The organism is Streptosporangium sp. NPDC049644, from assembly GCF_040675205.1.
Lineage (GTDB): Bacteria > Actinomycetota > Actinomycetes > Streptosporangiales > Streptosporangiaceae > Streptosporangium > Streptosporangium fukuiense.
The window spans coordinates 168,159-223,156 of sequence record NZ_JBFAOJ010000001.1 but is presented as its reverse complement, the minus strand read 5'-3'; the positions used below and the strand labels follow the sequence as shown (position 1 = coordinate 223,156).

The following is a 54,998-nucleotide window of genomic DNA, read 5'->3' as shown; positions in this document are numbered from 1 at the left end:
ACCGAACGTCGGGCCGTCCCGATTGAAAGGACCATCGACATGGCCATCCAAGGCCCCATCCCGATCAGCTTCACGCAGGTCTTCCCGCACGGCTGTTACATCGTCGGCGAGGTCGAGCAGGTCAAGGACTTCGACGCCTCGTCCAAGGGCCGCACCGTCTACGCCAAGGACAAGAACACCGGCGAACTCGTCTGGCAGGTCGCCGTCATGGACGCCGATCCCACCGTCAAGGCCGGACAGAAGACGGTGGCGGTCAAGATCCTGTCCCCGACTCAGCCCGTCGTCCCGGCCGCGCTGCCGGGCCTGCCGTTCGTGCCGGTCGAGTTCGACGGCATGACCGCCACCGCCTACGTCGGCCAGAACACCGGCCGCCTGGCCTGGTCGATCCGGGCAACCGCGATGCGCGCTCCCCGCTCGGCTGCGGCTCCCACTCGGCAGAGCGCTCCGGCCTCGGCCAAGGAGACGGCCGGTAAGGACGTGGCCGCGTGAGTGAGCACCAGCCCTACACCCGCGCCTCGATCTCACTCGATGCGGACGGTACCCGGCTCGACATCTCGTTCCGTACCCCGGACCTGTCGGTCATGGCGCTGGGTGCCAAGAGCGGGCGGCCGTTCCTGAACCTGTCCACCGCACAGGCACAGGTGGTGATCTCCACTACCGGCGGCGGACCGGTCACCGAACGGGACGTGACCCTCGCCCGGCAGCTCGCCGACGCCACCACGCGCTACCTCGCCGACTGCGAGCGCCTGCACACCGAACAGTCCACCAACCCCGACCAGGCCGAGCAGGACAAGGCGGCCTGACACGTAAGCGGGGCCGCCAGAAGCGCCAACTTCCGGCGGCCCCTCGGTTCTCCCTCTCACGCGAATTCAAGGAAGGCCCCCAGCCTAATGTTCAAGAAACTGCCCGGCGACGAGGCACAGCATCTCGTCTCCACCACCCCCGATACCGCCGTCGTCTTCCGCCCGGCCGTCGTCCGTACCCCGGCGATCCTCACGATTCTGATCTTCACGTGGCGGCTGCTGGCCGGTCTCGTGCGGCTGCTGTGGCGTCACCCGATCGCCTCGGCCGTCGCGCTCACCCCCGGCACGCTCACCTACTTCTACGGCTGGCGCTGGGGCCTCGGCCTCGTCGTCCTGGTTCCGATCGGCCTCACCGCCTGGTGCCTCCTCGCTCGCCCCTCGTTCCTGCGCCTGGTGGGCTGGCGGCTGCTGGCCTGGTGGCGGCTGGTGTGGATCTACCGGCGGCACTGGCAACCGGTAATGATCATCTCCGGGCTCGGCCGTCACTTACGTGGCCGGGACTACCTGCCCCGCATCGTCCGCGTCACCTGCACCTCGTGGGCCGACCTGGTCACCGTGCGGATGCTCACCGGGCAATCAGTCAAGGACTGGGCCGACCGCACCGACCACCTCGCCCACGGGTTCGGCGCTCAATCCTGCCGGGTCTCCATCGCGCGCTCGGGCCGGCTACTGCTCGTCTTCCCCCGGCGCGATCCCCTTGCCACACCGCTTGCGGCCGTACCGGTTCCGGCTGAGGTGTCGGTGGGGCCGGTGGAGGTCGGCACGTGCGAGGACGGCAAGCCCTGGCTGTTGAAAGTGCACGGCACTCATGTCCTGGTCGCCGGGGCCACCGGGGCGGGCAAGGGCTCGGTCATCTGGTCAACGATCCGCGGTCTACTCCCCGCCACTCGCGCGGGCCTGGCCCAGGTGTGGGCGCTGGATCCCAAACGGATGGAACTGTCCTACGGGCGTGACCTGTTCGGGGACCGCTACGCCGCGAGTCCGGCCGACTGCGCCGATCTCCTCGAAGCAGCCGTGCAGATCATGCAGGAGCGGGCCGATCGCTACGCCGGACTTCAGCGCTCGCACACACCCACCGTCGATGACCCGTTCGTCCTGGTCGTGGTCGACGAGGTGGCGTTCCTGACCGCCTACCAATCCGACAAGGGGCTGAAGCTCCGCATCTCCGCTGCCCTGGCCACCCTCACCACGCAGGGCCGCGCGGTCGGCTTCGGCGTCATGGCCGCTCTCCAGGACCCGCGCAAAGAGGTCATGAACATCCGCAACCTCTTCCCCGACAAGATCGCGCTCCGCCTGGATGAGTCCGAGCAGGTGGACATGGTGCTCGGCGACGGCGCACGGGACCGCGGGGCACTGGCCGATCACATCTCGCCGATCCCCGAGCAGGGGGCCGGTGTTGGCTATGTCCGGCTGGAGACCTCACCCGATCCGATCCGGGTCCGCGCCGCGTACGTCTCCGACAGTGACATCCGCGCGATGGCGCTGGGGGTGGCCGCGTGAGGGTCTGCTTCTACGGCACCGACGAGGAGATCACCCGCCTGTGCGAGCGGCCCATCCTGGCCGTCCTGGGAACTCGCCACGCTCAGCCCGTTCTGGCCTTCGAACTGCTCAACATCCACGTCACCACCGACCCCTACCAGACCACGTTCCGGCTGTCGGCCGACCTGTCCGAAGTGGAGAGGGGCGAGCGTGACTGAGCTGGCCCACATCCTCGACGGTCTGCGCTGTGCGGCCTGCGGCGCGGTCAACACGCTGTGGCTGGATCTGCTGCGCGGCCTGGTCGAGTGCCGCGAGTGCGGACAGGGCGCACTCCTCGACCCCGATGGGGAGGACGTGTGAGCAATCCCAATGATCGCGGCCTGTCGCGGGCTGAGCGTCAGAGAATGCCGCTCGCGCTGGATGTCGCGGTGGAGATCGCCAAGAACAACGGCGTGTGTATCCGGCCCGTGGTCCTGCGGCGACTGGACACCCACACCGGGCTCACCGAGGATGTCAACGTGCCCTGCGGGGCCACCATGGACGCCAAGTGTCCCTCCTGCGCTCGGCGTAACCGCTACCTGCGGATGGCCCAGTGCCGGGAAGGCTGGCACCTGGAGGCCGAACCTTCGACCACTCCGGATGAGCCGAATGAGGAACAGCGCTGGCTGGTGGAGTTCCGCGCCGACATCCAAGCTCAGCGCGACGCTGCGGAGAAGGCCGGCGACGACACCCGCGACCTGGACGCGATCCTCACCGGGCTCGATGCCGAGATCAACGAGGCCGGGATGCGGGGCACCCTGCTCGGCCGTGCCGCCGGTAAGCGCAACCGCTCGACCCGGCGACGCCAGGATGCCCCTGACCTGCCCAAGCGGGTCCGGCAGAACACCACGCTCGGGCGGACCTTCACCGGCTCGGACGGGGCCGTCTACCGGCCGTCGCTGTTCGTCACGCTCACGCTTCCCTCGTACGGCAAGATCCGGGCGGGACAAGGCGTGCCCGTCGATCCGGACACCTACGACTACACGCGGGCAGCTCGGGACGCGCTGCACTTCTCCAAGCTCGTCGACCGCTTCGTGCAGAACCTGCGCCGGGTCGCGGGCTATGACGTGCAGTACTTCTCCTCCGTCGAACCACAGAGGCGGCTCGCTCCTCACCTGCACATGGCAATCCGCGGCACCATGCCACGCGCTGAGATCAAGCAGATCGCGGCGGCCACCTATCACCAGGTGTGGTGGCCGTCCGTCGATGAGGTCAAGTTCGACGGCGATCACCTTCCGGTGTGGGCTGAGCGTTCCCCACGGGAAGACGGCACCCCCTACCCGGACGGGCAGGATGGTGACTACCTCGACCCGGCCACCGGGGAACTCCTCCCGACCTGGCATGAGGCGCTCGACCGGCTCGACACCGACGAGGAGGCCGAGCCGCTGCACGTGGTCCGCTTCGGCTCGCAGGTCGATGTTCAGGGCGTCCTGTCCGGCACCTCCGATGCCGACCAGTGCATCCGCTACCTGTCGAAGTACCTGACCAAGAGCCTCGGTGACACCCTCGACACCGACAACCCTGCCCAGCGAGTGCATGCCGCGCGCATGGTCGAAGCACTGCGTTACGAACCCTGCTCCCTGGCCTGCCCGAACTGGCTGCGCTACGGCGTACAGCCCAAAGGCGCCAAGCAGGGCATGACCCCGGGCCGATGCAAGGGCAAGGCGCACAAGCCCGAACACCTCGGCTACGCGGGCCGCCGCGTCCTGGTCTCGCGCAAGTGGTCCAACAAGACCCTGTCCGAACACAAACGCGACCGCCGTACCTGGGTCATGGAAGCGCTCGGCCTGGCCGACGAGGTCACCGACCCTCACCGCTACGTCTGGAAACCCGTCCCGGCCGGCGACGGCGACATCCCCTCCCTGGCCCTGCGGCTGCTGCGCATGGTCGCCGAACGCCAGCGCTGGCGAGCGAACCTGCTGACCCTGCAAGCGGAAGCAACCGGACGAGATCTTTCGGCAACGAGGGAGGCGGCGTGAGGAAGAAGGACGACGACGAGCTCATGACCGTTCCGGAGATCCTCGACAAGCTCGGCGGGGTCTCTGTCCGGACCCTTTACCGCTGGCGCGAGATCGGCAAGTTCCCCCGCGGCCTGCGGCTCCCCAATGACGAGATCCGCCTCTACCGCAGTGAGTTCGAGGCGTGGCTTGAGAGCCTCCGGGAGGCGGCGTGAACACCTCGTACGACGTCAAGTTCTTCGAGATCAGCCGGAACAAGTCCAGCAAGACACCGTCGCACGTGGTGCGCTGGTCAGTCGCCCGGAAGCGCTCCTCGAAGACATATCGCACCAAGGCACTCGCCGAGAGCTTCCTGTCGGACCTGCGGCAGGCGGCCAAGCGGGGTGAGGCGTTCGACATCGAGAGCGGCCTCCCTCTGTCGATGATCAAGGCTAAGGATGCCCGGACCATCCTTGAGTTCGTCGCGGCCTTCATCGAGATGAAGTGGCCCCACGCGGCGGCGAAGAGCCGGGACAGCATGTCAGACGCACTCGCCACGGTCCTCCCCTCGCTAACCAAGGACCGTCCCGGCCGTCCCGATGCAGAGATCATGCGGGCGACTCTCCGGAAGCACCTCCTCCTCCCGGAGAGCAAGAGGGCAGAGATTTCCCCGGATATGGCACAGGCGGCCCGCTGGCTTCAGTCCGCGTCACTCGACCTGACCGCCCTGAACGACGCCAAGACGGTACGGCTGGCACTCGACGCGCTCGCCCTCTGTCTCGACGGTAAGGCAGCGGCTCCGAACACGATCGCCCGTAAGCGGGCCGTCTTCCATGCCGTGCTGGAGTACGCGGTGGAGTTGGAAGAGCTGGACGCCAACCCGCTGCACAAGGTCACGTGGAAGCCGCCCAAGGTCACCGAGACCATTGATCCCCGTGTGGCGGTCAATCCCCGGCAGGCTCAAGAGCTGCTCACGATGGTGACCTACGTGGGCGGGCGCGGCCGTGGCCGGCGGCTCATGGCGCTGTTCGCCTGTATGTACTACGCGGCGTTGCGCCCGGGTGAGGCGGTTGGCCTGCGACTCCAGGACTGCCACCTTCCGCTCAAGGGCTGGGGACGGCTGACGGTCGACGTCTCCCGGCCAGAGGTCAACACGCACTGGACGGACAGCGGGGATGCCCACGAGGAACGGGGACTCAAGCACCGGGGCCATGCCGACGTGCGTCCGGTACCGATTCCGCCGGAGCTGGTCGTGATCCTTCGAGAGCACATCAAGGAGTACGGGACCGGTGCGGACGGGCGCATCTTCCGCAGCGAGCGGGGCGGCGTGATCGCCTCGACGGCCTATACCGAGGTGTGGCAGGAAGCTCGGAGGCTGGCCTTCACACCCGCCCAGGTGGCCTCTCCCCTGGCCCGTAGGCCCTACGACCTAAGGCACGCGGCGGTCTCTCTCTGGCTCAACGCGGGTGTCCCGGCTCCTGACGTGGCGGAGCGGGCCGGGCACAGCGTGGACGTCCTGCTGCGGGTCTACGCCAAGTGCCTCGACGGTCAGAAGGATCTGGCGAACAAGCGGATCGGTGACGCGCTGGTCGGCTGAGGTGTTCACCGTACGAAGAGGGTCCCGGAAGCCATCCGGGACCCTTTGGCGTTCCCGGGTCGCCTTCCGCTCGTGAACCGCTCGGAAAGCCCGGAACGACCTGGGAAAACGCCTTCAAGATCATTGCACGCATATTGGTGGAGTGGTGACATGCGGCTGCTTCTGGCCGCCTGCGGCTGCATGTCCCGGAAAAGCAAAAGAGCCCCTCGCGGGGCTCTGAGCTGGGAAGATCCAGTGTGGCAGGTGCAGGACTTGAACCTGCGTAGGCTGAGCCGACGGTTTTACAGACCGCTCCCTTTGACCACTCGGGCAACCTGCCGCGTCCTCCGCGTACCGCGGCGACAGGAAAAGAATAGCGGACTTCCAGGGGTGACGTGACATCTGCGGAGGCCCCCCCCCCGATAGACGGGCGCACTGGGACTTTTGGGGCGGGTGTTGTCGCTCGCGGCGGCCTTGAGCGGGGCGGGAGAGACTGGAGGGACACTGCGATACGGGCGTGCTGGGGGGTTCGGCTGCGGGCACCGAGCGGGTGGGCCGGGGGTGACCTGAGAGAGAGCCGGCCGTGGGGTGGGACGACGGAGCGAGATGACGGGATCGGACGACACGCTGAGGGCGAGGCGGGACACACCGCCGCCCCAGCATTGACAGGAGATGCTGGCTAGGCTGATCCGTTACGTACGCGTCTACCGAACCGGCTCGCGGACGCCGCCGCGGTTCGTGGGCCGTGATGTTCGGAAGCCGGGCAGTGAGTGATAGTTCCAGCAGTTCAAAGGGGATTGGGCTTTGGCGGATTCATCGTTCGACATCGTTAGCAAGATCGATCACCAGGAGGCCGACAACGCGCTGAACCAGACGGTCAAGGAGGTCGGGCACCGGTTCGACTTCAAGGGTACCGGTGCGACGATCGCCTGGTCGGGTGGCCAGAAGGCCGTCGAGATCAGGGCCAACAGCGAGGAGCGCGCCAACGCGGTCCTCGACGTGTTCAAGGACAAGCTGATCAAGCGTGGCCTGTCGCTCAAGATTCTTGACGCGGACGAGCCCAAGCTGTCCGGCAAGGAGTACCGCCTTCTGATCACCCTCAAGGAGGGCATCGACCAGGAGCAGGCCAAGAAGATCTCGAAGATCATCCGGGATGAGGGGCCCAAGGGGGTCAAGGCCCAGATCCAGGGTGATGAGCTGCGGGTGAGTTCCAAGAAGAGGGACGAGCTGCAGGAGGTCATCGCCCTTCTCAAGGGCAAGGACCTGGAGGTCGCCCTCCAGTTCACCAACTACCGGTAGACCGAGGGCCGGGCGGAACTGTGACTCGCACGGTTACCGCCCTCCACTCTCGGACGCACGCCGCCGGGAGTGGAGTCGACGACAGGCGCTTCGGGCCACTCTCCTCCGGACGTGTTCAAAGCGATCATGAGGCTTGAGTGGCCCAGAGCCACCGGTATCGGACGGTCTATCGCGACAGCACGACTTCCTGCTTCCGAAAACGCGCCACCGCTCGACCATGCCCAGCGGATGCCCGCGACGGTTCCAGCGATGGACAACACGCGCCTTTCAGACCGAGGCGAGGTGACAGCCCAGTCGTCTGATGGTCTCCGCGGTGAGCAGGCCGTGACCCCCAACTCGACGCGGACGTCGAACCGGCCCAACTGGCGTTCGAACTCGACGCGCTTGTTACCGCGGCGAACTCGGTCGTGCTACTGCTCGACGACGCTTCGGCGTACGACCGTTCGCGTACCGGGATCCGTGCCCGACTACGCGCCCTGGCCATCCGGCCGGAAGAGGTTCCCTGACGACTCCGCGACGAGGCCCGGTCCGGGCTCTTATCTGAATCGCCGCCCTCGTTGCCCGGGCACCCCCTGGGCAGGTGGCCGGGGACTGCTCCCGGTCACCGAGGGCAAAAGGACGGCGAGCCAGGTCATCCCGCAGATCGTGTCCGACAACGGGAACACCGTGGCCCTGGTCATCTCCAGCGAATCGAGCAGGCCCCGCCTGCGTACCTATGACCTGTCCGAGACGATCGGACTGGACCAGCCGTAGCGACCCAGGAGGGCGGGCTGGACTCCGCCGTGCAGCGGACGCCGAACGCCGGGACAGGAAGAACGTGTGGGTCCGGTGGCTGCCTGGCGAGTGACGGCGAACTATCTTCACTTTCATGGGGAAAATTCACGACAAGATCAATGACCGGCTGCGCGAGTTCATCGGAGCGCAGCCGGTCTATTTCGTGGCGACGGCTCCCGAGCAGGGCGGTCACGTCAACATGTCCCCCAAGGGATACGCCGACACCTTCGCCGTTCTCGACGACACCACCGTCGCCTACCTGGACCTGGACGGCAGCGGGGTGGAGACCATCTCCCACCTCCGCCAGAACGGCCGGATCACAGTGATGTTCTGCGCCTTCTCCGGCCCTCCCAACATTCTTCGCCTGTACGGCACCGGCCGGGTCGTCGTACCGGAGAGTCCTGACTTCGCCACACTGATCAAGAACTTCGGCCCGCACCCGGGGGTGCGGTCGATCATCGTCGTCGACTGCGACCGCATCGCCGACTCCTGCGGCTTCTCCGTGCCGTTCATGTCCTTCGACAGTGACCGGACGCTGCTGGACGAGTGGGCGGGCCGCAAGGATGTCCAGGAGCGGCGTGCCTACCGGGCGAAGAAGAACCGCGAGAGCATCGACGGCATCCCCGGCCTCTCCTCCGAGGAGACCGACCCGGTCACCCAGCACTCCTGACAGCGCCGGTCCTTTCGCCCTGTTCCGATGAGGTTTCCGGCCTTTCTCCGAGGCCGGATGACACCCACGACGGCACCGCTGGTCAGCCTTGACCGAGGCGTACAGTAGCCCGTACGTAACGGACGCCCCCCGAATGTCCGGAAGTCTCGGGGGGTCCTCAGTGGGGTTGTTCCGCCGCTTGAGTGTTTGCGTCGGCGTGGTTGTCGTGGTCATGGGGACGGGCGTCCCCGCCCGGGCCGGAGGCGCGAGGTCTCCGGTCCGGTACGCGGGGCTCGACGGGTGCGTCTGTGCTCCGTGGAAGCTCTGGGTACGCGGCGGCAGGGTGGTCAGCCTCACCGACGCCCGGGTGTTCTCCCGGGACAGGCAACGGGCTCCGCTGGCTCTGTCGCCCAACGGCAGATATGTCACCTATTTCCAGCGCGGCGACGGGGCGCTGGTGGTACGGGAGATGGCGACCGGCGAGATACGCGCGGTGCCCGGCGTGAAGTGGTCGAGCGCCATGCGCGCGGCGCGGATCGAGCTCTCTCCCGGCGGGCGCTACGTGGTGCTGGGTATCCGGTGGGGGCACCGGATCCTGGACACGTACAGCGGTGAGAGTGTTCCGGTGCCGCTGGGGCTGCGGCCGTGGAGCTTCAGTCCCGACGCGAGGTTCGTGCTGGTGGTGGATGACTCGTTCCAGGCGGGGATCTACTCGATGTCGCCCTTCGCCGAGTGGGGACGCGTCCCGGTGGGAGGCGCGCTCGGTCCCGACGGGAAGACCGTGGCCCACTTCACGGCGCGTGACGCGGGGGTCGGCCTGTGGGACGTGTCCGCGGGCAGCGCGCTGAGACGCGGTCCCATCCCGGTACCCCGGGGCAGCACCTCTACCAGGCTGCGCTGGAACGGCAAGGGCCTCCTCGACCTGCAGACGGTCACCCCGCGCAGGTTGAGGAGAGGGGGAGGCACTCGCTACGACTGGTATCGGGTCGCCCCGGAGTCAGGCCGGACGGAGCGGATCGGCGGCTTCGCCGTGCCGGGATCCGTCCACAACCCGATCATCACCGGTCTGACGCCCTGACCCGCCTCATCCGGCGGGTCAGCGGCGGTACCCGGCCATGCGCTCCAGGCGGGCGACGCGCTCGGCGGTGGGCGGGTGGGTGGAGAACATCCGGCCGATCCCCGCGCCGCGGAAGGGGTTGGCGATCATCAGGTGGGAGGCGGAGGCGATCCGGCTGTTCTCCGGGAGGGGCAGATGGCGGGTGCCCATCTCGATCTTTCTCAGTGCCGAGGCGAGCGCCAGCGGATCGCCGGTCAGCCGAGCTCCCGACTCGTCCGCCTGGTATTCGCGGGAGCGGGAGATGGCCATCTGGATCATCCCGGCCGCGACCGGGCCCAGCACGATCATGAGGAGTGCGCCGATGAATCCGGGCCCCTCGTCGTCGTCCCCGCCGCCGAAGAACAGCCCGACGTAGCCCAGATAGGTGATCATGGTGGCGAGCGCTCCGGCCACCGAGGAGATCAGGATGTCGCGGTTGTAGACGTGGGAGAGCTCGTGCCCGATGACACCGCGCAGCTCGCGCTCGTCGAGTATCTGAGTGATCCCGTAGGTGACGCAGACGGCGGCGTTACGAGGGTTGCGTCCCGTCGCGAAGGCGTTGGGCTGCATGGTCGGCGAGACGTAGAGCCGGGGCATGGGCTGGCGTGCCTCTGTGGAGAGCTCACGCACGATCCGGTAGAGCAGCGGCTGCTCGACCTCACTCACCGGCCGGGCACGCATGGCCGACAGCGCGATGCGGTCGGAGAAGAAATAGGCGGCACCGTTGGTCACCAGCGCGACCAGAACCGCGATCTGCACGCCTGCGCCGCCTCCGAACCACGCCCCCACCGCGATGATCACCGCGGACAGTGCGCCGAGAAGGACCGCGGTACGCAGACCGTTGTGGTGCACTACACCCCCCTTTCGGTTGATGCCGATTCACCTGTGACAACGTTTCCAGCCAGGACAAACGTTCCCAGGTGTTTCAGCCCACGGCGATGAGTGCTCCGGGGACGAGGTCGAGGACCAGTTGGGGGGCGACCGAGAACGCGACCGCGACGATTCCGGCCACCGCGATCGCCACACCGGCGGGCAGCCAACCGGCGGCACGGCCGGCCGTTTCCGTGCCCTCGGTGGCCGGGGTGAAGATCCGCACCACCCAGCCGATGTAGTAGTAGAGGCCCGCGACCGTGTTGACCGCCATCACCATGGCCAGCCAGCCGCCGTCACCGCCGAGGAGCTCCCGGAACACCACGATCTTGGCGAAGAGCCCGGCCAGCCCCGGGGGCAGGCCCGCCAGGCAGATCAGGAAGAAGGCCAGTGCCGGCCCGGCCACCGGGTTCCGGAACGCCAGGCCCCGGTAGTCGTCCAACTCCCCCCTGCCGGAGCGCCTCGACACCAGTGTGACCACGGCGAACGCCCCGAGGTTCATCGCCGCGTAGAAGACCAGGTAGGCGATCGAAGCGTTCACCGCCTCGCCGCGCCCGGTGCCGAGGGGCGCGAGGATGTAGCCCGACTGGGCGACGGACGACCAGGCGAGCAGCCGCACGGCATGGCGCTGGCGCATGGCCAGGAGGTTGCCCACGGTCATGGTGAGCGCGGCGATGATCGTGACCAGCGGAACCCAGACGGCGCCCTGGCCGCCCAGGGCGACGACCAGGATGAGGATCAGTCCGGCGAACCCGGCCGCCTTGGAGATGACGGAGAGCAGGGCCGCGACGGGAATGGGCGCACCCTGGTAGACATCGCCCGCCCACGCGTGGAACGGCACCGCCGCGATCTTGAAGGCGAATCCGGCGAGGACCAGCACCATCGCCACGGTGACCACGGCGGGCAGGTCGTAGCCGATCTCCAGCGAGGAGCGGTAGGCGGTGTCGACATCGTCCAAAACGAGCCTCAGGCCGGGCGCACCGAGAACACGCTGCTGGAGAGCCTGGGCGATCCGATCGAGGTAGACGGTTCCGGTCGTCCCGTACAGCAGGGAGACCCCGAAGAGCATCACCGCCGTGGAGACCACGGAGACCAGGAAGAGCTTGACCGCGGCCTCGGAGCTCCGGCCGTCGTAGCGTCTGAGCGCGGTGAGCGCGAACACCGGCAGCGAGACGAGCTCCAGGGCGACCACCAGCATGATCAGGTCACGGGAGGCGGGCAGCGCGACGGCACCCGCCAGCGTGCAGAGCAGCAGGAAGTACCACTCGCCGACGGGGATGTCCCCGAAGGCGAGCTCTGCCGCCGAGAGCAGCACCACGACGATTCCGGCCGCCAGTGCGAGTCCCGCGAAGACCAGGGTGAAGTCGTCGACCACGAACGAGCACGGCGCCGCGGCGGCCGGGGTCGCCGTCTGTTCGGTGCTCAGGGGGGCGATGGCGCCGATCACCGCGTGGGGGGAGCCGAGCAGTCCTTCCGGCACGCAGAAGGTCCTCAGCGGGTCTCCGGTGCGCAGCGCCTGCGAGACCACCACCGCCAGGGCACCGATCACCCCTGCCAGGGTGACCGCGCCGAGCGCCGGCCGGACGTACGGCCTGCGGGGCAGGAAGGCGTCCAGGAGCAGCACCAGCCCGGCGGTGAGGGCGAGGATCAGCGGCGGCGCGACCGCGTAGTAGTCGATCGACTGGATCACGGTGCCCCCACCAGGGTCCGGGCCACCGGATCGGTGAGCAGGAGGAGCGCCTTGGGCCAGAGCCCGAACAGCAGGATCAGCGCGATCAGCGGCACCCAGGCGGCCAGTTCGTGGCCCATGACGTCGGGCATCCGCGGCCTGCCCGCGCTCACCGCTCCCGGCGGGTGCGTGCCTCCCCCAGCCGCGGCCGTCGCGGCCGCGGGGAGGTCCTCCGCCCCGCCCGCCCTGGATCCGAGGGCGTCGTCCTCGGGTCCGGTCGGGCCCGTGGAGGGGAGGGCGTCCGGGGTGGCCGCGGCGAGGAGCGGGACGTGGACGGTCTCGGTGCTCCGGCCGTGGGTGACGCGGGAGAGCATGAGCAGGAAGTAGGCGGCGGTCAGCACGGTGCCGAGACCTCCGAGGGCCATGAAGACCAGGTAGAGGGAGCCGGACAGGCCCGTGGCCGGTTCGAAGGCGCCGAGGAGGGCCAGCATCTCACCCCAGAAACCCGCCAGCCCCGGCAACCCGAGTGAGGCGACACAGGCGAAGGTGAGCAGGGAACCGAGGTGGGGAAGGCGGGTCAGCATGCCGCCACCGAGGGCGGGCATGTCCGAGGTGCCGTAGCGCTCCTTGATCGCCCCGGCGACGAAGAACAGCAGGGCGGTGATCAGGCCGTGGGCGATGTTGCCGAACAGCGCGCCGTTGATCCCGACGGGGGTCAGCGTGGCGAACCCGAGGAGCACGAAACCCATGTGACCGACCGAGGAGTAGGCGATCATCCTTTTGAGGTCGCGCTGGGCGAGGCAGGCCAACGAGCCGTAGATGATGCCGACCACCGCGAAGGCTCCGAGCCAGGGGGCCACGGCGGCGGCCCCGTCGGGCAGGACCGGGATCGCGATTCTGGCGAAACCGTAGGTGCCCATCTTGAGCAGCACCCCCGCCAGGAGCACCGAGCCGACAGTGGGCGCCTCGGTGTGCGCGTCGGGCAGCCAGGTGTGCAGCGGCCACATCGGGGCCTTGACCGCGAGACCGATGCCGACGGCCAGGAAGGCGATGATCTGCACCGGGCGGGACATGCCCGTCCCGCGTGCCTGGGCCAGGGCGGTCATGTCCAGGGTGCCGGTCTGCGACCAGATGATCAGCAGGCCGAGCAGGAGGACCACCGAACCCAGCAGGGTGTAGAGAATGAACTTGATAGCCGCCGCCCGGCGGGCACGTCCTCCCCAGATGGCGATCACGAAGTACATCGGGATGAGGACGACCTCGAAGAACACGAAGAACAGCAGCAGGTCGAGCGCGAGGAACGTGCCGATCATGCCCACTTCGAGGATGAGCAGCGTGAACACCAGTGCCCGTGGCCGGTCACCGCCGCGTCCGGGGCTCAGCAACTGCCCGGGGCCGTCGGCGCGGCCCCGGCACAGGTAGACGAAGCAGAGAAAGGTCAGCAGCGTGGTCAGCACGACCAGCGGCAGTGAGATCCCGTCCACGCCGAGGTGGAACCTCAGGTCCAGGCCGGGGATCCAGGCCAGGTCGGTCACGAACTGCACGCGGGCGGCGTCACCGTGGTCGAACGTGGCGGCCAGCACCACCGACAGTGCGAAGGTGACCCCGGAGACGGCCGGTCCGTGCACCCTGAGCAGCCGCTCCCTTGCCGCCGTATCCGCCCTGGACGGCACGAGCAGCACGGTGGCTCCGGCGAGCGGCACGCCGAGAAGTGCGATCAGGAGCCAGCTCATGGCGCGGCCACCTCACAGGAATTCGGCCCCGGGTTCGCTTCCAGGTTCGGCACTGAGTTCGGTCGCCGGGGGGAGGTCAACGGCGCGTCACCGCCAGACGGGTGAGGGGCGGCACGGCGGCGTCCACGCCGCCCCGGAGAGACGGAGAGCTCACCCGAAGATCACCGCCCCGGCCGCGATCAGAAGGACGCCCGCCAGCAGGCCGGTGACGTAGAGCTGGGCGTTGCCGTTCTGCACCAGGCGGACCAGCCCCGCCAGCCTCAGGGCCGCCCGGCCAGAACCGCGTACCGTGCCGTCCACCACGCGGTTGTCCGTGCGGACGACGAGGCGCGCGAGGAGCAGCACCGGCCGGACGAGGAGCCCGGTGTAGACGGAGTCGACGTAGAAGGCCCGCTCGCAGGGGACGCGGAAGGGGCCGAGCAGGCGGGCCGGGTCGGTCTGGGGCGCGGAGCGCCACACCGCGTAGACCGCCCCCGCGCCCAGCAGTGCCACCGTGAGGCTGAGGACGGCGGTGCCCCAGTGGACGTCGCCGATGCGGGCGAAGCCGAGAAGCAGAGCCGGAACGGCCAGGACGACGATGGGCCGGCGCATGGTGGCCGGCACCCCGGGCACGGCGGCGTGGGCCTCGCCCGCCACGGGCTCGGGCCGCGAGGCGCGCTGCCCGAAGAAGGTGCGCAGCCACGCCCGGGTGGCGTAGGCGCCGGTCACCGCGATCGTGGCGAGGGCGCAGCCGTAGAGCAGGAAGGCCGCGGCGTCGGTCAGCGGCCCCGCGGACAGGGAGCGCTCGATGCCCGCCAGCATCTCGTCCTTGCTGAAGAAGCCGCTGGCCGGAGGCAGGCCCATCAGGGCGGCGAAGCCGATCGTCATCGCGGCGAAGGTGACCGGAAGCTCCCTGCGAAGCCCTCCCATCGTGCTCATCAGGTTGGAGCCGACCACGTGGATCACCGCTCCGGCGCAGAGGAAGAGCAGTGCCTTGAAGGCCCCGTGGGTGATCAGGTGGAAGATCGCGGCGTCCCGTGAGCCCGCGGCCAGGGCACCCGCCATGTAGGCGAGCTGGCTGATCGTGGAGTAGGCGAGGACGCGCTTGAGGTCGTCCTGGGCCAGGGCGGCGAGGGCCGCGCCGAGCATGCCGAGGGCGGCCAGGACCGCGAGCACGTCCAGGGTGGGACGGGCACCGAGGAAGGCGGGATAGAGCCGGGCGACGACGAAGATCCCGGCGGCGACCATGGTGGCCGCGTGGATGAGGGCGCTGATCGGTGTCGGTCCCGCCATCGCGTCGGGGAGCCAGACGTGCAGCGGCACCTGGGCGCTCTTGCCCGCGACCCCGGCCAGCAGCAGCATGGTGGCGGCGATGAGCGTGCCGGACGACATCTCCGGGACTGCGGCGATGACGTCGGCGATCCTGAAGCTGCCGGCCGCCGTCCCGAGGACGAAGATGCCGAACAGGAAGCCGACGTCGCCGATCCGGGTGACGAGGAACGCCTTGATCGCCGCCCGCGAGTTGGCCCGCTCCTCCCACCAGTGCCCGACCAGCAGGTACGAGCACAGGCCCATGATCTCCCAGCCCACGTAGAGGACCAGGAGGTCCGCCGCGTAGACGACCAGCAGCATGGCGCTGGTGAACAGGCTGATGAAGGAGCTGTAGGACGGGTAGCGCCGGTCACCGCGCAGGTAGCCGACGGAGTAGACCTGCACGGCCAGCGCGACCACGGTGACCAGCACCGCGATCGACGCGGCGAGGCCGTCGACGAGCAGCCCGACCGAGATCGGCACCGCCCCCGTCTCGATGACGGTGAACGTCGTGGTGACGCCGTCGGCCGCGCCCTGGCCGGTGGCCGCCCAGGTGGCGTAGGCCAGCCAGATCGCCAGGACGGTGGAGATCGCGGTGGGCAGCACGGCGATCCAGGCGGCCCGGCGGTCGGCGTCGGCGTTGAGGTCCGTGCCGGGGTTGAGGGACGTCGCGCCGCGAAGCCCCCGGGGGAAGCGGGAGCCGAGAAGCCCGGTGGCCGCGGCGAGGAAGGGCAGCAGGATGACCAGCGAGGCGACAGTGATCATGACGCGTCACCCGGCCTGGCGTCCGTCTCGGATCCGGCGGGAGACCGGGACCGCCGCGTGCGGGTCGCTGCCCGGGCGTGGCCCCGGGGCAGGTTTCGGATCTCGGCCGGGGCCTGCTCCGGGTGCCGGGTCCGAGGTGGGGAGTGGGCACCGGCCTCGCCGGGGAGTGCCGCCCCGGCGGGATCGGCGGATCCGGGAGCGGTGGGCCGGCTGCCATCGGGTCCGGGGTCGACCGGCCCGGGGTTCGTGGCCCCGGGGTCGGTGGGCTCGGACAGGGAGCGGAGGCGGTCGAGGTCGATGGTCTGGCGGTTGCGATAGAGCGCGAGAACGATCGCGAGACCGAGACCGACCTCGGCGGCGGCGATCACGATGACGAACAGGGTGAGCACCTGCCCGCTGTGCAGCCGGTCGCGTAACCAGACGTCGAAGACGACCAGGTTGAGGTTGACGGCGTTGAGCATGAGCTCGACGGACATCAGCACCAGGATCGTGTTGCGCCGGGCGAGCACGCCGTACACGCCGATGGAGAAGAGCAGTGCCGAGACGACCAGGGGGTAGACGACGTGCACCTTCACTCCCTCCCGCGGATGTCGGTGCGGGACAGGACGATGGCGCCGATCAGCGCCGCCAGCAGCAGGACCGAGAGCACTTCGAACGGGAGCACCCAGTTGCGGAAGATGGCGGCGCCGAGTTCCCCGGCCGAACCGCCGCCGGGCTCAAGCGGGACGTAGGCCATCCGGAAGCCGTCGACGACGACGGTGACCAGCACGGCCGCGGTGGCGATCGCCACGATCACGGCGGCCGGCCGGTTCGAACTGTCGAGGTCGGCGCTCCTGCCGATCGGAGCGCGGGTGAGCATGATGCCGAACAGCAGCAGGACGACGATCGCGCCGACGTAGATCAGCACCTGGACCCAGGCGACGAACTCGGCGGTGAGGACCAGGTAGCACCCGGCCAGCGCGCCGAAGCAGACCACCAGCCACAGGGCGGCATGGACGAGTTGTCTGGTGGTCACGGTAAGCAGCGCCGACCCGACGGCCACCGCGCCCAGCAGGAGGAAGACGATCTCCTGCCCGGTCGGCGACAGATAGGACGGCGCCTCGGTCACGTCTCCTCCTCGGGCTCTCCACTCGGATCCGTGGCAGAAGTCTGCTCCGGCGGTGCCGCCTTCGGAGGAACGTCATCCCCACCTGTGGATAACCTCTCGGCGGACGACTCGCCTGTGGACGGAGTGTCCTTCTTCGGGAGCGCACCCGGCGGCCGGATGGCCCGGACGCTCGCGTGTCCCGCCGAGGGGCCTGTCCTGGGCGGCCTGCCGGGTGGCGGGACCCGTCGCGCGGGTGGCTCCTCGGGAGCTCCCGGAGGAGCCTCGGGCGTGGGAGCCGCGGGAGCCTTGGGGGTCGGCGCGGGACGGGGGCGGACCGGGCGGGAGGTGGCCGCCAGTTCCTTCGGCGGCTCGGCGCCCGGCTCGTGGGCCGGGGGCGGCGGAACGGTCTGGGCCCAGGCGGCCAGCCTCTCCTTCTCGTGAAGGAGGTTGCGGATGTCGCCCTCGGCGTACTCGAACTCCGGAGACCAGAACAGCGCGTCGAACGGGCAGACCTCGATGCAGATCCCGCAGTACATGCAGAGGGAGAAGTCGATCGCGAACCGGTCGAGCATGTTGCGGGCGCGGGGGCGGCCCCCCTCAGGGGCCGGAAGGGTCTCCTTGTGGGAGTCGATGTAGATGCACCAGTCGGGGCACTCGCGGGCGCAGAGCATGCACACCGTGCAGTTCTCCTCGACCAGCGCGATCACCCCCCTGCTCCTCGGGGGCAGATCCGGCCGGACTTCGGGGTACTGCTGAGTCACCGATCTGCTCAGCATGTGGCGAAGGGTGACGGAGAGTCCCTTCACCAACCCCACTCCTGGTATCCGTGCCACAACTCAACATCATGACGCACAGTGGGGCGCTCGGGAATGCGGTAGGCCCTCCGGACCGCCACGGCAGGGGAACTCACGTTATCCACAGAAGTTATCCACAGACTGTGTGTTCGATAATCACCCCTCAACCGCCGGGTCGACGGAGAAGGGACTGCGGAGATCCTGAAAAAATCGTATTGTTCGGCACATGTCCCACCAGTACGGACCGGCCTGGCAGTCGCGACCACCGGCACGATCCAACACCGCGTGGAGCGTGGTGTGGGCGCTCGTCCCCGTGTTGACCTGCGGTGTCGGCACGCCGTTCGTCATCGGACACGCCGCGCGCCGACTGCGGAGCCCGTGGCTGGCCCTCGCCGCCGCCCTCTACGGCCTCGGCATCGGCACCTTCGTGATCTCCGCTGGGATCTACGGGAGCTCCGATCTCATCCCGGTCTGGCTGGACACCTTCGGGTTGATCGGCCTGTTCGGCAGCTGGCTCGGCGGACTGGGCCACGCGCTGATCCTCAGGGGGGAGGTGTTCCGGCAGCGGCCGCTCCAGGAGTTCCGCCCGGGACCGCCACCGGAGTACGCCCGCCCGCCCTACCAGACCGGCCCCACGGTGGCCTCGGTCCAGCACCCGCCGCAGCGCCGCCCGGCGCCCGCGCAGCACGACGGATACCGGCAGGCGCAGCATCATCAGCGTGACGACCGGCCGCCCCAGTACGTGCAGAACCAATTCACACAGGGCCAGTTCACGCAGGGCCAGTTCACGCAGGGCCAGTTCACGCAGGGCCCGCCCACCCATGCCGCACAGGGACAGCACCCCCAAAGCCCTCAGCACACCCCGGCCCCTCAGGGCTGGCTGGGGCCCTACCGCCTGATCGGCAGCCTGGGGAAGGGCGGGCAGGGAACGGTCCACCTCGCGCTCACCCCGCAGGGGCAGAAGGTCGCGATCAAGGTGTTGCACGAGCACTTCAACGGCAATCAAATGGTCAGGGAGCGATTCCTGCGGGAGGTGGAGGCGACGCGCAGGGTGGCGACGTTCTCCACGGCCCGGGTGCTGGACGTGAACATCAACGAGGACCAGGCGTACGTGGTCAGCGAGTACGTGGAGGGCGTCTCCCTGGAGCAGCTGGTCCGCGACAAGGGGCCGCGCGACGAGGACGGGCTGACCCGGCTGGCCCTGGCCACGGCGGGCGCGCTGGCCGCGATCCACCGGGCCGGCGTGGTGCACCGGGATTTCAAGCCGGCCAACGTGCTGATCGGCGCCGACGGACCCCGTGTGATCGACTTCGGCATCGCCCGGGCCCTCGACCAGGTCACCGCGACGTCGGGCAACATCATGGGCACCCCCGCCTACATGTCGCCCGAGCAGCTCGCGGGCGAGGCGGTCGGCCCGGAGACCGACGTGTTCAGCTGGGCCTCGACAATGATCTTCGCCGCCTCCGGCCGGGTGGCCTTCGGCGAGGACACCATCCCGGCGATCCTGAACCGGGTGATCAACCACCAGCCGGACCTGACGGCCCTGCCCCAGTCACTGCGCCCGCTGGCCGCGGCCTGCCTGGACAAGCAGCCCCGCAACCGGCCCACGGCCTCCGACATCATGCTGCGGATCGTGCAGTAAGGATCTCCCCGGCGGGGACCCCGCGACAAGGATGACCACCTGCCCCGCCCTACCGGGCGAAGGTTCCGGCCGGCGCGCCTCAGGGAACCGCGTCCTTCGCCCCCGCCGTCAGGTCCAGGTACTCCTCGTGGGTCAGCGAGCGAGCCTGGAACCCAAGCCCGTTGCCCGCGGCGAAGCGCTCGACGTCCTCCGCGTTCCAACGCCCCGGCAGGTGGAACAGTCCTCCGCCCACCAGCAGGCCGGTCACGCCGGACTCCGCCGAGTAGAGCAGCAGTTCGGAGGCGTCCAGCTCACGGGTCCTGCGCGCGGTCTCCAGCAGCAGGCGGCCGTGGACGACCACCAGGCGGCAGTGCGGCTGGCCTCCGCGCCTGAGCACGCGCCCCTGGGCGGTCTGGTCGCGGGACCTGCGGCGGCCGACCCCGATCACGACGACGGCCCCGACGACCGTCAGCCCGGCCAGCACCAGGGCGGCGACCCCGAGCGGCTCCATTCCCCAGGTGACGTCTTCCTGGGTGATGTCTCCCCGGGTGACGTCGGCGCGGGTATTGGTCAGGTTGAGGAGCACCAGCGCCACGAAGGCCGCCCCGTAGGCGAGCACCGCCCACATGAGCACGTACAGCAACTGCTCGCGCCACCACACCTTCGGCGAGCCCAGCGGTGGCCTGAGGCTTCTCGCACCGGGCACCCGCAGGCGCGGCAGGGGCGCGGGCGCCCTGCGCCAGGTCACCGCGCGCCACCTCGGCGACCTGCGGGCCAGCGCGACCCTGGCCTGCTGCGGGGTGTCGAACGCCCGGAACTCGAACTCCAGCCCGCTGCCCGCGGCGAACGCCTCCACCGCCTTCCTCGACCGGGCCCCCGGAGCCTCCAGCATGACCAGGCCGGACTCGTCGAGCACCGCCAGGCCGTATCTCGTCCTGCCCCTGCCGGGGTAGCCGAAGATCAGCAGCCTGCTCGCCCGGCTCTCACCGGCGAGTGGCAGCCGCACCGGTGAGTGTTCCGGCACCTCGACGACCAGTTCGTCGTTTTCCACGGCAAGCGCGAGGGTCATCCGTTCCGTCCTTGGCAAGTGATGTCGCAGGGTGCACTACTCCCTGCCCAGGGTGAGCGCTTCGAACGTCAGATCATCCGTACGGTGGGCCGAGCGGGAAACCGATGCGGGCGCGCGGTGCGAGGTTACCCGGCGACGACCCTGACGACCCCCGTCAGCGCGAGCTGGACCAGCGCCAGCGGCACCAGACCGGCCCAGGCGAGCCTCTGCAGCTGGTCCTCGCGGAGCCTGGGATAGCTCACCCGGAGCCAGATGACCACGAAGACCAGCAGGAAGACCTTGATGAGCATCCACACCGGCCCCGGCAGGAGGGGGCCGTGCCAGCCGCCCAGGAACAGCACGCTGGTCAGTGCGGAGATCACGATGATCCCCGCGTACTCGGCCAGCATGAACAGGGCGAACCTGATGCCCGTGTACTCGGTCATCGGACCCATGATGAGCTCGGAGTCGGCGATCGGCATGTCGAACGGCGGGCGCCGGAGCTCGGCGAGTCCCGCGACGAAGAAGACCACGCCGCCGATCGCCTGCCAGGGCAGCCACCACCACTGCCAGGCCGCCACGATGCCCGGCAGGGAGAGCGTGCCCGCCGCCATCGCGACGCTGGAGGCCGCGAGGACCAGCGGCAGCTCGTACGACATGAGCTGGGCCGCCGAGCGCACTCCGCCCAGGACCGAGTACTTGTTGCCCGACGACCAGCCGGCCATGATCGAGCCGAGCACGCCGACCCCCATCACGGCGAGGACGAAGAACAGTCCGGCGTCCAGGTCGACCCCGACCAGCCCCGGCCCGACCGGGATGACGACCATCACCAGGAGATAGGGGACCAGTGCCACGCCGGGGGCCAGGGTGAAGACCCTGCGGTCGGCGGCGGCCGGGACCACCTGCTCCTTCTGCATGAACTTGACCCCGTCGGCGATCAGCTGTGCCCAGCCGTGGAAGCCTCCGGCGTACATGGGGCCGAGGCGCGCCTGCATGTGCGCCATGACCTTGTGCTCCATCTGCCCGGCGACCAGCGGCAGCACCAGGAAGGCCGCGACGATCACGACCAGCCGGACCGCGACGTCGAGCACCTCGGCGATCATGCCTACCTCCGGTCCTTCGGGGGGAGAAGCCTGCCGGGTCGCCGTGATGTCTCAGCCGCCACGCTCGCGCCCCCAGTCGGCGGGCACCCCCGGCGGGAGCGTCTTGCGGCGGCTCGGCGAGCCGTGGTCGGACTCGCCGGGTTCCTTGGCTCCCGGCCATGCCTTGGCGACCCTGGCGGCCAGCACGAAGTCCTTGCGCAGCGGGAACCCCTCGAAGCCCTCGGGAAGCAGCAGCGGGACGAGGTTCGGGTGGCCCTCGAAGACGACGCCGAACATCTCGAAGGTCTCGCGCTCGTGCCAGTCGGCTCCGCGGAACACGCCGACCGCGCTGGGCAGCCGGGGGTCCTCGCGGGCCACCCTGGTGCGCAGCAGCAGGTGGGCGTGGGAGGCGGGGGCGAACAGGTGTGCGACGACCGCCAGGGCCTCCGGCGGCTCGTCCACCGCGGTCAGCCAGTCGAAGAACTCGTACCCCTGGGATCTGGCGGACTCCAGCAGGGCGATCCAGCCGTCGGCGTCCACGTCGACGGTCCGGTAGCCGAAGGACTCCGACACCCGGGCGCCCTCGCCGTGGGTGAAGGGGTGCAGGTCAGGCATAGCGGTCACCCAGGTTCTCGGCGGCGATCTTCTCCTGGAGCATCATGATGCCGTGGAGCAGCGCCTCGGGGCGGGGAGGGCAGCCGGGGACGTAGACGTCCACCGGGATGATCTGGTCGACGCCCTTGGTCACACAGTAGGAGTCCCAGTACGGACCGCCGGAGTTGGCGCAGGCGCCGAAGGAGATCACGTACTTGGGATCGGGCATCTGCTCGTAGAGCCGCTTGACCGCGGGGGCCATCTTGTCGGTCACCGTGCCCGAGACGATCATCAGGTCCGCCTGCCGGGGGCCGTTGGCGAACGGGATGACCCCGAACCTGATGAAGTCGTGCCTGCTCATCGTGGTCGCGATGAACTCGATGGCGCAGCAGGCCAGGCCGAAGTTGAACACCCACAGCGAGTAGCGACGCCCCCAGTTGAGGATGAAGCGCATGGGTTTGGGGGCGAGCCGGGTCGCCGGGCCCACCGTGGGCATCGGGAGATCTGCCATGGCACGCATTCTCCTTCAGGGTCGGTGCCCGTGCTCGCCCGGTTCAGGTCCAGGTGAGCACGCGCTTGCGCCAGGCGTACAGGATGCCGAGCGCGATGAAGCCGAGGAAGACGAACATCTCGGCCAGGGTGGTCGTCCCGAAGCCCGGCTCGGCGAAGATCGTCGCCCAGGGGAAGAGGAAGACCGCGTCGACCGCGAAGATCACATACAGGTAGGTGAACACGTAGTAGCGGACCTGGGACTGGGCCCAGCCCTCGCCGACCGGGTCGACACCGCACTCGTAGGTGAGCAGCTTCTCGGCGGTGGGGCGGCTGGGCCGGAGCGCCCGGTTGCCGAGCAGCGCCACGACGACGATCAGCAGGCCGATCGCGAACAGCGCGAGGACCACCACATAAGAGCCGAAATATCCGCTCATGGCCTCTCCTCTTCGGGGCCTGCCGCACGGACTCACCGGATCTGCCGTACGCCCTACCTATAGCAGTATCCGCCCTTCCCGTCATGCGGCGAAGCCCACCGCTAAAGCCTCCGTGCACTTAACCTCAAATCCGGGTAAATGCACTATTACCGCACCTAGGGTTACTTCATGCCTAGCCTGCGATTCATCGGAGGAATCGCCTGGATGGCCGTGACGATCGCCGGTTGCGGCGCAACCACCACCCCCTCTTCCGCGAAGGCCACCGTGCCCTCGGAGCCCACATTGATCGATTATGTGGACCCCTCCGTGGTCCAGGGCCTGAACACCCGGACCCTGTTCTCCGGAGAGACGGGAAACCAGCACGTGCACGCCGTCTATCCGGCCGTCGCCGACGCCCCCCGCCTCACCGAGAGGCTGCACCGGACCGTGAGCGGGGAACTCGACAGGTTCACCCGGCGCGGCGGCCCCGCCGACGCCCTGCCCAAGCCCGAGTTCAACGTGGACTGGCAACTCGCCGCCGCGTCCCCCGAGGTCCTGGGAATACGGCTGCGCATCGGCCGCTCCATGGAGTCGGGCTGGAACGAGTCGCGCACCACCGTCTGGTACGACCGGACGAAGCGGCGCGCCCTCGACTCCGCCGACCTGCTCACCGGCCGTCCCGCGCTGGTCGCGCTGACCGGGGTCGTCAGGAGCGAACTGGCGCTGCGGGGACCGCTGGTGACCCCGAACGCGCTCAGGCCGGACCGGGAGATGTTCGACTCCCTCGTTTTCAACCCGCGCGGCGACCTCGTCGTGGAGTTCGACGACGAGCAGGTGGGGCTGGGGGTCGCCGGCCGGGTGGTGGTCGCCGTACCGTCCGCGACCGCGACGCCGCTGCTGTCGGAGGTCGGGCTGCGGGCACAGCGCGCGGCCGTGCGGGCGAAGAAGGTCCCGGCCCCCACGTCGCAGGAGGAGATCGAGGCCGCGAGCACCGACAAGCCTCCGGCGCGCAGCACCAAGGCGGGCAGCGTGGACTGCGCGAAGCTCAGGTGCGTGGCGCTGACCTACGACGACGGGCCGGGCCCCGAGACCTCGCGGCTGCTCGACATCCTCCACGCCCACGGGGCCAGGGCGACCTTCTTCAGCATCGGTTCCAACGCCTCCGCACGGCCCGACCTGCTCAGGCGGATGCGCGACGAGGGACACCTGGTGGCCAACCACACCTGGTCCCACCGCGTCCTCACCATGCTGCCCTCCAGCAGGATCGCCGACCAGCTCACCCGCGCGCAGCACACGATCGCCCAGACCATCGGCCAGACCCCCACCCTGATGCGCCCCCCGTACGGCGACAGCGACATCCAGGTGGCCGCCATCGCGGGCCGCCTGAACATGGCCGTGGTGCACTGGAACGTGGACAGCGAGGACCGGCAGGACGCCGACCCGCAGGCGATCGCCGACCGGACCGTCGCCCGGACCGAGCCCGGAGCGATCGTTCTCCTGCACGACTCCCACCGCGCGACGGTCGACGCGGCCCCCGAGATCCTGCGCCGGCTCTCCGCGGCGGGCTATACCTTTGTCACCGTCCCCGAGCTGTACGGCTCGGATGAGATGCTGCCCGGCCGGATCTACGAATCCGGGGGCGTTTCGGCGGAGCCGGACCGGTAGCCGATGTCATAACCTGGAGCTATGGGGCCATAGCCTGAGGCGATGAGAGCGCGTCCGCGGTGGGACATATAGTTGGGCAGCGTGACCTCAACTGTCCTCTTCGCCCGCCTGCACGTCGACCTGTGCCGGCTCGCGGCGGGGCTGTGTCGGGACGGCCGTCCGCGATCGTGACCTCCACATAGGCCGTGATCCGGCCGCGAACGCGACATCCGCGCCCCAGGTTTCGACTCAGCGGCCGCAGAGGATGCGCGACACGGGTCGCCCTCCTCCGCCGAGTGGAACGCGAAAAGACTACGCGTGACCCCCGAGGATCTAGCATGGAAAAAAGAATGTGCCACGAGCAACGGCGCCCTGTCGCGTCGAGGAGGACTGAGCTGTGACCAAGCAGGTTCAGCAACTCGAACGCGTGATCATCCGTTTTGCCGGTGACTCCGGCGACGGCATGCAGCTGACCGGTGACCGCTTCACCGCCGGGACGGCTGAGTTCGGCAACGACCTGTCGACACTCCCCAACTTCCCCGCTGAGATCCGCGCCCCCGCAGGCACCCTGCCGGGCGTGTCGAGTTTCCAGCTCCACTTCGCCGATCACGACATCCTCACCCCGGGTGACGCGCCCAACGTCCTGGTCGCGATGAACCCCGCCGCGCTGAAGGCGAACCTCTCGGACCTGCCGCGCGGCGCCGACATCATCGCCAACACCGACGAGTTCACCAAGCGCAACCTGCAGAAGGTGGGCTACGCCGTCAGCCCGCTCGAAGACGACTCGCTCGCCGCGTGGCGGGTCCACTCGGTGCCGCTGACCTCGCTGACCGTCAAGGCCCTCGAAGGCTTCTCGCTGTCCAAGAAGGACGCCGAGCGGTCCAAGAACATGTTCGCCCTCGGGCTGCTGAGCTGGCTCTACCACCGGCCCACCGAGGCGACGATCCAGTTCCTGGAGACCAAGTTCGCCAAGAAGCCCGACATCGCCAAGGCCAACATCGCCGCCTTCCAGGCGGGCTGGAACTACGGCGAGACCACCGAGTCCTTCTCGGTCTCCTACGAGGTCAAGCCGGCCAAGCTGGCCCCCGGCGTGTACCGCAACATCTCCGGCAACCAGGCGCTCGCTTACGGCCTGATCGCCGCCTCGGTGCAGTCGAAGCTGCCGCTCTTCCTCGGGTCCTACCCGATCACCCCGGCCAGCGACATCCTGCACGAGCTCTCCAAGCACAAGCGGTTCGGCATCCGCACTTTCCAGGCCGAGGACGAGATCGCGGGCGTCGGCGCGGCGCTCGGCGCCTCCTTCGGCGGTGCGCTGGGCATCACGACGACCTCCGGGCCCGGTGTCGCGCTGAAGGCCGAGACCGTCGGCCTCGCGGTGACCACCGAGCTGCCGCTCATCGTGGTCGACGTGCAGCGCGCGGGTCCCAGCACCGGCATGCCCACCAAGACCGAGCAGACCGACCTGCTGATGGCCATGTACGGCCGCAACGGCGAGTCGCCACTGCCGATCATCGCCCCCTCGACCCCCTCCGACTGCTTCGACGCGGCGGTGGAGGCGGCCAGGATCGCGGTGAAGTACCGCACCCCGGTCATGCTGCTCTCCGACGGCTACCTCGCCAACGGCTCCGAGCCGTGGAAGGTGCCCGACGCCGCCGACCTGCCCGACATCTCCACCGAGTTCGCCTCCGGGCCGAACGCCGAGGACGGCACGACCTTCCTGCCGTTCAAGCGCGACCCCGAGACCCTCGCCCGCCCCTGGGCGATTCCCGGCACCGCCGGCCTGGAGCACCGGATCGGCGGCATCGAGAAGGCCGAGGGCACCGGGAACATCTCCTACGATCCCGACAACCACGACCGGATGGTCAGGATCCGCCAGGCCAAGATCGACGGGATCGCCCACGACATCCCGGCGCTCGAGGTGGACGACCCCGACGGCGACGCCCGCGTGCTGGTGCTCGGCTGGGGCTCCACCTACGGGCCGATCGCGGCGGCCGTGCGGCGCATCAGGAAGGCCGGCGGCAAGGTCGCCCAGGCCCACCTGCGGCACGTCAACCCGCTGCCCGCCAACACCGGCGAGGTCCTGCGCGGGTACGACAAGGTGCTGCTGCCGGAGATCAACCTCGGCCAGCTCGCGCTGCTGCTCCGCGCCCGCTTCCTGGTCGACATCATCAGCTACAACCGAGTGCGTGGACTTCCGTTCAAGGCCGAAGAACTTGCCGGCGTGATCCAGGACGTGATCGACAGTGAGTAGTGGTACCGAATTGTCCGTCCCCGGAACCGGCGGGGGGCTCTCGCTGGTCCCGAAGTCCGAGGTCAAGCTCGGCATGAAGGACTTCAAGAGCGACCAGGAGGTCCGCTGGTGCCCCGGGTGCGGTGACTACGCCATCCTGGCCGCGGTCCAGTCGTTCGTGCCCGAGCTCGGCCTCAAGCGCGAGAACATGGTGTTCGTCTCGGGCATCGGCTGCTCCTCGCGGTTCCCGTACTACATGGACACCTACGGGTTCCACTCGATCCACGGCCGCGCCCCGGCGATCGCGACCGGTCTGGCCGCCTCGCGTCCCGACCTGTCGGTGTGGGTGATCACCGGTGACGGCGACTCGCTGTCCATCGGCGGCAACCACCTCATCCACGCGCTGCGCCGCAACGTCAACCTGAACATCCTGCTGTTCAACAACAGGATCTACGGTCTCACCAAGGGCCAGTACTCCCCGACCTCCGAGGTCGGCAAGATCACGAAGTCCACCCCGATGGGCTCGCTGGACAAGCCGTTCAACCCGATCTCGCTGGCCATCGGCGCCGAGGCCTCCTTCGTGGCCAGGACCATCGACTCCGACCGCAAGCACCTGCAGTCGGTGCTGCGCGAGGCCGCCGAGCACCGGGGCACCTCACTGGTCGAGATCTACCAGAACTGCAACATCTTCAACGACAACGCCTTCGAGCAGTTGAAGGACCCGGAGCGGCGTGACGACATCACGCTCCGCCTGGAGCACGGACAGCCCATCGCCTCGGCTTCCAAGGCGGTGCGCCGGGCGGCCGACGGCGGCATCGAGGTCGTCCCGAGGTCGTCGGTGAGCGAGGACGAGATCCTCGTGCACGACGCCCACCGCGTCGACCCCTCGCTGGCCTTCGCGCTCTCCCGGCTGGACGAGCCCGCCTTCGAGCACGTCCCGATCGGCGTCTTCCGCAGCGTCGAACGCCCCTCCTACGACGAGCTCATGGCCGAGCAACTCCAGGAGGCCGTCGACGAGCGGGGTCCCGGCGACCTGAACGACCTGCTGCTCGGTGGGGACACCTGGCGGATCGGCTGACACCCGTACCACGTGACGAGGCCCGCTCTTCGGAGCGGGCCTCATCGCTTTTCCCCGGATTCCCGGCATTGCCTGCCGATATCCGATGTCACGAGGTATGAATTATCCGGTCCTTCCCCGAGAACCTCGCTCGAACAGGGAGAGCTCAGATGCGAAGCCCGGCCCCCGTACACGGAGCAGAGAACCACTGGCGCGGGAGACGGGTGCTGGTGACGGGAGCCGGCGGCTTCATCGGGGCACACCTGGTGCGACGCCTGGACGGGTGCGGCGCGCGGGTGCACGCGGTCGGCCGCCGGGTCAGGGAGAGTACGGACGGCGAGACCTGGCACGTCGCCGACGTCTCCGACGAGGGCGCGGTGCAGAAGCTCGTCGACTCCGTCCGCCCGGAGGTCGTGTTTCACCTGGCCAGCGAGGTCGCCGGGGCCAGGGATCCGAAGCTGGTGCTGCCGATGCTGCACAGCAACCTCACCGGCGTGGTCAACCTGCTGACCGCGGTCGCCGGCGCCCCGGGGACCCGGGTGGTGCTGGCGGGCTCGCTGGAGGAGTTGCGGCCGGAGGAGGGCGACAGGGCGCCGTCCTCGCCGTACGCGGTGTCCAAGTGGGCCGCCGACGGCTACGCGCGGATGTTCCACCATCTGTGGGGCGTCCAGGTCAGCAACCTGCGGATCGGCATGGTCTACGGTCCCGGCCGCCAGGACACCCGGAAACTGGTCCCCTACGTGGCGCTGTCCCTGCTGCGCGGCCAGGAGCCCGAACTGGGCAGCGGTACCCGCGAGCTCGACTGGGTGTACGTCGACGACGTGGTCGACGCCTTCCTCGCGGCGGGCGAGACCCCGGACGCGGCGGGCCGCGCCTTCGACATCGGCACCGGGAAGGGCACCTCGATCCGCGACACCGTGGAGCTGCTCTCCGAGATCGTCGGCGGCCGGACCCGCCCCCGCTACGGCGCGCTCACCGACAGACCACTGGACAGCGCCAGGATCGCCGACCCGGCCCCCACCGCCGAGACCCTCGGCTGGCGGCCCACCGTCGGCCTTGAGGAGGGGCTGCGCCGGACCGTCGCCTGGTTCGCCGGTGAAGGCCGCTGAGCGATGGGCGCCTTCGCGCTCCTAGATCGAGACTCTCGGTGGGCGGCTGCGCGTGGTGGTCGACTTCGAGCGGGGACGGATTGCCGGCTCACCAAAGGAGTCACCGGCTTATCGTGGCTGTCGGCGCACCATCTCGGTGATCCAGACGGGCGCGAACGGAGATGTGCAGCCCGGGGAAGTCGGGTAGTCCTTGAGCACCTCCAGGCGCTCACCGATGTCGATCGCCCGGGCGCGGTGCTCGGCGTGCTCGATCCCGATCTGCGCCAGGCAGTGGTTCATCGCCCACTGCAGGCGATCGTGGGCGTCTTTCATCTCCGCCTCGATGACGTCGAGCAGTGCTACGAGGTCGAGACTCTCGGGCTTCTTCGCCACGCGTTCGACGGTCAGTGCCCAGCCGGCACTCGCGACCACCGGATCCGGGTCGGCCGACCAGGCCAGGCGCAGCTCCTCGGAGTGCGGGTTCTTCTTCACCACGTAGTTCACGAGCCAGTCGTGCACCTTGGGTGCGCGTGCCTCGCGCAACATGACGTCCAACTCGTCACGCTCGAACGCCTTCGGGCGGCAGATCAGGATCGCCAGCAGTCTCGCCGCGGTGTCATCCGTCTCCCAGAGCCGGCACGCGAGTTCCTGCTGCGTCTTCAGCCGCTTCGCGATCGTGCGCAGCTTGCCGAGGTTCACACCGTGATCGTCACCGTGTTTCTCGTTCACCTCGCGTATCCTCGGGTCCTCCAGCTCGGCCAGCTCGGCCATCACCTCGGCCACTATCGTCTCGGCCACCGCAGCCTCCCTCCATCACGGGCGAAATTCAGCCTATGACGGAAGCGGGCTCCCTGTCGTACGCTCCGGTTCGGCAGCGGCCACCGACGCCGAAGGCGGTCTCCCCGGTTGGATCCGCCCTTGGTTCCTGGTGCCGCGTACGCCCGCCGTGTTTTCATGTACCGCTTTCCGTGTCAGGACGGAGCCCTGGCGGGATGCGACGGCGTCGGGCTCGCGTGTCGGACGCAAGCCCGACAGCTGGGCATCGCCCGCCACAGGCACATGTAACCCCAGACATCGCCTCCGGCCCGGAACACGCACCGTAGTTCGTCGCCGAGTCCCTGCACGAGGTTCACGTTGTGGTAGCGGGAGCTCCGCGCCGGACGCCCGCCCGTGACGCGATACAGGGACGCGGTCGGGGTCGGCAGACCGGCCAGCGTGTGAAAGTGGTTGACGTCCTCGACGAAGAACTCGTTCTCCCAGTAGCGGTCACAGTATTCACCGGAACCCAGGTTCTCCAGCCGCGAGGGCGAGGTGGCGAGCATGGTCACCGGATCGGCCCCCGTCCAGAACGAGGCGTCGAAAGGAACGCTCTCGCGCAGCAGGCGCGAGAGGTCGGCCAGGAACTCGCCGTCGGCGATGCCCGTCCGCGTCAACCGCCGGATCCGCTCGAACGTGTGCCAGGCCGATGCGCTACGCAAGGCTGACTCCATCGCTTGACAATGAGCGCCCAGATGCCATCAGACAAGCCCCGCGTCTCGCACGCTCGTACTCACGAGGTGTTGGTAATGGGCCTGGGTGAGAAGTAGCAGGCTGTCCGGTTCAGGTGCATTGCAGGCCGCTGACCAGTTCCGGTCCGTGGGCGAGGAGTTGCCGGCAGAAGTGCTCGCCCGCGTAGTAGCCGGAGGTGATGGTGATCGTGACCGGGTTCTCGGTTCCGCTGCCGGTGCACTGGGTCGCCAGCACGTGGTAGCCGAGCATCACCGAGAGCTGGAAGCGGGTGCCGTCCGCGCAGACGTAGTGACTGTCGGCGTGCGCGGTCGCCGGGGTGACGAACGGTGCGGCGAGAACCGCCAGGAGTAGGGCTGCGCGGGTGATAGTCGTGCGGGAGAAGGTCATAGGAAATGCCTTTTCGCGAGGGTTTGGAAACGTGCCACGACATACCCTTGGTGACTCACCGGCAACCAAGCGTGTCCGACAGTGGCCGTTCATCGAACCAGAAAACCTGACATCCTCTCCGCCCCGGGGAGGTGTGAGCGCCTCACCCGCCGTCATGGCGGCCGAGGCCCCCACTAATCGATCTTGGTAGGTCAGGTCGGTGGGCCGGCTCGTGCCGCCTCACGTCACGCTGAAGGCGTGCGTGCGGGACCCGACTTCCGGGTCATCCACCAGATGATCGCGGTGATGACGACAAGCCCGGCGCCGGGCACCAGGTTCCCGACCGAACCGACCGTCTCGCCACGACTGCTGAGGGCTCCGCCGAGGTCGAGATGGAGTGTCGTGGCGAGGACGAACGCCGTGGCGTTGTAGACGGCGTGCAACACGACGGCGACCTCAAGCCCGCCGGTGCGCCAGGTGACGATCGCCAGCGCCGAGAACAGCACGAGATACGAGGTGAGCAGGTAGGGATCGAGCGTGCCGTGGAAGAGCGAGAACAACACGGCCGTGACGATGATGCCGAGGATCGCCCCGGAGCGGGCGCCGCGGGTCCAGCCTCCGACGACGCGGAACATCAGGCCTCGCAGCCCGTACTCCTCGCCGGCCGCCGCCAGCGGGCTGAGCAGCGTGCTGATGACGATGAACGCGACGAGATCGGCGGTCGTCCAGGGGACCGCCTCGCCGGGCACGAGGAACCCGATGGAGACGACGATGAGGAGCAGCGGTCCGAAGGCGAGCAGCGAGCGGCCGAGGACGCCATAGCGGAAACGTCCTGAAACGGAGTGCAGCGAAGCTGCGGGCACGCCGTAGAGCAGGCGCTGCAGCAGCATGCTGTAGGGGATGAGCACGGCGAGCGAGAGCGCGCCGGCGGCTTGTTGCAGCGGGGTGAAGCCCGTACGGCCGAGAATCCGCGCGTCGATGACGGCGGCGCCGATCAGAAACAACTGCGCGAAGCCGATGAGCCCGGCGAACAGCAGCACGATCGTGAGGATGCCGCGCGGGATCCGGCGCTTGTCGCCCGCGTAGACGCGGTGGTATTCGACGCCGGTCGGCACGCGAGGCGAGTGTTCGGGCTTGTCTCCTCGGAGGAGCCAACCCTCGGTGGTGTTCGTCATGGTGTCCTTCCTCATGGTCAGCATGGTCAGCTCGCGAGAGTGTCTAGCCAGTTCGAACGCAGTCGCAGCGCGCGCTCGGTGCTGCCCGCGACCGCCGCGATGCCTGCGGCGAGGTTCGCCGCGAGCGGGATGTGCACAGGGAGATCGAATGTTCCGAGCGCATCCGCCACGGGCGGAATGTGCGAGATGGTCTCGGCGAGTTGTGGCATGGCCACGCAGATCCCGACGAGCACGAGCAGTGTCGAGACGACGCCGACGAGGCGGCTCAGCCTCGGGTGTGTCCGATGCAAGTGAGCGCGTCGCCCCTCGGCGGAAGCGGGATGGGGCGTCAACTGCGTCTCAGTGCCATCGACCTGCACGTAGTGGCAGCGTCGTAAGCCGTAGGTGCCGACGACGACCTCGATGTGACCGCCCGGCACGGGGAAGCGAGCCGGCGTTGTCGAGAGCGAAACGAGTGCGCCGTCGCGGTAGAGCCGCGCGCGTACCGCGCCGTCGTCGCGATCGCCCATCTGACGGACGTCGACCGCGTAGGTGGACGCGGTGCCGTCCGGTGCGCGAAGCGTCAGCGTGCGCACAGACCTGCTCAGCAGCTGCCACCAGCGGAAGCGCGGCAGCGGCTCGCCGTTGCCAGGGCGTACGCGCCGTGCTGCGCGACGGTTGCGCCATCCTCCGAACCCCACCCGAGAACCTCCTGTCTTCGGTCACACCATCACTAGTACACTGTGCTACTTCATTGAAGCTAGCACACTGTGCTAGAAATGAGGTGTGAGGAGGTTCCGCCGATGCCCGACCGTCCACCGAAGCGAGACACCCGCGACAGGATCCTGATCGCGGCGGCGACCATGCTCGGAGAGGACCCGGCCGCTCGGCTGAGCGTCCGAGGAGTCGCTGCGCGAGCAGGCGTCAGCATGGGTTCGCTTCGCCACTTCTTCCCGACGCAGCGGGAGCTCATCGACACCGTCGTCGCCGGCATCTACGACGTCGACATCCCCGACGATCCCATCCTCGACACCGAACGAGCGCCGGCGGAGCGCCTCGTCGCGTGCCTGCGACAACTGCTCTCGCAGGTCGGTACCGGAGATCGGGCGCGCGAGTATTGGCGCGCGATCCACGAGACGTACATCGCGTCCGACCCGACGGATGACCAGGTCGCCACGTACCGTTCGCTGGAGCGACTGGGCTTGCACCGCATCGAGCGCTGGCTGACCGTCCTCGCCGACGAAGGCGCGGTTCCGGCGAACGACGTCGAGCGAAGCGCACGGTTCTTGGCATCCGTCCTCAACGGCCTCCTCATCGAGCGCGCGCTTCCCGCCGACGCCTTACGGCTCACGTTCGAGACCGACACGCTCCGCATGGCCGCCGACGCCGTCACAAGCGGCCGCATCGGGGCCGAGCAGTCTGAGCGCTGACGCGCCCGCCCCATCGACACAACGACACAACGACACCGAGGACGCATGCGCGACTCTCAAGACGCCCGGTCGTGCGCCCGCCAGGGGCGTTCGAACGCGTTATCGACCTCTGTCGCAACCCAGTGCAGTTCTCGCTCGTCGTCGAACTCGGGTCGCCTGTCTCGGCACAGCGGCTGGAGCGCACGCTCGCGCGCCATCAGAAGACGCACCCACTGCTCGCCTCCGGTCGGTCCGATCCGTACACGACCGGAGTTCCTCGTCTGCACTCACGGACGCGCCACGGTCGGCGAACCGGCCGCTAGGGTTCATGGATGCTGCTGACAATCCTTGGCGGATGCGGTGCGTGGCCGGGAGCGGGCCAGGCCTGCAGCGGTTATCTCGTGGAGCACGACGGGTTCAGGCTGCTCGTCGACCCCGGGTACGCGACAGTGCCGCGGCTGTTGGAACGGGTCACCGCTGATCAGGTCGACGCGGTGTTCGTCAGCCACGGACATCCCGATCACTGCGCCGATCTGAACCCGCTGTTGCGGGCGCGTGCGTTCCGTGACGATCCGCCGGCCCCCTTGCCGGTGTACTCACTGCCCGGTGCCCTGGACGCGGTGCTCGCGCTGGACCGCCCGGGAATCCTGACCGATGCCCATGTCCTGCGCGAGTTCACCGCCGACGACCGGATCGACATCGGCCCGTTCCATGCGCAGACCCGCCTGCTGCCGCACTCGGTGCCCAATGCCGGCGTACGGCTGACGGCGGGCGAGCGGGTGCTCGCGTACACCGGCGACACCGGCCCGAGCCCCGAGGTGGTGGAGTTGGCACGCGGCGCCGACCTGTTTCTGGCCGAGGCCACCTATGTGGACCGGGTCCCGGAGGATTCGCGGCGCAGCCTGTCGAGCGCCCGCCAGGCAGGCCGGCAGGCCAAGGAAGCCGACGTCCGACACCTGTTGCTGACTCACCTGCAGCCGGGTACGGAAGCCACAGCCGCGCGAGCCGCCGCCGGGGCCGAATACGACGGCGAGATCGGCATCGCCACTTCCGATCTCGCCATCGATCTTTCCTGAGAAAGGTCTCCTCGGGCTTCGAACGCCTCGCGTGGTTCTCCGGCCTCCGGAATGCGGCGCACTTCGATGGCATCGATCATCATCTTCGGGACAGTTAGCGGAGCTGACTGGCAGGGAGGTCGAACTCGCCCTTCTTGGCGCCGTCGATGAAGGCGTCCCAGACACTCGCACTCACCACGAACGGCGCCCGCTCAGGAGCCTCGGTATCCCGCAGGCCCACCCGACCACCCGACACGCGACGGAGGAGCGATGCCGATCCCGGCTCACCGGTCCCAATGCCCGTACATCACTTCCATGGGCGCACCCCTTCACGAAGGTGGGAACAGGGAGCCCTGCTGGACCCGCCGGTATCGCGCGTCCCTACTCCTGGGCGAGCTTCCCACCAGTTCAACGACGCCCTCCTCTCGCATGATCGACAGCCAGCGACGTACGACCTGGTCGCCGAGGCCGGTGCGCGTTGCCAACTCGGCACGGGACAGGGTTTCGTCACCGAGTGCTTCCAGCAACTGAGGGCGTCGATCTGCTCGTGATGACACGGGCGCCCCGACGGCGGCAGACCGGAGCAGGCGCGGGGGCAGCTCGTAGCGGGCCCATCTCCGTGCCCCGCTCTGGATGAGCAGTTCTCTTGCCACGAGATCCTGGAGTTCGGCTGTGGCAACGCGCGAGTCCACTCCGGTGGCGCCGCGGTAGGAACGGTTGTCGAGCACCTCCGAGTCACGCAGCATGGCCAGGGCGACGCACTGGCTGTCCGTGAGGCCGCTCGCCCCGAGGCTCTCCACCCACCGCACCGTCTCCTCACTCAGCAGGGCGTGGTTGGGGATGGTGACCACGAACGAGGAGACCCGGTCGTCGAACTGCGGAGGGCTCATACCGGCAGCCAACAGGGAGGCCACCATCGCACGGATTCCAGAGCCGCGGTTTTCGCAGACGGTCCGTGTCTCCCCGGGAACGGTGACCTCTTCGAGGATTTTCATCAGTGTCGCGTTTCGCGCCGAGGAAATCCCCTCGTCGGCGAGGCTGTCGAGGGTCACCGGTCCGAACAGGCCGCCAGGACTACGGATCGTCAGCCGATCCGGATACATCTCGATCTGGATCTGTGTGCCACGGGCCGCGCTGGACAAGTCCCTGTGGACGAGCGCGTTGACCACGGCCTCACGAAGAGCGGTCTCCGGATACTCCCAGATGTCTTCCCGTCCCATCCCCGTGATGACCGCCCGCCTGGACATGTTGCGGCGGATGGCTGCCAGCGCGTCACGGACCATGACGGGGACAGGACCCTCGACAGTGAGATTGTCCAGGAAACGAGTTCCTCCGGCCAAGGCATCTCCGCTGCTCAGGGGATAGTACACGAAGCTGATCATCAGCTGGGGGAAGTGTTCCTGCGGGTAGGAGCCAAGCGCGAGCAGACCGGCCAACGAGAGCGTTTCCAAACCGTCCGTCCCCGTCACCAGGACCTTCGCTCGCCGAAGCACGTCATGGCGGTCAAGGTCCTTGAAAGCGTACGGCCGACTGACTCTCAGCCGTGTGATCAGCGACTCCACAGCGGCCGGATCCAGCAGGTCGAGGCCGGTTCCCGGAACGCCCTGTTCGTCCTCGCGAGGTTGTCCCCGTGAGGACAGCATGACCTGGACCTCATAGCTGGACAGACGACGGTCGCCGTCGCCGACGCGGACGAAACTTCCCTTCGTCATGCCCGCCCCCCGGTAGAAGCACGGCCGCCGGCTCGGATCCACCTCCGGGATCTCCGCCACGACGAGCTTGACGCCTTCGAAATCGTGGATGCGGATCAACGGCCGCAGGGCCGGCTCCATATCGGCCGAGCAGAGTGCGGCAAGGTCACTGGAGAGCCGCGTGGGATCGCGTACCCCGGTCGGCGCGAACCCTTTGGTCTCATCCAGCCCGAGAATGAGCACCCCACCATGGGTGTTGGCGAAGGCTGAGAGGGTCTCACGGGTCGACTTCGGCAGTTCCGTCCGCGACGCTTTCACCTCGACATCGGTGATGTCGCCACCCAGCGCGCGAAGGTTGCCGACAATCTCCGCGAGCTCCCCATCAAGCATTGATCTCTCCCCATCCCCGACCCCACATGCTAGTTAGCATGTTAGTTAGCATGTGAGTACGAGAAAGCCCCCGGCGGCTACCAGGAGCCTTCCCGTGTTGCGAGGTTGGGGCTAGAAGTCGAACTCGCCCTTCTTGGCGCCGTCGATGAAGGCGTCCCAGACACTCGCACTCACCACGAACGGCGCCCGCTCGGGGGCCTCGGTGTCACGCAACCCCACCCGACCACCCGACAACGGAGCCACCTCCAGGCAATCCCCACCATTGGGCCCGCTCTTCGTGGCCTTACGCCAGTCAGCTGTTCTCAACTCGTCGCTCAGATCCATGTTCCTTCTGCCTCTCTGATCAAATCGATCGAGACATGCTGAGAGTGTGCCTCAGCTCGGATGGTGTCATACGTAGCCTGGATGGCTTCGACATCCTCTGGCCTATTGGTAACTTGACCGTTTAGCGCAGATTCGAGATACACGATATCCACACTTCCTTGAATCTGCGCAATGATAAAACCACCAAGAACCCCCGTGGTCACTCCAAGAGCCAGCGGAAGCACCTGAATAACGATCTTGGGTGACGCGAAGCTAATGAGCAGGCGTTCGATCTGAGCGTGCATGACTTCCTTGCCGCCGATCGGGCGGTACAGAACACCCTCATCCAACACCACTCGCAGCATCGGTGGAGAAGCCCGAGCGAAGATGGCTTGCCGCTCCATTCGAGCCGCTACGAGTTTTTCTACCTCATGATCCGTTACGCCAGGTTTTCCACGCAGCACGGCTCGCGCATATTCCTCGGTCTGAAGAAGGCCAGGCACGACGAGCGGCTGCCAGGTGTGCAGCGTATGCGCTGCCGGTTCGACCTCTAGCCAGTCCCGGAACCATCGGGGGCTCGCCGCGTGGGTGATGTACGTCCAGTACTGGATGAGTTCTCCGTTCGCGCCCAGCGCGTCGTCGCAGCGTTGTGCCAGGTTGCGACTGGGATTGCGCTCACCTCTCTCGGTGAAGCTCAGCAGGCTCCTGCTGAACTGAGTCACCTCGGCCAGGTCGTCCTGGGTCATTTTTGCCTTTTTCCGGTATTTGCGGAGTTCTGCGCCGAAAAGAACCCATTTTTCATTTTTTGGGTTGAGCTTGGGATTCTTGGACATTATGTCTCCGTCCAGCGAGGGATTCCACATCGCAACACAAGAGACACAACTTTCCACAAACTGTCACACTGATGTGCCTCGACTTTCGATACCCAAAGTAGTCACCCAGGGGCACGCTGTGAAGAGGTCCGGGAGAGCGGGAACGCCACCGGATCGGCCCTCCTCTGCGTTCGGAGAGCAGTTCTCTACGACCGTCGAAAAAATCGCCATGTATGTCCGGATAAAGGGAGTAGAAATGTTCGTCGATTCAACGGAAAACACACCCTCAGTTGCGTCTCACGCCTCTTCCGGATACGTACCTGTCACCGTCGAGTAAGCCCCGCCGGACGGGCAGAAGTCATTTCGCACAAGACGGAAATACCGGGCCATGTCGCCCCTAACCCACGAACAAAGCGGGGCCTGCCACGGCACGGCACGCCATGACAAGCCCCTCGACCGGACACAGGAGGTCCGACCCGATGCACAACCCTAGAGGAAACCCCAGGCCGATCAGGGTCCGTTGGCACGCTGACCGGCCGCCGATGCCGCTCGGCTGCCGCTGGTGCGGTCACCCCCCGTACGCGCACGAGGCCGCCAGCCTGCCGCACCGCGCCCGCCACCACTGGGAGCAACCCACCTCCGCCCAGGTCCACGCCCGAATGGCCACCCGCCGCCGTCTCAACCTCTCCGGCCGCCCACCGGTCACCACGCCCATCCGCTCGATCCCCGGCCCCACGGCCCCCGCCGTTTCCCCCGTGCGACTCCCGGAGGTCTCCCCCGGCCGGCACCGGCGGCCGGAGCAGGCCGTGACCACGGCCCCCGTGCCGTACCGGCGTGGCAGGCCACCGGGCACCCGTACCCCCTCCGGCAGGCACACCCCGTACCGGCAGGGAGCGACCACATGAACGGGCGCGACTCCCAGCCCAGGCAGAGCGGGCGGCACCGGCGAGGGACGGCCACCGAGCGGGTCGACTCCCAGCCCTGGGACCCGGCCGAACGCGCCGCCGCCGAGCAGCTCGACCAGATCGAGCCCGCCTGGACCGTCTGGTACGGCCCCGGCACCCGGCGCTTCCACGCCGTCGCCGGCTGGCCCGCCTCCGAACCCCTGATCGTCCAGGCCGGCACCGCCGACGAGCTACGCGGCCTGATGCGCGAGGCCGAACACAGCACACCGCCACCCCAAGGAGGGCCCATGCCCGAGACCCCGGACACCCCGCGACTCCCGTACGACCCGCAGGCCCTGAACCACCCTCAGTCCTTGGCGCACCCTCACACTCCGTACGACCCGCAGTTCCCTGAAGCCTCGCAGACGTCCGCCGACCCGCGCACCGTCTGCTGGGACCTGCCGCACGACCTGCCGATCGTCGGCAAGGCCCGTGCCATGGTGCGCGAGACTCTCGTCGCCTGGGCACTGCACCACCTCGTCGACGACGCCGTCCTGGTGGCCGGAGAGCTGCTCGCCAACGCGATCGTCCACGGCGAGCCGGTGGTCAGGCTCTCCCTGTGGGCGAACGCGGACGAGTTCCAGATCCAGGTCACCGACAAGGGCCCCGGACGGCCCCGCCACCTCGCTCTCGACGCCGAGTCTCTGCACGGCCGCGGCCTGACCATCGTCAAGGCCCTCGCCCACGACACCGGCGTCACCCCCCTCCTCGACCACCCCGGCAAAACCGTCTGGGCCCGCTGGCGCCTTCCTCACGCCGAGTCTCAGGCGCGGGACACTAAGGCGTGATCCGGTAGATGTGGTGGGAGTGCTCGGCGGCGAAGGAGTCGGTGAAGCGGCCCTTGGCGTCGACGCGGAGCGTCCGGTTCTCGAAGAGGACCTCTGCGCGGGTGGCCCGCACCCCGCGCGGCAGCGTGAACGTGCGCCTGCCCGGCGCCGTCTTCCCGCCGGGCATCGCGAAGACGTAGTACGAGCCCCGGTGGTGTTTCAGCATGGTGTCGAGGCCGGGGCCGAAGCGGTGCGCGTATGACTGGGTGTTCAGCACCGGGGCCAGCTTCCTGATCCGCCGGTTGATCTCGGCCACCGCGGGCCTGACCGCCTTGCCGCACCCCTCGCGCAGCACGTGCTGGGAGTGGCAGGGGCCGCCGAAGTTGTGGTTGAAGTAGACGATGCCCCGGGCCTCGTGGATCAGCGAGTTCATCACCGCGCCCGTCACCTGCTCCGGCCGGATCGCCCGGGTGTCGTTCTCGGCCGGCCAGCCGACCTCGACGAAACCGTAGATCGGCTGGCGGCGGCCGTCCAGCGCGTCCAGCTCGCGCTGGCGGTCGATGACGGCGCCGTAGTTGGCGGCCCTGCGGCACCTGGCGACCGGCAGTGCCAGGAAGTTCTGCCCGTCCAGACAGACGCTCGCGCTGGTGTACCAGTAGACGTCGGCCGAGACGGCGTCGGTGAAGCGGTTGACGAACGCGGCGGCGTCCGCGTCCTTCTCCCACATCATCACGCCCTTGCCGTAGTTGGCGTAGTGCAGCCTTCCGTCGCCCTTCGGGAGCCGGTCCTGCTGGGCGCGCAACACCGTGAAACCGCATCCCTGATCTTCCGGGACGCACAGGGGGCCCTCGCCGGGGTGGTTGCCGGTCCACCCCGCGTCCCCTGCCTTCGCCCACATGTCGACCTCGTCGTCGAGCAGCCAGCCCACCGTCTCGCTGCCGTAGCCGGGCAGGGGGACGTTCGTCAGCGCCGACATCCCGTTCTTCCGCACCAGTGCCATGTCGCTGGTCTCGGTCAGCTCCACGTACGTGTTGATCCCGGCGGCTTTGTCCCGGTTCACATCGGCCTGGCTGATCACGGACTCGAACCAGACGCCGACCGGGAAGAACGACGGGCTCGTCCAGCCCGCCGCGGCGGGCGCGGCGAACCGCCCGTAGTAGGCGGGACCGCCCTCCCACGGCACCCGCGCGGCCGTCACAGGCCACGCGTGGCCGGCGGCCCGGGTGGTGCCCCCCGGCGCCCTCCCCTGCGGCGCGTCGCCCCGTGGCGGGGCAGCGGTCGACGTGTCCGCGAGCGGGCGTCCGGCCTGGTCGGCGGGCGCGTCGACCGAGCAGAACCCGAGCATCGCCATCGTCACCGAGGCGGCCCCCACCCCGGCCAGCACCGGCAGCGACCGCCCGGACCGGCGGCCCCTCATCCGTCCGTGCCTTCCAGCCCCCATGACCTCGTCCTCCTCAACGCGGACCCGACCAGCGCGGGCCCGACGAGCGCGGGCCCGAGGGCGGCTCGGCGAGCGCCATCAGCTGTGCCGCACGCGACGACCAGGACGCACCGAGCACGGACCCCCGCAGGTCGTCGGCCGGCCGGAGGCCCCCCTCACGCAATGTCGCACGGACAGCATCCAGGAAAAGGTCACCGCTCGCGGCGATTCTCACTCGATCGGCATAGTTCACGAGTTCCTGGAAATCGGTGCTGACCACCGGCAGGCCCAGCGCGAGATATTCCTTGAGTTTGATGGGGTTCGAATGCTTTATCCATGGATTGTCCAGCCATGGCATGATCGCGACATCGAACCCGGAGCCGTAGCCGGGAATGCTTTCGTACGGCCTGAATCCGAGCCAGTGCACATTCGGATGCCGGGTGAGCCGTTCCATCGGGACCGTCGCGTCACCGATCAGGACCAGCGACACGTCGGGCAGTTCCCTGGCCATCCGTTCCAGAAGGTCGAAGTCCACCAGATAGTCGTCGAGCGCGCCGAAGAAACCCACCCTCGGTCCGGGAATCGCGCGAATGTCGGCGGGCTGCTCGCTCTCCGGACGCCGCCGGAAGTGGTCGGTGTCCACCCCGTGGTCGAGGAAGTACGCGCGGTCGCCGGTCAGCCGGCGCTCCTCGTCCATCAGCGCGGTGCTGACGTAGACCACGTGGTCGGAACGCTCCAGCAGGCCGCGTTCCAGCGCCTCGATGGTCGGCCGGTCGGACTCGGGGAACGACGAGTGCCGGTCGGAGCGGTTGAACACCAGCGCCTGCCTGCGCATCGGGCGCACCACGTCCCACGCCGTGGGGATGGTCACCATGATCACAGGCCGGTGCAGCCCCAGTGCCCGCGAGACGGCCAGCACCTGTGCCCGGACCAGCAGCGCGTTCACCCGCCTGGCCAGCGGCGACCCGTAGAAGGGCAGCGGCAGCGGGGACATCACATAGAAGCCGGGCAGCTCGCGCAGCGGCCTCCTGACCAGCATCGCGACGCTGCGCAGCTTGCGCCCGACGCGCCGCAGCACCTGCGTGGACCTGCCCGGCGTCGGCATCCGCATCCCGATGCTGTTGACCACGAGGACCTTCCGGTGGGCGGCGATCGAGCGCATGAGCTGGAAGTCCGAGTGCGCCCGGTTGTGGTACCACCAGTCCTGCGCCGAGAAGCAGACGTAGCCGGGTGAGCCCGCCTCCCGGGCAGGAAAGGCCTCCGTCCGGACAGGAAGAGCCCGCTCCTGAGCGGGGGAGGTCCTTTCCTGGACGGGCAGGGCCTTCCCGTGGGCGAAGGAGACCTGCTCATGGGACGAGGGTGCCGGCTCACGGACCGGGGAGTCCGCCTCCTCGCCGGGCCTGGGCGGCCACTCGCGCATCGCGACCAGCCCGCGCAGGGCGGCCCGATGCCTTCTCCCGCCCTCGCCGCCCCTGGCCACCGCGCGGACCAGTTCGTTGAGCCCGACGGCCAGCCGCATCAGCTGCCCGCGCGGGCGGCCGTACCGCTCGCGGTGCATCCGGACCCGGTTGGCCGCCGACAGCGCCCACAGCCGGCTTGAAGTGGACTGCTCGCCACCGAGATGCACCGCCACGGCCCGGGGCTCGTACCGGACCGCGAACCCCGCCTCCCCGGCCCTGAGCATGTACTCGGTCTCCTCCGAGTAGAGGAAGTAGCGCTCGTCGAGGGGGCCCAGGGCGTCCAGGCAGGCCCGGGAGACCAGCCAGGCCGCGCCGGTCACCCAGTCGACGGTGTGCGGCCCGCGGTAGGCGGCCGGCTCCACGACCAGCTCGCCGAGCGGGGGGATCCGCCCGGCCCGGTGGCCGCCGAGCAGCGCCTCACCCAGCGCCCTCGGCACGGTGGGCCGCCTGCGCAGGGAGAGGTGGAGCTCGCCCGTCTCGGCGGTGAGGCGGGGGGCGGCGATCCCGGTCCCCGGCACGGCAAGCGCCTGCCTGAGCAGGAGCACCGAACCGGCTGCGAGCCGGATGTCCGGGTTCAGCACCAGCACGTCACAGCCGGCCGCGGCGGCGATGCCCGCGTTCACCCCGGCGGCGAAGCCGGCGTTGCGCCCGGTCTGGATCACCTCGGCCTCCGGCGCGGCCTCGCGTACCCGCTCGACGGTGTCGTCCGCCGAGGCGTTGTCCACCACCACGACCCGTGCCGGACCGGCGCCGGCCAGCGCCGCCCCGAGTGAGCGCAGGCACCCCTCGACGACCTGGCCGCTGAAATACGTGACGATCACCACGGCGAGCCGGGGCCGGGCTGGGACAGCCATCTCGGAGCCGTTTCCGGTGAGTGCGGGAGGGATGGTCATCCGCGGTGCCTCGACGTCAGGCGGGTGCGCAGCGCGCCGGCGAGGAGGGCGACCGCGAACGGCGCGTCGTCCCGCAGGTAGCGGCGGGCCAGCCGGCGCGGTTCCAGGGCGAGCCGGTACAGCCACTCGGCGCCCACCCGCTGGACCGGCTCCGGGGCGCGGCGGAACCGCCCGGCCGCCATCGGGATGCCGGCTCCGCAGCCGAGGTACCAGGCGCCGGGCAGTTCGGCGCGGAGGGCGGCGATGACCCTCTCCTGCTTGGGGAAGCCCAGTCCGGCGAGGACGAGGTCCGGTGCGGCGGCGACCACCCCGGCGACCACCTCACGCACCCCCTCCGGCGAGGAGTCGAACCCGAAGGGCGGTGAGCAGGTGCCCGCCACCCGCAGTCCGGGGCAGCGTCCGGCGAGGGCGCGGGCCGCGGCCTCCGGCACGCCCGGCTCTCCGCCGAGCAGGTAGACCGAGCGGTTCTCGCGGGCGGCGCGCCCGGCCAGGGAGTGCACGAGCGAGGCCCCGGTGACCCGGCAGGGCAGGGCCGGTCCGGCGAGCCCCGCGGCCCAGACCACCGGCATGCCGTCGGCGACCACGATCTCGGAGCGGGCGACCAGGTCGGCCAGGTCGGGATCGCGCGTGGCGGCGCGGACGATGTCGACGTTCGCGGTGACGATCGCGCCGCCGCGTCCCCGCCGCCATTCCGCCGCCACGTGGTCGAGCAGTTCGGCCTCGCTGACCGCCATGACCTCGACCGCGCCGACCCTGATACGCGTGAACCCCGCCCCGCCGACGCCCTTGGGCTTGGCCGAACCGTTCTGGCCCCGGATCTCCTCCGGTCTCACCGGGCCCGCCGCGGAGTCCGGTGGCCCGTTCCGATCAACATCGTTTTCGCCTTTGGGATGGCCGGAAGCCCGTGAAATTGGGAAAGTGGGGGTATGAGAGTCGAACGAGGCGAGATCGACGGTGTCCTGTTGTTCGTCCCGGCTCAGCACAGGGACGACCGCGGGCTGTTCACCCGTACCTTCGACGCCGCACTCGCCGCCGCCCACGGGCTGCGACCCGCCGAGTTCGTCCAGGACAGCCAGTCGCGGTCCCGCCTGGGAACGGTCCGGGCGCTGCACGGCCGGGGCGGACGGGGGGAGGCCAAGCTCGTCAGGTGCGCCCGAGGCGCCGTGTACGACGTGCTCGTCGACGCCCGGCCGGGCTCGGCGACCTTCGGCCGCCAGATGTCGGTGGTGCTCGACGATGAGATGTTCGTCCATCTCTACGTTCCTCCTGGCTTGTTGCACGGCTATCAGGCACTGACCGATCAGGCGGACGTCTGCTACCGGATCGACCGGGAGCACGACCCCGCCGAGGACCTCTCGGTCCGTTATGACGACCCCGATCTCGGCATCCAGTGGCCGATGCCGGTCACCGCGATCAGCGAGCGTGATCTGGCCGCGGGTTCCTGGGCGGACCTGCGCGCGCGGCTGGTCGGCTGACCTCCTCACCGGGTTTCTCGACGGGCCTCCCGACGGCTTTCCCGGGCGGCCGGGTGCCGCGCAGCAGCGCGCCCGCGGCTCCGATGACCAGGAACGACAGGCCGGTCACGGTCGCGAACGAGCGCAGGTCGAACGTGGCCGCCCCGACCAGGGGGACGACCAGGCAGGCGGCCAGGGCGAGCCCCAGGTCCCGCACGGCGGGGTCGGCGCTGAGGCGGCGGACGCGCAGCGCCGCCCAGAGGCCGGTCAGGAAGATCCCGGAAAAGGTGACCAGGCCGATGATCCCGGTCTCCACCAGCGACAGGATGTACTGGTTGTCGAAGATCAGGTGCTTCGGCGCGTACCAGGTGCCCAGCCCCCTGCCGACCCAGGGGTGATTCCCGATCTCGGTGACCGCCACCGCGTAGTCGTGGGTCCGGTACTGGATGCTCGAATCGCTGGACAGGCTGGTGAACAGCCCGAGGAACACGCTGAGCAGGCCGGGCACGGCCACCTTCATCGCCACCAGGAACCCGGCGCCGCCCAGTGCCGCCCACAGCCGCCTGCGCGCGGGCCAGCCCGCGAGGAGCACCGCGCCGACGACGGCTATCCCGAGGACCGCCGACCGCGACACGGAGAACATCAGCCCGGCGCCGATCAGCGCGGAACAGATCCACCAGCGCAGGGAGGGCTCGCCCCGGTCGCGGGCGCCGAACGCGTAGTGCAGCGCGACAGGTGTGATCATCGCGCAGACGACCCCGAGCTCGATGGGGTGCCCCGTGGTACCCGCGACCCGGCGCAGGGTGTTCCGTTCGAGGATCGCGGGCAGCTCCGCGGTGAATCGGAAGCCGGGAAGGGCCAGATATTTGGTCAGGTCGAATTCGAGCACGAACTGGAGCGCCGCGATCACCCCGACGGCCGCGCCACAGACCACGAGGCACTTCAGGACGAAGTCGAGCCGCTCCCGGCCCCGGATGCCGTCGCACGCCCCGAGCCCGATGCCCACCGTCGCCACGACGAGGACGATGCCGTGGTCGGCCATGTTGAGCTCGTCGGGCGGCAGGTACCCGGCACCGGCGTACCCGTAGGTGACCAGCATCGCGACCGCGTACGCGAACAGCGCGGTGCGCACGGGGTTGGGGCCCTTGGCCGCGCCGAGCGTGGTGGTGAGGTGCGCGCAGAACCACCAGAGCGCGGCGAAGAGGCCGACCGCGTCGGCCGGGGTGAGCGAGAAGGGCACACCGCGGAAGACCAGCCGCGCGGGAACCAGCATCAGGACCACGACGAACGCGGCGGCCAGGGTCGCCCCGTCGGCGCTGCGCAGACCGGGACGGTCAAGGGAGGCGGGGACCACGGGGGCTCTCAACGCCGCAGCAGGGAGGGTTCGGCGGGCAGCCCGGACGCCGGTGCCGGGGGCACCCGGCCCCTCCGTCTCCGGGCGTCGAGGAAACTCTCCAGGGAGAACACCGCGGCGAGGCCGGCGAGCACTCCGAGAAGCAGGGCCGCGGCGGCCCCCCGGGTCTTCCCGGTGCGCTGGGGCTGCGGCTCCGTCGGCGGCACCATCTCGTTCATCGTGATGTAGGTCGCCGGGGGCGCGTTCAACTGCCGCTGGCGGACGGCCAGCTCGATCCTCGCCCGGTCCCTGACCCGCGTCACGATGTCCCGGGCCTCGGACGGCGACCTGCTCGTGCCCTCGATGTACACGAAGGGCCCGCCGTCCAGCGACTCCGGATTGGTGCTGCCGTTGGTGACCGTGAAGGTGGTGTCGCCCTCGGGCCGCACGCCGAGCGACTCCACGGTCTCCGGCGCGCTGATCACCTGGACGAGGATCGAGGCGGACATGCTCAGGCCCCAGTCGAAGTTCAGCAGGGGGTTGGTCAGCCCGTTGGGGCGACCGGGATCGCTCGGCAGGCTTCCGCCGGTGGGCGGGATGGTCAGCACGAGCACCGAGTTCGAGACGTAGAGCGTCGGAATCGACGAGTAGACGCCCGCCGCGGCACCGATGGAGAGCAGGAACGCCGGCAGGGCGACGTACCAGCGCCTCAACACGATGAGCACTGTCCCCCAGAAGTCCACACCTCTCCCTTTCTGGCCGGAGAACCGCACGGTTCCCCGGCCGGTGACCAGGTCCTCTACCGCTTGCCTCGTCCGCTTCTCACACCGTCTGCTCCTCCCGCCCCTCGCACCCCTCGCCGCTCTCGGGCTTCTCCCCGCGCTCGCCCCGGTCGCCCCGGTCATCGCGGTCATCGCCCTCCCGGCCGTCCGGGGTCTCCGCCGTTGCCGGGGGCGGCCCCTCCGGCCGTTCGCCGCCTGAGGAGTGCCGGAACACCCTGCGGCGCTCCACGGCGTACGCGGCACCGAGGCCGAGGACGACGACGAGGAACGCCGTCCCGCCCATGGCCTTCCAGGTGCCGCTCCGGTCCATCACGGGATACGCGGGCGGCACCACCTCGACGAGCCCGATGAAGGTGGAGACAGGGGCGCCGAGCGTCTCCTGCCTGCGGACCAGCTCGGCCCGCAGGCGGGACTGGGTCCTGGCCATGACGGCACGGGAGAGCTCGGCGGAGTCGCTCCGCACCTCCACGTACACGAACGGGCCGTTCATGAGGATGCCCAGCATGCCGGGGTTGGTCCGCCCGTCGTTGATCGTCAGTTCGACGGGGCCGTCCTTCACGACGCCCAGCTCCGCCGCGACCGCCTCGGTGTTCATGGACAGGATGAGGATGCCCGCCGTGGTCCGGAGGCCGTCGCTGAACTGCAGCAGCGGGTTGCTCCGCCCCGGTGGCTTGTCCGGCTCCGTCGTCCCTCCCGCGGGGGGTGTGGTCAGCACCATGGAGGTGCTCGCCAGGTAGCGCGGGGGCACCAGGAAGAAGACGGCCGCGGCGCCGAGCAGCGCCAGGCCGACCAGTGGAAGCCCGACCCGCTTCCTGCGGGCGAGGTCGAGCACGGTCCTCCAGAACTCCACTACGTCTTCCCCGCTCTCCCGAGCGCGCCGGACGCCCGGGACACGATGCGTATCGGTCGCGGCACACGAACTCCTTGTCACTACTGCGGTGTGTCGGTGGCCGGGGGCCGCCGCTCACCCGACCCTGGCCAGCGCCTCCGCCTCGTACGCCAGCGCCAGTTCCTCCGGCATCGGGTCGAGGTCGGCGCAGCGCACGAAGTCGCGCAGGGTGGTGCCGGTGCACGCCGCGTCCACGTTGCGCGCGCCGCGACGGGCACGCACGTCGTCGATGTGCACGGTGCGGAAGTCGATGCTGAAGCGGGTCCTGCCCGAGGTGTTGGGCACCGTGGAGTGCAGCTGGGCGCCGGAGAACACCATGACGCCCCCCGGTTCTGGCACCACCCGCACCTGCGGGTCGAGCACGACGTTCTCCTCCGGCCTGGGCTGCTCCCTGGTGTCGCCGCGCACGTGCCGGGCGGCGGTGAGCCGGCTCGTCCTGTTCCACTCGGCGTAGTCGTAGCGCGCGCTGCCGTTGCGCACCGGGTTGCCGAAGTACTGGGGATGGAAGGCCATCACGTTCTCCGGGACCACCTCGTAGACGGGGATCCACCAGTTGAGCTGGTTGAAGGGAGCCGAGTACCAGCAGTCTCGATGGGGGTGGAAGGCGTAGGAGATCCCGGAGGTGAGGTAGTCGTGGGAGGTGGAGGTGCGCAGCCGGGGCACGTCGAAGTAGGTCCGGTCCAGGTCGCAGCCCAGCTCCTCGAGAACCGCGGGCAGCAGTTCCTTGCACCGGGGGTGGTGGATGAACCGCGGCTTGAGCCGGGCCAGCAGGTCGGCGAACTCCTCGACCGGCATGTCGAACTGTGCGGTCTCCGGGTCGCGCCCGCCGAACGCCTCGGCGGTCATCTCCCGCGCGAAGGCCGCCAGCAGGGTGGAGGCGGGCGTCGCCGAGTAGACGAAGACCTGTCCCCGGTAGAGCAGTTCTCTGCGGGTGTCGTCGTCCACCACGCTGTTGGAGAAGACGGTGGTCATTGAGGTTCCTTTCTGCGGGTCACCGGAGCGGGTCACCGGAGCGGATGCCGGGGACCAGTCCCGAGGCGATCAGGGCGAGCCTGCGGCCCCGGCGGGCCGCGGTGATCCGCTGGCGGCGCGCGTACATGCCGAGGACCGCCGCGCGGGCGCGACGGTGCTGCTCGCCGGTGAGGCCGGCCCCCCGCAGCCAGCCCAGCAGCTCCCCGCACTGCAGGAGGGTGGAGCAGCGGGCCTTCCAGGGCGGCACGTCGAGGCGGCGGGCGATCGCGGACAGGGTGTCGTGCTTCCAGTTGCGGTGGGCGAGGACCTCGGGAACGTGCCCCCACGGTCCGGCCAGCGCCAGCTTCGCCGCGAACACCTCGTCCTCGCGGAGCATGTTCCGCCGGGGGATTCGCGCCAGCGGCTCGCGCCGCAGCAGGCCGTACAGCGGGTCGATGAGCAGGTGGCTCTCGTTGAGCAGCCGCAGCATCCCGGTGAACCGCTCGACCGGGTCGTCCGAGGCCAGCTCCGAGCCCTCCAGGGGCGCGGTCGCGACCATCCCGTCGGGCCCGGTGTAGGCGACCTGCGTGGTCACCAGGACGAGCCGGTCGTCCTCGGCGAAGGCCCTCAGGGAGCGGGAGACGCAGGCGGGCTCCAGCCGGTCGTCGTCGCCGACCCAGCGGAAGAACTCGCCCTCGACCAGCTCGACGGTGCGGACGAAGTTGTCGAACAGGCCCACGTTCTCCGGATGCCTGCGGTAGACGATCCGGCCGTCGGTCGCGGCCAGGTCGCGGCAGATCTCCTCGGTGCCGTCCGTGGAAGCGTTGTCGGAGATCACCAGCTGGAGGCGCTCGTGGTCCTGGCCGAGGACCGAGCGGACCGCGCCCTCGATCCGCCCGGCGCCGTCGCGCACGGGAAGCACGATGGACACCAGCGTGTCGGAGTTCGGCATCCGGTCCTCTCTTTCTCTCGGTGGTGGTTCAGCGGGCACGGGCGGGAACGGCCCGCGCGCCGAGTTCTCTGAGCCGCGCCGCGGGTACGGCGAGCAGGACGTAGGCGAGCAGTCCCCCACCGCCGGCCACGCAGAGCCGGACGAGCGGGGGACCGCCGGTCATCCCGGCGAGCGTCACGGTCACGGCCGCCGCGAGCACGGCGCCCAGCAGCGGGCGGACCAGGGCCGGAAGCACGGGTGCCAGGCGCACCCCCGCGCGGCTCAGCATCAGCACCGCCATCGGCAGGGCGACCAGGAGGCCGGCCAGCGCGTGACCGATCGCCGCGCCGCGGATGCCGTACCAGTGCGTGCCCGCCCACAGCGCGGGCACCAGCGCCACGGCCCAGCCGAGGTTCATCCACACGGTGGCCCTGGTCGCACCCGCCGAGGTGAGGATGTCGAAGGCGAGGGAGGTGAGCATCCGGACCACCAGCAGGACCGCGAGCAGCGCCAGTACCCCGGCGGCCGGTGCCCATTTCTCGCCGTAGAGGAACGCCACGATCTCCGGCGCCAGCGTGGCGGTCACGACGGCGACCGGGAGCACGAACGCGACCAGCAGCGGCACCGAGCGCTGCACCCCCAGCGAGAGCGACTCGGGCCGCTGCTCGGCCAGCCTGGAGAAGCTGGGCACCGTGACGTAGCGCAGGGCTGTCCCGATCACGCTGGGCACCCAGCTGGAGACGTTGAAGGCCAGCAGGTAGAAGCCGAGCGCGGCGGGGCCGAGCACGGCGCCGACGATGACGTAGTCGGCGTTCATCAGCACCGCCTCGATGCCGAGGCCCAGGGCCAGCGGTGCGCCGAACCGCAGCAGCCTGGCCGCGACCTCCCGGTCGAAACCGAGGCGGAACGGCAACCCCGCCCAGGCGAGCACCAGCGCGCCGGTGACCGCGTTGGCCGCGACCTGCCCGCAGGCGAAGCTGTAGGCCCCGGCGCCGTTCGCGGCGAGCGTGACGGCCACCGCCGCGTTGACCAGCGAGCCCGCGATGTTGGCCTTGGTCAGCCTGTCGTGCCCGAACCCGCGCATCAGCGAGCCGGCCCGCACCGCGGTGACACCGTCGATGAGGATGATCGCGGTGAGCAGCCGGACCACCGGGGTGGCCTCCGCGCTGCCCGCCAGCTCCGCGAAGTACGGAGCCACCACCCAGAAGATCCCGTATATCCCGGTGCTGAACGCCAGGGCCATGACCGTCGCCGTCGGCGCCATCTCCTCGACCCTGCCCCGCCACTGCACGGTGGCGGCGATGATGCCGACGTCGTTGACGTGCATGACGAAGGTGGTCGCGGCGAGCGCGATGGCGTAGAGGCCGAAGTCCTCCGGCACCAGCAGCCGGGCGAGCACCAGCCCCATGACGAAGGTCGTCACCTTGGTCCCGAGGTTGCCCAGCAGGCTCCAGCGCAGGCCGCGGCCGGCCTTCCTGCCGATCGTCCCGACCTGCTCCCCGGCCGTCCCGGTCGCGTCGGTCGCCTCGTCCGCGCCGGCGTCCCCGCCCTGTCGCTGGTTCATCCGTGCCTTCCGCCTGTCTCGTGGGGTGATCGGCTCAGCTGGGCTCCTCGACGCGTTCGAGCCAGATCTCCCGCCAGAACGGCACGAACTCGCGCGGGCAGCTGACGTTGTACGCGCCCGCGCAGATGACGCCCTCCAGGACGATGCAGGGGTTCTTCATCTGCAGCATCCGGCCGGTCTTCTCGTCCAGGCACCGCTCGACGCGGGCGCTCACCCGCGCGACGTGCCCGCAGTAGCGCGACATCTCCTCCTCGAACCCCATGCCGCGGTTGAGCAGGTCGTCGTTGAGCGTCTGGAGGATCTCCTCCTTGGACCTGACCCGGACCAGCTCCCCCGGACGCAGGTCCAGGGTCCGCGTCGGAGTGGTGGGCCCGGCCTTGCCCCTGACGAACCCCCAGCGCAGCCCGCCCCTGATCCACAGCCATCTGGGCAGGAGGCGCCTGCTGACCTGCTGGAAGCGGTTGAACAGCCCGACGAGGAACGAGCGCAGCATCCACGGCACGCCCACGTTCCCCGTCCGCACGTCGGCGACGTACTGCCCGACGTCCTTGAACGGCAGGCAGGTGGGCGCGGCGCGGAGCAGCTCGGTCGCCTGGCAGGAGAAGCGCTCCTCCCCGCCCGGTCCCGGCTCCTTCCTGGTCGCGGCCTGCAGGATCGGCAGCAGGGGCCGGCCCGCGGCGAGGTCGTGCTCGGTGACCGGGGTGAGGGGGGAGTCCGGATCCACCCGCTTGAGCCAGGACTCCTTCCAGTAGAACTGGCAGGCCGTCTGGCAGCCGCCGTGCGCCTGCCCGTCGCAGCGGGCCCCGGTCAGGTGGACCGCCCGCTCCATCCGCCGCATGCCGCTGCTGCTGATCGTGTCGCAGAGCTTGTGCGCCACCTTGTGCACGGTGAGCCGCCGCCCGCAGAAGGCCAGCATCTCCGGCATGAAGGGCAGCGCGTCCAGCTCTCCCCGCTCGTCCAGGGTGGCCATGATCTCGGCCTCGCCGAGCACCTCCACCGTCTCGCCGACCCGGAGGTTGAGCGCTCCGGGACCCGTGCCGGCCCGTTGCAGTGTCATTTCCCGCACTCCTTGAGCAGTCCCGCGCCGCACAGCGCCCGTGCCGCGTCGGCCACCGCGGCGAAGGGCAGATCGGATCGTTCCGCGACGTCCAGGAGGCTGTGCTCCCCGTCGGAGAGGTTCAGCACCCACAACATCGCCATCTGGGCCTGCCGCGTGTCGCTGCGCCCGCCCAGCGCCCCGTACAGGCCGCGCCTGCCCAGCTGCGGCTCTCCGTGCGGGCTGAGGTTGAGATAGCAGCGGTTGCCGTCAAGCACCCGGGTCACCTCCCAGCAGGTCCGCAGGGTGTCGGCCATCGCCTCCGGGGAGACGAAGTCCGGATTGTCGGCGGAGGTGTGATATTCCGGGTAGCCCGCGTAGGGGGTCCTGGTGAGCGAGCCGACGGGCAGGTCGAAGCCCGGCGAGCAGAACTGCCGCTCGTCGTAGCCGTAGGGGGAGAAGTCCACGATCGCGTGGTCACGCCCCGAGGTCCGCAGCACGTGCCGCACGGCGCGGTCGATCTCGGCGTCGCCCCGCCTGCTGCGCTTGTAGGTCAGCGGGCCGCGATCCCCCGCGCAGGCCAGCACCAGGCCGTGCCTGATCCGCCCGGCGCGTTCCCGGTTGCGCGCCAGCCAGGTGATCGCGCCGATGGTGCCGGGAGCGAACAGGAAGCGGTAGGTGTACCACGGGTCGGCCTCGGCCAGCCGCCGCGCGAGCCCGACCGCCACCGCAATGCCCGCCAGGTTGTCGTTGGCCAGCGACGGATGGCACACATGGCAGGAGACGAGCACCTCCTCATCGACCCTGCCCGGCACCACGTGCTCGCCGTAGGTCAGGTGACCGTCGGCGAGCGTGGAGTCGATCATGACCTCGTACCGCCCGTCGGCCAGGCCCGCGAGGGTGTCGTGGGCCAGGCAGAAGCCCCAGGTCTCCGCGTAGTAGCCGGTCCGGTACGGGATCAGCCCCGGCTGCTCGGGCAGCGTGTGCAGGTGGGGCCGGAGCTCGTCCAGGGTCATGGTGGCCGACACCGGGACGCTGTAGCCGACCACGTGCAGGTTCGACGCGGCGAAGTCGACGACCCTGGCACCGGAGGCGTCCTTGACGTAGGCGTCGCGGATGTTCCACTCCCTGGGCACCGTCCAGTCCAGGACCTGGGTCCCGGTCGGCACCTCGTGGACCCGCAGGCCGATGGACTCCGCGACGATCTCCAGGGTGCGGCGCACGCCGTCGCCGGTGATGCTCCGGCAGAGCGGGTAGAGCCGCTCCACCAGGGCGTGCATCCCGCGCCCCTCGCCGTCATCGGTCACCGTCCACCGCCCCCGCCACCTCGCGCGGGCGCAGCGCGCCGTCGACGGTGCCCGCCTCGCGGCGGGCGGACAACCAGGCCAGCCTGGTGAAACGGCGCTGGAAGTCGTCCGCCGTCAGGCCGAACCGCCGGTACGCCTCGACCAGCTGGAGCGCGCCCGCCTTGATCGTCCACAGCGCCTGGTAGCCGGGGAGCGCGTCGCGGACGCGGGAGAAGTCGACCCGGTAGGAGCGCGGGTCGGCCCCGGTCTCCCCGGTGATCACGACCCGGGCCTCCGGCACCGCCTCGGCGACCTCGGCGGCGATCTGGGCCACCGTCAGGTTGTTCTCCTCGGTGCCGACGTTGAACGCCCTGGCGTGGACGGCGTCGCGCGGGGCGGCCAGCGCCATGGCGAAGGCGTTCGCGATGTCGGCGGCGTGCACCAGCGGGCGCCACGGGGTGCCGTCGGACAGCACCCTGACCTCCCCGGACAGCAGCGCGTGCCCGGCGAGGTTGTTCAGCACGATGTCCGCGCGCAACCTGGGCGAGAACCCGAAGGCGGTGGCGTTGCGCAGGAACACCGGGCTGAAGTCCCCGTCGGCCAGCTCGAACAGGTCGCTCTCGACCCTGACCTTGGAGTCCGCGTAGGGGGTCACCGGGCGCAGCGGCGCGTCCTCGTCGACCAGGTCATCGCCTGAAGCGCCGTAGACCGAGCAGGTGGAGGCGTACAGGAACCGGCGCACGCCCGCGTCCCGGGCCAGCCTCGCCAGGCGCACCGCGGCGCGGTGGTTGATGTCGTAGGTCAGTTCGGGCGCCAGCGCGCCCAGCGGGTCGTTGGAGAGCGCGGCGAGGTGCACCACCGCGTCCACCCCCGCCAGCAGACCGGGGGTGACGTCCCGCAGGTCGACCGCGTGTCCCGGCGGGTCGCCGGGCGCGGGACCCAGCAGGCATCCGGCGAAGAGCCCGGAGTCGAGCCCGGTCACCTCGTGGCCCGCGGTGACGAGCACCGGGGCCATCACACTCCCCAGGTAGCCCTGGTGCCCGGTCAGCAGCACGCGCATCCGGTTCAACCTCCAGACAGGTCAAGGGTCAGCTTGTTGACGTGGAACGCCTCGGCGTAGCGGGCGTGGCATTCGATCCCGCGGACGCGGGCCAGCCCGAGGAACACCTCGCGGTCGTACCAGGGGCGGTGGCGCTGCGAGGGGTAGTGGCGCTGGAGCAGGCTCACCTTCGCCTCGGCCACCTCGGGCGCGAGCGGCTGGTAGACCGAGGGGCGCCCGAGGTCGCCGTCCCATTTGGCGATCTCGTAGCCGAGCACCTGGTGGTCGCGGAAGGCCGTGGGCACCAGCTCGGCCAGCGTCCGGTGGTCCTGGTGGGCGTCGGCGGGGTGCGGCGCGAACAGCAGCTCGGGGTCGGTGCGCGCGCGCAGCTCCTCCACCGCCTCCTTGGCCTCCTCCCAGCGCGCGGGCAG

General features: G+C 69.5%; 54 protein-coding genes, 1 tRNA gene and 1 pseudogene (1 of these 56 only partly in view). 21 read left to right on the top strand and 35 right to left on the bottom strand.

Annotated elements, in window-relative coordinates:
- From AB0J58_RS01115 to AB0J58_RS01080, 8 genes are all read left to right on the top strand, one after another.
- A partial coding sequence (locus tag AB0J58_RS01115) for a hypothetical protein (protein ID WP_364208530.1) occupies positions 1–489 on the top strand: 489 nt, incomplete at its 5' end.
- On the top strand, positions 486–803 hold the full coding sequence (locus tag AB0J58_RS01110) for a hypothetical protein (RefSeq protein WP_364208527.1): 318 nt from the start codon (positions 486–488) through the stop codon (positions 801–803). The genes AB0J58_RS01115 and AB0J58_RS01110, both read left to right, overlap by 4 nt.
- An 87-nt stretch (positions 804–890) precedes the next feature.
- Positions 891–2,303 carry an FtsK/SpoIIIE domain-containing protein gene (locus AB0J58_RS01105; protein ID WP_364208524.1) on the top strand — a complete coding sequence of 471 codons (1,413 nt, stop codon included), beginning with the start codon at positions 891–893 and terminating at the stop codon, positions 2,301–2,303.
- Complete coding sequence (locus AB0J58_RS01100; protein ID WP_364208521.1) at positions 2,300–2,500, top strand: hypothetical protein; 201 nt, start codon at positions 2,300–2,302, stop codon at positions 2,498–2,500. Before AB0J58_RS01105 ends, AB0J58_RS01100 begins: the two co-directional genes overlap by 4 nt.
- The gene (locus AB0J58_RS01095; RefSeq protein WP_364208518.1) at positions 2,493–2,642 is read left to right on the top strand and encodes a hypothetical protein; all 150 of its coding nucleotides are present in this window, start codon (positions 2,493–2,495) and stop codon (positions 2,640–2,642) included. The genes AB0J58_RS01100 and AB0J58_RS01095 overlap by 8 nt, the downstream gene beginning before the upstream one ends.
- On the top strand, positions 2,639–4,300 hold the full coding sequence (locus AB0J58_RS01090; RefSeq protein ID WP_364208515.1) for a replication initiator: 1,662 nt from the start codon (positions 2,639–2,641) through the stop codon (positions 4,298–4,300). The genes AB0J58_RS01095 and AB0J58_RS01090 overlap by 4 nt, the downstream gene beginning before the upstream one ends.
- A gap of 23 nt (positions 4,301–4,323) precedes the next feature.
- Complete coding sequence (locus AB0J58_RS01085) at positions 4,324–4,494, top strand: helix-turn-helix domain-containing protein (protein ID WP_364208546.1); 171 nt, start codon at positions 4,324–4,326, stop codon at positions 4,492–4,494.
- Positions 4,491–5,855 (top strand): tyrosine-type recombinase/integrase, encoded by a 1,365-nt coding sequence (locus tag AB0J58_RS01080; RefSeq protein WP_364208512.1) that lies wholly within the window; start codon positions 4,491–4,493, stop codon positions 5,853–5,855. Before AB0J58_RS01085 ends, AB0J58_RS01080 begins: the two co-directional genes overlap by 4 nt.
- 237 nt (positions 5,856–6,092) lie before the next feature.
- Here AB0J58_RS01080 and AB0J58_RS01075 read toward each other — a convergent pair.
- A tRNA-Tyr gene (locus tag AB0J58_RS01075) sits at positions 6,093–6,174 on the bottom strand.
- Between the two features lie 464 nt (positions 6,175–6,638).
- On the opposite strand from AB0J58_RS01075, the gene AB0J58_RS01070 reads away from it, so the two are divergent.
- The 3 genes from AB0J58_RS01070 (at position 6,639) to AB0J58_RS01060 (ending at position 9,634) form a co-directional block, all read left to right on the top strand.
- Positions 6,639–7,133, top strand: coding sequence for a YajQ family cyclic di-GMP-binding protein (locus tag AB0J58_RS01070; protein ID WP_030925087.1), 495 nt, complete (start codon positions 6,639–6,641; stop codon positions 7,131–7,133).
- 868 nt (positions 7,134–8,001) lie between these two features.
- Positions 8,002–8,577, top strand: a complete 576-nt coding sequence (locus tag AB0J58_RS01065; protein ID WP_364208509.1) for a pyridoxamine 5'-phosphate oxidase family protein — start codon at positions 8,002–8,004, stop codon at positions 8,575–8,577.
- Between the two features lie 196 nt (positions 8,578–8,773).
- Entirely contained in the window at positions 8,774–9,634 is an 861-nt protein-coding gene (locus AB0J58_RS01060) for a hypothetical protein (RefSeq protein WP_364208506.1), read from the top strand.
- 18 nt (positions 9,635–9,652) lie between these two features.
- Here AB0J58_RS01060 and htpX read toward each other — a convergent pair whose 3' ends face one another.
- The 7 genes and pseudogenes from htpX to AB0J58_RS01025 all read right to left on the bottom strand — a co-directional run bounded on the left by htpX (position 9,653) and on the right by AB0J58_RS01025 (position 17,842).
- Complete coding sequence (gene htpX / locus AB0J58_RS01055) at positions 9,653–10,504, bottom strand: zinc metalloprotease HtpX (RefSeq protein ID WP_343964975.1); 852 nt, start codon at positions 10,502–10,504, stop codon at positions 9,653–9,655.
- A 73-nt stretch (positions 10,505–10,577) separates the two neighbouring features.
- On the bottom strand, positions 10,578–12,212 hold the full coding sequence (locus AB0J58_RS01050; protein WP_364208503.1) for an NADH-quinone oxidoreductase subunit N: 1,635 nt from the start codon (positions 12,210–12,212) through the stop codon (positions 10,578–10,580).
- Positions 12,209–13,924: an NADH-quinone oxidoreductase subunit M gene (locus tag AB0J58_RS01045; protein ID WP_364208500.1), complete on the bottom strand. Its 1,716-nt coding sequence runs from the start codon at positions 13,922–13,924 to the stop codon at positions 12,209–12,211. The genes AB0J58_RS01050 and AB0J58_RS01045 overlap by 4 nt, the downstream gene beginning before the upstream one ends.
- Positions 13,925–14,074: 150 nt before the next feature.
- Positions 14,075–15,979, bottom strand: coding sequence for an NADH-quinone oxidoreductase subunit L (locus AB0J58_RS01040; RefSeq protein WP_364208497.1), 1,905 nt, complete (start codon positions 15,977–15,979; stop codon positions 14,075–14,077).
- 284 nt (positions 15,980–16,263) lie between these two features.
- Positions 16,264–16,548 (bottom strand): annotated as a pseudogene (gene nuoK / locus AB0J58_RS01035) (NADH-quinone oxidoreductase subunit NuoK); the annotation flags it as partial.
- Between the two features lie 2 nt (positions 16,549–16,550).
- Entirely contained in the window at positions 16,551–17,087 is a 537-nt protein-coding gene (locus tag AB0J58_RS01030; protein ID WP_343964983.1) for an NADH-quinone oxidoreductase subunit J, read from the bottom strand.
- Positions 17,084–17,842: a 4Fe-4S binding protein gene (locus AB0J58_RS01025; protein WP_364208494.1), complete on the bottom strand. Its 759-nt coding sequence runs from the start codon at positions 17,840–17,842 to the stop codon at positions 17,084–17,086. Before AB0J58_RS01025 ends, AB0J58_RS01030 begins: the two co-directional genes overlap by 4 nt.
- A 244-nt stretch (positions 17,843–18,086) precedes the next feature.
- Between AB0J58_RS01025 and AB0J58_RS01020 the strand changes: the two genes are divergently transcribed.
- Positions 18,087–19,502: a protein kinase gene (locus AB0J58_RS01020; protein ID WP_364208491.1), complete on the top strand. Its 1,416-nt coding sequence runs from the start codon at positions 18,087–18,089 to the stop codon at positions 19,500–19,502.
- Positions 19,503–19,581: 79 nt separating this feature from the next.
- Here the strand turns inward: AB0J58_RS01020 and AB0J58_RS01015 are convergent, their stop codons facing one another.
- From AB0J58_RS01015 to ndhC, 5 genes are all read right to left on the bottom strand, one after another.
- The gene (locus tag AB0J58_RS01015; protein WP_364208488.1) at positions 19,582–20,550 is read right to left on the bottom strand and encodes a hypothetical protein; all 969 of its coding nucleotides are present in this window, start codon (positions 20,548–20,550) and stop codon (positions 19,582–19,584) included.
- 125 nt (positions 20,551–20,675) lie between these two features.
- On the bottom strand, positions 20,676–21,632 hold the full coding sequence (nuoH, locus tag AB0J58_RS01010) for an NADH-quinone oxidoreductase subunit NuoH (RefSeq protein ID WP_364208485.1): 957 nt from the start codon (positions 21,630–21,632) through the stop codon (positions 20,676–20,678).
- A 51-nt stretch (positions 21,633–21,683) separates the two neighbouring features.
- Positions 21,684–22,226 carry an NADH-quinone oxidoreductase subunit C gene (locus AB0J58_RS01005; protein ID WP_364208482.1) on the bottom strand — a complete coding sequence of 181 codons (543 nt, stop codon included), beginning with the start codon at positions 22,224–22,226 and terminating at the stop codon, positions 21,684–21,686.
- Positions 22,219–22,659 carry an NADH-quinone oxidoreductase subunit B family protein gene (locus AB0J58_RS01000; protein ID WP_343965034.1) on the bottom strand — a complete coding sequence of 147 codons (441 nt, stop codon included), beginning with the start codon at positions 22,657–22,659 and terminating at the stop codon, positions 22,219–22,221. The genes AB0J58_RS01005 and AB0J58_RS01000 overlap by 8 nt, the downstream gene beginning before the upstream one ends.
- Positions 22,660–22,759: 100 nt before the next feature.
- Positions 22,760–23,131, bottom strand: coding sequence for an NADH-quinone oxidoreductase subunit A (gene ndhC / locus AB0J58_RS00995; protein ID WP_364208479.1), 372 nt, complete (start codon positions 23,129–23,131; stop codon positions 22,760–22,762).
- Between the two features lie 168 nt (positions 23,132–23,299).
- On the opposite strand from ndhC, the gene AB0J58_RS00990 reads away from it, so the two are divergent.
- From AB0J58_RS00990 to AB0J58_RS00975, 4 genes are all read left to right on the top strand, one after another.
- Entirely contained in the window at positions 23,300–24,775 is a 1,476-nt protein-coding gene (locus AB0J58_RS00990) for a polysaccharide deacetylase family protein (RefSeq protein WP_364208476.1), read from the top strand.
- Positions 24,776–25,151: 376 nt separating this feature from the next.
- Positions 25,152–27,005, top strand: a complete 1,854-nt coding sequence (locus AB0J58_RS00985) for a 2-oxoacid:acceptor oxidoreductase subunit alpha (protein ID WP_364208473.1) — start codon at positions 25,152–25,154, stop codon at positions 27,003–27,005.
- Between the two features lie 10 nt (positions 27,006–27,015).
- Positions 27,016–28,062, top strand: a complete 1,047-nt coding sequence (locus AB0J58_RS00980) for a 2-oxoacid:ferredoxin oxidoreductase subunit beta (protein WP_364208470.1) — start codon at positions 27,016–27,018, stop codon at positions 28,060–28,062.
- A 149-nt stretch (positions 28,063–28,211) separates the two neighbouring features.
- Positions 28,212–29,150 (top strand): SDR family NAD(P)-dependent oxidoreductase, encoded by a 939-nt coding sequence (locus tag AB0J58_RS00975; protein WP_364208467.1) that lies wholly within the window; start codon positions 28,212–28,214, stop codon positions 29,148–29,150.
- A gap of 108 nt (positions 29,151–29,258) precedes the next feature.
- Here AB0J58_RS00975 and AB0J58_RS00970 read toward each other — a convergent pair whose 3' ends face one another.
- The 5 genes from AB0J58_RS00970 to AB0J58_RS00950 all read right to left on the bottom strand — a co-directional run bounded on the left by AB0J58_RS00970 (position 29,259) and on the right by AB0J58_RS00950 (position 32,754).
- Entirely contained in the window at positions 29,259–29,927 is a 669-nt protein-coding gene (locus AB0J58_RS00970; RefSeq protein ID WP_364208464.1) for a DNA alkylation repair protein, read from the bottom strand.
- Positions 29,928–30,100: 173 nt separating this feature from the next.
- Entirely contained in the window at positions 30,101–30,607 is a 507-nt protein-coding gene (locus AB0J58_RS00965; protein ID WP_364208461.1) for a hypothetical protein, read from the bottom strand.
- A 121-nt stretch (positions 30,608–30,728) separates the two neighbouring features.
- On the bottom strand, positions 30,729–31,025 hold the full coding sequence (locus AB0J58_RS00960) for a hypothetical protein (RefSeq protein WP_364208458.1): 297 nt from the start codon (positions 31,023–31,025) through the stop codon (positions 30,729–30,731).
- 224 nt (positions 31,026–31,249) lie between these two features.
- Positions 31,250–32,179: a type II CAAX endopeptidase family protein gene (locus AB0J58_RS00955; RefSeq protein ID WP_364208455.1), complete on the bottom strand. Its 930-nt coding sequence runs from the start codon at positions 32,177–32,179 to the stop codon at positions 31,250–31,252.
- Positions 32,180–32,205: 26 nt separating this feature from the next.
- A complete protein-coding gene (locus AB0J58_RS00950) occupies positions 32,206–32,754 on the bottom strand; it encodes a hypothetical protein (RefSeq protein WP_364208452.1) in 549 nt (182 codons plus the stop codon).
- Positions 32,755–32,961: 207 nt separating this feature from the next.
- Between AB0J58_RS00950 and AB0J58_RS00945 the strand changes: the two genes are divergently transcribed.
- Both AB0J58_RS00945 and AB0J58_RS00940 read left to right on the top strand, forming a co-directional pair.
- A complete protein-coding gene (locus AB0J58_RS00945) occupies positions 32,962–33,588 on the top strand; it encodes a TetR/AcrR family transcriptional regulator (RefSeq protein ID WP_364208449.1) in 627 nt (208 codons plus the stop codon).
- A 311-nt stretch (positions 33,589–33,899) separates the two neighbouring features.
- Complete coding sequence (locus tag AB0J58_RS00940; protein WP_364208446.1) at positions 33,900–34,643, top strand: MBL fold metallo-hydrolase; 744 nt, start codon at positions 33,900–33,902, stop codon at positions 34,641–34,643.
- A 94-nt stretch (positions 34,644–34,737) separates the two neighbouring features.
- Here the strand turns inward: AB0J58_RS00940 and AB0J58_RS00935 are convergent, their stop codons facing one another.
- From AB0J58_RS00935 to AB0J58_RS00920, 4 genes are all read right to left on the bottom strand, one after another.
- Positions 34,738–34,863 carry a DUF397 domain-containing protein gene (locus AB0J58_RS00935; protein ID WP_364208443.1) on the bottom strand — a complete coding sequence of 42 codons (126 nt, stop codon included), beginning with the start codon at positions 34,861–34,863 and terminating at the stop codon, positions 34,738–34,740.
- Positions 34,864–34,951: 88 nt separating this feature from the next.
- Positions 34,952–36,703, bottom strand: coding sequence for an ATP-binding protein (locus tag AB0J58_RS00930; RefSeq protein WP_364208440.1), 1,752 nt, complete (start codon positions 36,701–36,703; stop codon positions 34,952–34,954).
- A 111-nt stretch (positions 36,704–36,814) separates the two neighbouring features.
- Positions 36,815–37,027 (bottom strand): DUF397 domain-containing protein, encoded by a 213-nt coding sequence (locus AB0J58_RS00925; protein ID WP_364208437.1) that lies wholly within the window; start codon positions 37,025–37,027, stop codon positions 36,815–36,817.
- Positions 37,018–37,839 carry a helix-turn-helix transcriptional regulator gene (locus AB0J58_RS00920; protein ID WP_364208434.1) on the bottom strand — a complete coding sequence of 274 codons (822 nt, stop codon included), beginning with the start codon at positions 37,837–37,839 and terminating at the stop codon, positions 37,018–37,020. Before AB0J58_RS00920 ends, AB0J58_RS00925 begins: the two co-directional genes overlap by 10 nt.
- A 458-nt stretch (positions 37,840–38,297) precedes the next feature.
- Between AB0J58_RS00920 and AB0J58_RS00915 the strand changes: the two genes are divergently transcribed.
- Together AB0J58_RS00915 and AB0J58_RS00910 are read left to right on the top strand one after the other, a co-directional pair.
- Positions 38,298–38,723, top strand: a complete 426-nt coding sequence (locus AB0J58_RS00915; protein ID WP_364208431.1) for a hypothetical protein — start codon at positions 38,298–38,300, stop codon at positions 38,721–38,723.
- Positions 38,720–39,550, top strand: coding sequence for an ATP-binding protein (locus AB0J58_RS00910; protein ID WP_364208428.1), 831 nt, complete (start codon positions 38,720–38,722; stop codon positions 39,548–39,550). The genes AB0J58_RS00915 and AB0J58_RS00910 overlap by 4 nt, the downstream gene beginning before the upstream one ends.
- On the opposite strand, the gene AB0J58_RS00905 is transcribed toward AB0J58_RS00910, so the two are convergent.
- From AB0J58_RS00905 to AB0J58_RS00895, 3 genes are read right to left on the bottom strand one after another with little or no spacing between them, the layout of a single operon-like run.
- Positions 39,540–40,970: a hypothetical protein gene (locus tag AB0J58_RS00905; protein WP_364208425.1), complete on the bottom strand. Its 1,431-nt coding sequence runs from the start codon at positions 40,968–40,970 to the stop codon at positions 39,540–39,542. The two genes, AB0J58_RS00910 and AB0J58_RS00905, sit on opposite strands and share 11 nt — an antisense overlap.
- Positions 40,971–40,983: 13 nt before the next feature.
- Positions 40,984–43,263: a glycosyltransferase gene (locus AB0J58_RS00900; RefSeq protein WP_364208422.1), complete on the bottom strand. Its 2,280-nt coding sequence runs from the start codon at positions 43,261–43,263 to the stop codon at positions 40,984–40,986.
- A 35-nt stretch (positions 43,264–43,298) separates the two neighbouring features.
- Positions 43,299–44,135 (bottom strand): WecB/TagA/CpsF family glycosyltransferase, encoded by an 837-nt coding sequence (locus tag AB0J58_RS00895; RefSeq protein WP_364208419.1) that lies wholly within the window; start codon positions 44,133–44,135, stop codon positions 43,299–43,301.
- 93 nt (positions 44,136–44,228) lie between these two features.
- Between AB0J58_RS00895 and AB0J58_RS00890 the strand changes: the two genes are divergently transcribed.
- Positions 44,229–44,777 (top strand): dTDP-4-dehydrorhamnose 3,5-epimerase family protein, encoded by a 549-nt coding sequence (locus AB0J58_RS00890; protein ID WP_364208416.1) that lies wholly within the window; start codon positions 44,229–44,231, stop codon positions 44,775–44,777.
- On the opposite strand, the gene AB0J58_RS00885 is transcribed toward AB0J58_RS00890, so the two are convergent.
- From AB0J58_RS00885 to AB0J58_RS00840, 10 genes are all read right to left on the bottom strand, one after another.
- Positions 44,716–46,122: an O-antigen ligase family protein gene (locus AB0J58_RS00885; protein WP_364208413.1), complete on the bottom strand. Its 1,407-nt coding sequence runs from the start codon at positions 46,120–46,122 to the stop codon at positions 44,716–44,718. The two genes, AB0J58_RS00890 and AB0J58_RS00885, sit on opposite strands and share 62 nt — an antisense overlap.
- Positions 46,119–46,805 (bottom strand): hypothetical protein, encoded by a 687-nt coding sequence (locus AB0J58_RS00880; RefSeq protein WP_364208410.1) that lies wholly within the window; start codon positions 46,803–46,805, stop codon positions 46,119–46,121. The genes AB0J58_RS00885 and AB0J58_RS00880 overlap by 4 nt, the downstream gene beginning before the upstream one ends.
- 106 nt (positions 46,806–46,911) lie before the next feature.
- On the bottom strand, positions 46,912–47,721 hold the full coding sequence (locus tag AB0J58_RS00875) for a hypothetical protein (protein WP_364208407.1): 810 nt from the start codon (positions 47,719–47,721) through the stop codon (positions 46,912–46,914).
- Between the two features lie 114 nt (positions 47,722–47,835).
- A complete protein-coding gene (locus AB0J58_RS00870) occupies positions 47,836–48,732 on the bottom strand; it encodes a hypothetical protein (RefSeq protein WP_343978589.1) in 897 nt (298 codons plus the stop codon).
- A gap of 19 nt (positions 48,733–48,751) precedes the next feature.
- Positions 48,752–49,663 (bottom strand): glycosyltransferase family 2 protein, encoded by a 912-nt coding sequence (locus AB0J58_RS00865; protein WP_364208404.1) that lies wholly within the window; start codon positions 49,661–49,663, stop codon positions 48,752–48,754.
- Positions 49,664–49,691: 28 nt separating this feature from the next.
- Positions 49,692–51,206, bottom strand: coding sequence for a lipopolysaccharide biosynthesis protein (locus AB0J58_RS00860; protein WP_364208401.1), 1,515 nt, complete (start codon positions 51,204–51,206; stop codon positions 49,692–49,694).
- A gap of 34 nt (positions 51,207–51,240) precedes the next feature.
- Positions 51,241–52,263 (bottom strand): hypothetical protein, encoded by a 1,023-nt coding sequence (locus AB0J58_RS00855; protein WP_364208398.1) that lies wholly within the window; start codon positions 52,261–52,263, stop codon positions 51,241–51,243.
- Positions 52,260–53,549: a DUF4910 domain-containing protein gene (locus AB0J58_RS00850; RefSeq protein ID WP_364208395.1), complete on the bottom strand. Its 1,290-nt coding sequence runs from the start codon at positions 53,547–53,549 to the stop codon at positions 52,260–52,262. The genes AB0J58_RS00855 and AB0J58_RS00850 overlap by 4 nt, the downstream gene beginning before the upstream one ends.
- Complete coding sequence (locus tag AB0J58_RS00845; protein ID WP_364208392.1) at positions 53,539–54,588, bottom strand: SDR family oxidoreductase; 1,050 nt, start codon at positions 54,586–54,588, stop codon at positions 53,539–53,541. Before AB0J58_RS00845 ends, AB0J58_RS00850 begins: the two co-directional genes overlap by 11 nt.
- A 5-nt stretch (positions 54,589–54,593) precedes the next feature.
- Positions 54,594–54,998, bottom strand: the 3' portion of a protein-coding gene (locus AB0J58_RS00840) for a PIG-L deacetylase family protein (RefSeq protein ID WP_364208390.1). 246 nt of this gene lie beyond the right edge of the window; 405 of the gene's 651 nt are visible here — the last part of the coding sequence; the start codon falls outside the window, past its right edge; the stop codon is at positions 54,594–54,596.

Coding starts and splice junctions, on each gene's coding strand:
- AB0J58_RS00925 (WP_364208437.1), bottom strand. CDS start 37,027: ATGGATCTGAGCGACGAGTTGAGAACAGCTGACTGGCGTAAGGCCACG.
- AB0J58_RS01020 (WP_364208491.1), top strand. CDS start 18,087: ATGTCCCACCAGTACGGACCGGCCTGGCAGTCGCGACCACCGGCACGA.
- AB0J58_RS00915 (WP_364208431.1), top strand. CDS start 38,298: ATGCACAACCCTAGAGGAAACCCCAGGCCGATCAGGGTCCGTTGGCAC.
- AB0J58_RS01045 (WP_364208500.1), bottom strand. CDS start 13,924: ATGAGCTGGCTCCTGATCGCACTTCTCGGCGTGCCGCTCGCCGGAGCC.
- AB0J58_RS00975 (WP_364208467.1), top strand. CDS start 28,212: ATGCGAAGCCCGGCCCCCGTACACGGAGCAGAGAACCACTGGCGCGGG.
- AB0J58_RS01105 (WP_364208524.1), top strand. CDS start 891: ATGTTCAAGAAACTGCCCGGCGACGAGGCACAGCATCTCGTCTCCACC.
- AB0J58_RS00855 (WP_364208398.1), bottom strand. CDS start 52,263: ATGACACTGCAACGGGCCGGCACGGGTCCCGGAGCGCTCAACCTCCGG.
- AB0J58_RS00955 (WP_364208455.1), bottom strand. CDS start 32,179: ATGACGAACACCACCGAGGGTTGGCTCCTCCGAGGAGACAAGCCCGAA.
- AB0J58_RS01085 (WP_364208546.1), top strand. CDS start 4,324: ATGACCGTTCCGGAGATCCTCGACAAGCTCGGCGGGGTCTCTGTCCGG.
- AB0J58_RS00990 (WP_364208476.1), top strand. CDS start 23,300: ATGCCTAGCCTGCGATTCATCGGAGGAATCGCCTGGATGGCCGTGACG.
- AB0J58_RS01065 (WP_364208509.1), top strand. CDS start 8,002: ATGGGGAAAATTCACGACAAGATCAATGACCGGCTGCGCGAGTTCATC.
- AB0J58_RS00930 (WP_364208440.1), bottom strand. CDS start 36,703: ATGCTTGATGGGGAGCTCGCGGAGATTGTCGGCAACCTTCGCGCGCTG.
- AB0J58_RS00945 (WP_364208449.1), top strand. CDS start 32,962: ATGCCCGACCGTCCACCGAAGCGAGACACCCGCGACAGGATCCTGATC.
- ndhC (WP_364208479.1), bottom strand. CDS start 23,131: ATGAGCGGATATTTCGGCTCTTATGTGGTGGTCCTCGCGCTGTTCGCG.
- AB0J58_RS00940 (WP_364208446.1), top strand. CDS start 33,900: ATGCTGCTGACAATCCTTGGCGGATGCGGTGCGTGGCCGGGAGCGGGC.
- AB0J58_RS00890 (WP_364208416.1), top strand. CDS start 44,229: ATGAGAGTCGAACGAGGCGAGATCGACGGTGTCCTGTTGTTCGTCCCG.
- AB0J58_RS00905 (WP_364208425.1), bottom strand. CDS start 40,970: ATGGGGGCTGGAAGGCACGGACGGATGAGGGGCCGCCGGTCCGGGCGG.
- AB0J58_RS01040 (WP_364208497.1), bottom strand. CDS start 15,979: ATGATCACTGTCGCCTCGCTGGTCATCCTGCTGCCCTTCCTCGCCGCG.
- AB0J58_RS00910 (WP_364208428.1), top strand. CDS start 38,720: ATGAACGGGCGCGACTCCCAGCCCAGGCAGAGCGGGCGGCACCGGCGA.
- AB0J58_RS00860 (WP_364208401.1), bottom strand. CDS start 51,206: ATGAACCAGCGACAGGGCGGGGACGCCGGCGCGGACGAGGCGACCGAC.
- AB0J58_RS00920 (WP_364208434.1), bottom strand. CDS start 37,839: ATGTCCAAGAATCCCAAGCTCAACCCAAAAAATGAAAAATGGGTTCTT.
- nuoH (WP_364208485.1), bottom strand. CDS start 21,632: ATGATCGCCGAGGTGCTCGACGTCGCGGTCCGGCTGGTCGTGATCGTC.
- AB0J58_RS00845 (WP_364208392.1), bottom strand. CDS start 54,588: ATGCGCGTGCTGCTGACCGGGCACCAGGGCTACCTGGGGAGTGTGATG.
- AB0J58_RS00900 (WP_364208422.1), bottom strand. CDS start 43,263: ATGGCTGTCCCAGCCCGGCCCCGGCTCGCCGTGGTGATCGTCACGTAT.
- AB0J58_RS01015 (WP_364208488.1), bottom strand. CDS start 20,550: ATGACCCTCGCGCTTGCCGTGGAAAACGACGAACTGGTCGTCGAGGTG.
- AB0J58_RS01025 (WP_364208494.1), bottom strand. CDS start 17,842: ATGCTGAGCAGATCGGTGACTCAGCAGTACCCCGAAGTCCGGCCGGAT.
- AB0J58_RS00870 (WP_343978589.1), bottom strand. CDS start 48,732: ATGACCACCGTCTTCTCCAACAGCGTGGTGGACGACGACACCCGCAGA.
- AB0J58_RS01000 (WP_343965034.1), bottom strand. CDS start 22,659: ATGCGCTTCATCCTCAACTGGGGGCGTCGCTACTCGCTGTGGGTGTTC.
- AB0J58_RS00960 (WP_364208458.1), bottom strand. CDS start 31,025: ATGACCTTCTCCCGCACGACTATCACCCGCGCAGCCCTACTCCTGGCG.
- AB0J58_RS00865 (WP_364208404.1), bottom strand. CDS start 49,663: ATGCCGAACTCCGACACGCTGGTGTCCATCGTGCTTCCCGTGCGCGAC.
- AB0J58_RS01005 (WP_364208482.1), bottom strand. CDS start 22,226: ATGCCTGACCTGCACCCCTTCACCCACGGCGAGGGCGCCCGGGTGTCG.